41 protein-coding genes are annotated in these 40,442 nt (G+C 66.2%); 25 read left to right on the top strand and 16 right to left on the bottom strand.

Translation table 11 applies throughout. The features are described from left to right. Nucleotides 1-195: 195 nt before the first annotated feature. Complete coding sequence (locus CGK74_RS17595) at nucleotides 196-1,527, bottom strand: MFS transporter (protein ID WP_094269688.1); 1,332 nt, start codon at nucleotides 1,525-1,527, stop codon at nucleotides 196-198. Nucleotides 1,528-1,750: 223 nt separating this feature from the next. Between CGK74_RS17595 and CGK74_RS17590 the strand changes: the two genes are divergently transcribed. From CGK74_RS17590 to CGK74_RS17550, 9 genes are all read left to right on the top strand, one after another. Then, a complete protein-coding gene (locus tag CGK74_RS17590) occupies nucleotides 1,751-2,092 on the top strand; it encodes an ATP synthase subunit I (protein ID WP_094269687.1) in 342 nt (113 codons plus the stop codon). Between the two features lie 2 nt (nucleotides 2,093-2,094). Beyond that, nucleotides 2,095-2,940 (top strand): F0F1 ATP synthase subunit A, encoded by an 846-nt coding sequence (atpB, locus tag CGK74_RS17585; protein ID WP_094269686.1) that lies wholly within the window; start codon nucleotides 2,095-2,097, stop codon nucleotides 2,938-2,940. A 64-nt stretch (nucleotides 2,941-3,004) separates the two neighbouring features. Further along, nucleotides 3,005-3,250, top strand: coding sequence for a F0F1 ATP synthase subunit C (gene atpE, locus CGK74_RS17580; protein ID WP_002925444.1), 246 nt, complete (start codon nucleotides 3,005-3,007; stop codon nucleotides 3,248-3,250). Between the two features lie 47 nt (nucleotides 3,251-3,297). Further along, nucleotides 3,298-3,771, top strand: a complete 474-nt coding sequence (locus CGK74_RS17575; protein ID WP_094269685.1) for a F0F1 ATP synthase subunit B — start codon at nucleotides 3,298-3,300, stop codon at nucleotides 3,769-3,771. Between the two features lie 3 nt (nucleotides 3,772-3,774). After that, a complete protein-coding gene (locus tag CGK74_RS17570; RefSeq protein WP_094269684.1) occupies nucleotides 3,775-4,308 on the top strand; it encodes a F0F1 ATP synthase subunit delta in 534 nt (177 codons plus the stop codon). 13 nt (nucleotides 4,309-4,321) lie between these two features. After that, complete coding sequence (gene atpA, locus CGK74_RS17565; RefSeq protein ID WP_094269683.1) at nucleotides 4,322-5,860, top strand: F0F1 ATP synthase subunit alpha; 1,539 nt, start codon at nucleotides 4,322-4,324, stop codon at nucleotides 5,858-5,860. Nucleotides 5,861-5,881: 21 nt separating this feature from the next. Then, on the top strand, nucleotides 5,882-6,751 hold the full coding sequence (atpG, locus tag CGK74_RS17560) for a F0F1 ATP synthase subunit gamma (RefSeq protein ID WP_094269682.1): 870 nt from the start codon (nucleotides 5,882-5,884) through the stop codon (nucleotides 6,749-6,751). Nucleotides 6,752-6,777: 26 nt separating this feature from the next. Beyond that, nucleotides 6,778-8,178, top strand: a complete 1,401-nt coding sequence (gene atpD, locus CGK74_RS17555) for a F0F1 ATP synthase subunit beta (protein ID WP_094269691.1) — start codon at nucleotides 6,778-6,780, stop codon at nucleotides 8,176-8,178. Between the two features lie 53 nt (nucleotides 8,179-8,231). After that, nucleotides 8,232-8,657, top strand: a complete 426-nt coding sequence (locus CGK74_RS17550; RefSeq protein ID WP_004261883.1) for a F0F1 ATP synthase subunit epsilon — start codon at nucleotides 8,232-8,234, stop codon at nucleotides 8,655-8,657. Between the two features lie 108 nt (nucleotides 8,658-8,765). Here CGK74_RS17550 and CGK74_RS17545 read toward each other — a convergent pair whose 3' ends face one another. From CGK74_RS17545 to CGK74_RS17530, 4 genes are all read right to left on the bottom strand, one after another. Further along, complete coding sequence (locus CGK74_RS17545) at nucleotides 8,766-9,347, bottom strand: ubiquinone biosynthesis accessory factor UbiJ (protein WP_094269681.1); 582 nt, start codon at nucleotides 9,345-9,347, stop codon at nucleotides 8,766-8,768. An 87-nt stretch (nucleotides 9,348-9,434) separates the two neighbouring features. Beyond that, the gene (locus tag CGK74_RS17540) at nucleotides 9,435-10,301 is read right to left on the bottom strand and encodes a Tim44 domain-containing protein (protein ID WP_094269680.1); all 867 of its coding nucleotides are present in this window, start codon (nucleotides 10,299-10,301) and stop codon (nucleotides 9,435-9,437) included. 19 nt (nucleotides 10,302-10,320) lie between these two features. Then, nucleotides 10,321-11,058, bottom strand: a complete 738-nt coding sequence (gene ubiE, locus CGK74_RS17535) for a bifunctional demethylmenaquinone methyltransferase/2-methoxy-6-polyprenyl-1,4-benzoquinol methylase UbiE (protein ID WP_094269679.1) — start codon at nucleotides 11,056-11,058, stop codon at nucleotides 10,321-10,323. A gap of 7 nt (nucleotides 11,059-11,065) precedes the next feature. Then, a complete protein-coding gene (locus CGK74_RS17530) occupies nucleotides 11,066-11,488 on the bottom strand; it encodes a gamma-butyrobetaine hydroxylase family protein (protein WP_094269690.1) in 423 nt (140 codons plus the stop codon). A 155-nt stretch (nucleotides 11,489-11,643) separates the two neighbouring features. Here CGK74_RS17530 and phoB point away from each other — a divergent pair, with 155 nt between their 5' ends. Both phoB and phoR read left to right on the top strand, forming a co-directional pair. Then, a complete protein-coding gene (gene phoB / locus CGK74_RS17525) occupies nucleotides 11,644-12,354 on the top strand; it encodes a phosphate regulon transcriptional regulator PhoB (RefSeq protein ID WP_094269678.1) in 711 nt (236 codons plus the stop codon). 28 nt (nucleotides 12,355-12,382) lie between these two features. Continuing rightward, entirely contained in the window at nucleotides 12,383-13,759 is a 1,377-nt protein-coding gene (gene phoR / locus CGK74_RS17520) for a phosphate regulon sensor histidine kinase PhoR (protein ID WP_094269677.1), read from the top strand. Here the strand turns inward: phoR and CGK74_RS17515 are convergent. The 8 genes from CGK74_RS17515 to gatC form a co-directional block, all read right to left on the bottom strand. Further along, nucleotides 13,686-15,293 (bottom strand): hypothetical protein, encoded by a 1,608-nt coding sequence (locus tag CGK74_RS17515; RefSeq protein ID WP_094269676.1) that lies wholly within the window; start codon nucleotides 15,291-15,293, stop codon nucleotides 13,686-13,688. The genes phoR and CGK74_RS17515 overlap by 74 nt on opposite strands. Nucleotides 15,294-15,324: 31 nt before the next feature. Next, on the bottom strand, nucleotides 15,325-15,738 hold the full coding sequence (locus tag CGK74_RS17510; protein ID WP_094269675.1) for an HIT family protein: 414 nt from the start codon (nucleotides 15,736-15,738) through the stop codon (nucleotides 15,325-15,327). A gap of 75 nt (nucleotides 15,739-15,813) precedes the next feature. Beyond that, a complete protein-coding gene (locus CGK74_RS17505) occupies nucleotides 15,814-16,650 on the bottom strand; it encodes a class II glutamine amidotransferase (RefSeq protein ID WP_094269674.1) in 837 nt (278 codons plus the stop codon). Nucleotides 16,651-16,721: 71 nt separating this feature from the next. Then, nucleotides 16,722-17,825: a YeeE/YedE family protein gene (locus tag CGK74_RS17500; protein ID WP_094269673.1), complete on the bottom strand. Its 1,104-nt coding sequence runs from the start codon at nucleotides 17,823-17,825 to the stop codon at nucleotides 16,722-16,724. 207 nt (nucleotides 17,826-18,032) lie between these two features. Then, entirely contained in the window at nucleotides 18,033-19,493 is a 1,461-nt protein-coding gene (gene gatB / locus CGK74_RS17495; protein WP_094269672.1) for an Asp-tRNA(Asn)/Glu-tRNA(Gln) amidotransferase subunit GatB, read from the bottom strand. A gap of 34 nt (nucleotides 19,494-19,527) precedes the next feature. After that, entirely contained in the window at nucleotides 19,528-20,022 is a 495-nt protein-coding gene (locus CGK74_RS17490; RefSeq protein ID WP_094269671.1) for a hypothetical protein, read from the bottom strand. 11 nt (nucleotides 20,023-20,033) lie between these two features. Beyond that, the gene (gene gatA / locus CGK74_RS17485) at nucleotides 20,034-21,503 is read right to left on the bottom strand and encodes an Asp-tRNA(Asn)/Glu-tRNA(Gln) amidotransferase subunit GatA (RefSeq protein ID WP_094269670.1); all 1,470 of its coding nucleotides are present in this window, start codon (nucleotides 21,501-21,503) and stop codon (nucleotides 20,034-20,036) included. A 49-nt stretch (nucleotides 21,504-21,552) separates the two neighbouring features. Next, a complete protein-coding gene (gene gatC, locus CGK74_RS17480; protein ID WP_094269669.1) occupies nucleotides 21,553-21,840 on the bottom strand; it encodes an Asp-tRNA(Asn)/Glu-tRNA(Gln) amidotransferase subunit GatC in 288 nt (95 codons plus the stop codon). A gap of 170 nt (nucleotides 21,841-22,010) precedes the next feature. Between gatC and CGK74_RS17475 the strand changes: the two genes are divergently transcribed. From CGK74_RS17475 to CGK74_RS17410, 14 genes are all read left to right on the top strand, one after another. Further along, the gene (locus CGK74_RS17475; protein WP_094269668.1) at nucleotides 22,011-23,054 is read left to right on the top strand and encodes a rod shape-determining protein; all 1,044 of its coding nucleotides are present in this window, start codon (nucleotides 22,011-22,013) and stop codon (nucleotides 23,052-23,054) included. A 68-nt stretch (nucleotides 23,055-23,122) separates the two neighbouring features. After that, nucleotides 23,123-23,998 (top strand): rod shape-determining protein MreC, encoded by an 876-nt coding sequence (gene mreC, locus CGK74_RS17470; protein WP_094269667.1) that lies wholly within the window; start codon nucleotides 23,123-23,125, stop codon nucleotides 23,996-23,998. Nucleotides 23,999-24,001: 3 nt separating this feature from the next. Further along, entirely contained in the window at nucleotides 24,002-24,523 is a 522-nt protein-coding gene (mreD, locus tag CGK74_RS17465) for a rod shape-determining protein MreD (protein WP_094269666.1), read from the top strand. 12 nt (nucleotides 24,524-24,535) lie between these two features. Next, the gene (mrdA, locus tag CGK74_RS17460; RefSeq protein ID WP_240498774.1) at nucleotides 24,536-26,512 is read left to right on the top strand and encodes a penicillin-binding protein 2; all 1,977 of its coding nucleotides are present in this window, start codon (nucleotides 24,536-24,538) and stop codon (nucleotides 26,510-26,512) included. After that, nucleotides 26,509-27,654, top strand: coding sequence for a rod shape-determining protein RodA (gene rodA, locus CGK74_RS17455; RefSeq protein WP_094269665.1), 1,146 nt, complete (start codon nucleotides 26,509-26,511; stop codon nucleotides 27,652-27,654). The genes mrdA and rodA overlap by 4 nt, the downstream gene beginning before the upstream one ends. 15 nt (nucleotides 27,655-27,669) lie before the next feature. After that, nucleotides 27,670-28,788, top strand: coding sequence for a septal ring lytic transglycosylase RlpA family protein (locus CGK74_RS17450; RefSeq protein ID WP_094269664.1), 1,119 nt, complete (start codon nucleotides 27,670-27,672; stop codon nucleotides 28,786-28,788). Nucleotides 28,789-28,913: 125 nt separating this feature from the next. Next, the gene (locus CGK74_RS17445) at nucleotides 28,914-30,041 is read left to right on the top strand and encodes a D-alanyl-D-alanine carboxypeptidase family protein (protein ID WP_094269663.1); all 1,128 of its coding nucleotides are present in this window, start codon (nucleotides 28,914-28,916) and stop codon (nucleotides 30,039-30,041) included. Between the two features lie 17 nt (nucleotides 30,042-30,058). Then, nucleotides 30,059-30,922, top strand: a complete 864-nt coding sequence (locus CGK74_RS17440; protein ID WP_094269662.1) for a D-amino acid aminotransferase — start codon at nucleotides 30,059-30,061, stop codon at nucleotides 30,920-30,922. Further along, nucleotides 30,912-31,196, top strand: coding sequence for a YbeD family protein (locus tag CGK74_RS17435; RefSeq protein ID WP_094269661.1), 285 nt, complete (start codon nucleotides 30,912-30,914; stop codon nucleotides 31,194-31,196). The genes CGK74_RS17440 and CGK74_RS17435 overlap by 11 nt, the downstream gene beginning before the upstream one ends. Beyond that, on the top strand, nucleotides 31,193-31,864 hold the full coding sequence (gene lipB, locus CGK74_RS17430) for a lipoyl(octanoyl) transferase LipB (protein ID WP_094269660.1): 672 nt from the start codon (nucleotides 31,193-31,195) through the stop codon (nucleotides 31,862-31,864). The genes CGK74_RS17435 and lipB overlap by 4 nt, the downstream gene beginning before the upstream one ends. Nucleotides 31,865-31,926: 62 nt before the next feature. Next, nucleotides 31,927-32,874, top strand: coding sequence for a lipoyl synthase (gene lipA / locus CGK74_RS17425; protein WP_094269689.1), 948 nt, complete (start codon nucleotides 31,927-31,929; stop codon nucleotides 32,872-32,874). 243 nt (nucleotides 32,875-33,117) lie between these two features. Continuing rightward, a complete protein-coding gene (locus CGK74_RS17420) occupies nucleotides 33,118-34,167 on the top strand; it encodes an efflux RND transporter periplasmic adaptor subunit (protein WP_094269659.1) in 1,050 nt (349 codons plus the stop codon). Continuing rightward, on the top strand, nucleotides 34,164-37,220 hold the full coding sequence (locus CGK74_RS17415) for an efflux RND transporter permease subunit (protein ID WP_094269658.1): 3,057 nt from the start codon (nucleotides 34,164-34,166) through the stop codon (nucleotides 37,218-37,220). Before CGK74_RS17420 ends, CGK74_RS17415 begins: the two co-directional genes overlap by 4 nt. A gap of 87 nt (nucleotides 37,221-37,307) precedes the next feature. Further along, nucleotides 37,308-37,952: a DUF1826 domain-containing protein gene (locus CGK74_RS17410; RefSeq protein ID WP_094269657.1), complete on the top strand. Its 645-nt coding sequence runs from the start codon at nucleotides 37,308-37,310 to the stop codon at nucleotides 37,950-37,952. A 99-nt stretch (nucleotides 37,953-38,051) separates the two neighbouring features. On the opposite strand, the gene CGK74_RS17405 is transcribed toward CGK74_RS17410, so the two are convergent. The 3 genes from CGK74_RS17405 to CGK74_RS17395 all read right to left on the bottom strand — a co-directional run bounded on the left by CGK74_RS17405 (nucleotide 38,052) and on the right by CGK74_RS17395 (nucleotide 40,112). Next, entirely contained in the window at nucleotides 38,052-38,660 is a 609-nt protein-coding gene (locus CGK74_RS17405) for a DUF1294 domain-containing protein (RefSeq protein WP_094269656.1), read from the bottom strand. Nucleotides 38,661-38,865: 205 nt separating this feature from the next. Further along, nucleotides 38,866-39,504, bottom strand: coding sequence for an HNH endonuclease (locus CGK74_RS17400; protein ID WP_165770107.1), 639 nt, complete (start codon nucleotides 39,502-39,504; stop codon nucleotides 38,866-38,868). Between the two features lie 140 nt (nucleotides 39,505-39,644). Then, nucleotides 39,645-40,112: a DUF1643 domain-containing protein gene (locus CGK74_RS17395; protein WP_094269654.1), complete on the bottom strand. Its 468-nt coding sequence runs from the start codon at nucleotides 40,110-40,112 to the stop codon at nucleotides 39,645-39,647. Nucleotides 40,113-40,442 lie beyond the last annotated feature (330 nt).

Below are 40,442 nucleotides of genomic sequence, written 5' to 3'. Positions count from 1 at the left end.
CAGCCGCTGAAAGCGGGAAATTGAATATTTCAGGGCCGACTATTTACAACAAGCTTGCAAGCAAGAGTGATGCCACTTAACGGAAGTCTTTTCGAAACAAGACTTTTCCGGATCAGCCGAGTTTATGGAGTTGTCGGACTGTCAGATTTTCCGACACGGCCTTGGGTGCCGAAAATCCGTCGGCCGTTGGTGGCGTCAGCTTGGATCTGATGCGCGCCGCGCCGCATCGACGCCGCGGGCCTCGTCGATGCCTGCGAGCGGCACGAGTGCGGCGGCGAACAGGACGATGCAGAACAGCACTGCGCCCTGCAGCCCGAGTGCCCACTGCAGCAGGCCGACGCCGAGGATGCCGAAGATGGCGGCCAGCTTGCTCATCAGGCCCCAGTAGCCAAACAGTTCGGCTGCGCGGGCCTCGGGCGAGAACATGCCTACCAGCGCCCGCCCCACGGACTGGCTTGACCCCAGGCTGAGGCCGGACAGCAGCCCAGCGAAGAGGAACACCTGCTCCTCGCGCAGCGAGAGGGCCAGTGCATGGTTGAGCAGTGTCGTCAGTTCGCCCACGAAGTAGATTGCCAGGATGGCTGCGATCCACAGTCCCAGCGTCAGCGCGTAGGTGAGCCGCCCGCCGAGGCGGGACTGCAGCGCACCGAACGCCAGGGCGCCGATCAGGGCGGTGATCTGCACCACGACGAACATCAGCGCCCGCGTATCCTCGCTCCAGCCGATGACCTGCGCGCCGTAAATGAACGAGAAGGCGACGATGACGTAGACCCCCGCCATCGCAAACAGAATCGAGATGAACAGGCGGCGCAGGTCCGGGAATTCCGGAAGGCTGCGAAGCGTGGTCGCAACGCGCTTGTAGGCGATGCGAACCAGTTCGGCGTTGAAGCGACGGCGGTCCCCGATGGCGGGCTCGCGCACCCAGATGAAGGTCGGGATCGCTGCGAGCAGGAAGAAGGCCGCGGCGAAGGGGCCGACCCAGCGGATGCGTTCGAAGTTGTCCGCGGCGACCTCGCCGAGGACTAGCAGCACGAAGCCGGCGGAGACCAGTCCGCCGGCATAGCCCAGGGCCCAGCCCAGTCCCGAGATCCGTCCCAGCTCGTCGGTGTCGCCGAGAAATGGCAGGAAGCTGGCAATGAAGGACTCGCCCGCGGAGTAGGCCGCATTCGAAATCACGATCAGGATGAAGCCGAGCCAGACGTGGCCCGGGTCGACAAAGTAGAGCAGCGCGGTACTTGCCACGGTGAGGGCGTAGCTGGCGAAGAGCATGCGCTTCTTCGCCCGCCCGCCATCCATTGCTGCGCCCAGCAGCGGCGCGGTAAGCACCACCAGTGCGTAGCTGAGGCACAGCGCCGTGCTCCAGAGGAGATTGCCCACGCGGTAATCCGGCGCATCGCCGACGATGAGCCGCGTGTAGACGTCGCCGAACACGACGGTCACGATCAGCAGGGTGTAGGCCTGGTTCGCGAAGTCGAACATGCTCCAGCCGAGGATCTCCCGGCGCGTGGCCTTGCGTGTCTTGATCATGCCTTGTCAATAAGCGTCGTGGGCGCCCCCCAAGCCTCCCGCGGAACAGTCCGAGGGGCCTCGTCCGGCGCTCTTCCGGTTGGCGACTTGTATAAGATACACGACGGCTATGGGGGTCATTGTTGCAATGCAACTGAAGTTTGACTTTGTTGTGGATAACCCCTAGTATTCGCGGGATTTTTGGGCGGTCGCCGGCTGCAGCAACAGGCTGGCGCGACAACCGATGCTAAAAGCCGTTCTACTGCAGTTGGGCGCAACGATCCTGGCGGTGGTGATTTCCGCCGCGCTGTTCGGGATGCGGGGTGCAATCTCTGCTGCAGGGGGCGGCTTGGCATGCGTGTTGCCAAGCTGGATGTTCGCTGTTCGTCTTGCTGCGATCACGCGCAAGGCCGGGACGGCGAGCGTGGCCGCTTTCGTCGCAGGCGAGCTCTTCAAGGTCGCCTCGATCGTGGGATTGTTGGTGCTGGTTTGGGCCCTCTATCCGCAGCTCCACTGGGGCGCGATGCTGATTGGCCTGATCCTGGCGCTTAAGGCGAATTTGTTTGCATTTTTGGTGAAGACCTGATCATGGCTGGAAACGCTCCCACCGCATCCGAGTACGTAATTCACCACCTCGGACACTTCAACAACTCCGGGCACCCCCAGGAGAACATCGTCGATTGGAGCATCATCAATATCGACTCGATGTTCTTTTCGATTGCCTTGGGTCTTTTTACCGTCTTCATTCTGTGGCTGGCCGCCCGCAAGGCGACCTCCGGCGTGCCGGGGCGCTTCCAGGGTTTCGTCGAACTGCTGGTCGAGATGGTGGCCGATCAGGCCAAGGGCATCGTCCACAGCGCCGAATCGCGTCGCTTCGTCGCGCCGCTCGCACTCACGGTCTTCGTCTGGATTTTCCTGATGAACGCGATGGACCTGGTGCCGGTCGATCTGATTCCGATGATCTGGACCGGTGTCTATTCCGCCGCCGGTGGCGATCCCGCCCACGCCTACATGCGCGTCGTGGCCACCGCCGACCTCTCTGCCGCGCTCGGTCTGTCGATCGGCGTGCTGCTGCTGTGCCTGTACTACAACGTCAAGATCAAGGGCGTTTCGGGCTGGGTGCATGAACTCTTCACCGCCCCGTTTGGCAGCCATCCGCTGCTGTACCCGGTGAACTTCGCGATGCAGATCATCGAGTTCCTCGCCAAGACCGTGTCCCACGGCATGCGACTGTTCGGCAACATGTATGCTGGCGAGCTCGTGTTCATCCTGATCGCGCTGCTGGGCGGTACCGCCACCGTGTTCGGCTTCGTCGGTCATGTGGTCGCCGGTACCATCTGGGCGATCTTCCACATCCTGATCATTACGCTGCAGGCCTTCATCTTCATGATGCTGACTCTGGTGTACGTCGGTCAGGCGCACGAAAGCCACTAAGTTTCAGTTTCACTTTAAAGCAGTACTGGTTTTTTAAACTCACCTTCCCCACTAAGGAGTTGTCATGGAAAACGTTCTGGGTTTTGTTGCTCTGGCTGCTGGTCTGATCATCGGTCTGGGTGCTATCGGCGCTTGTATCGGTATCGGCATCATGGGTTCCAAGTACCTCGAAGCTTCCGCTCGTCAGCCTGAACTGATGAACGCCCTGCAGACCAAGATGTTCCTGCTGGCCGGTCTGATCGACGCCGCGTTCCTGATCGGTGTCGGTATCGCCATGATGTTCGCCTTCGCCAACCCGTTCCAGCTCTGATCGGTTCGAGTTCATCCTTTTTTGAACCAACCTGAGGGCCAAGAACCGTGAATTTGAACGCAACCCTGATAGCCCAGCTCGTTGTGTTCTTCATTCTGGCGTGGTTCACGATGAAATTCGTGTGGCCGCCCATCGTGAAGGCACTGGACGAGCGTGCGAACAAAATCGCCGACGGGCTGGCAGCTGCGGACAAGGCCAAGGCCGATCTGGCACTCGCCGAGAAGAAGGTCGTCGAGGAACTGCGCAAGGCCCGCGAATCTGCGGGTGATGTGCGTGCCTCCGCTGAAAAGCAGGCGAGCCAACTTGTCGACGAGGCCCGTGCCGAAGCCGCCCGCATCATTGCGGCCGCCCGTGAAGCCGCCGAGGCGGAAGCCGGTGTGGCTGCCCAGCGCGCCAAGGAAGCCCTGCGCGACCAGGTCGCGAATCTGGCCGTTGCCGGCGCCGAGAAGATCCTGCGCCGCGAAATCAACGCCCAGGTGCACGGCGAACTGCTTGCCAACCTGAAACAGGAACTGCAATAAGTCATGGCCGAGAACGTCACCATCGCGCGCCCCTATGCGGATGCCGCCTTCGAGCTGGCTCGCGGGGCAGGTGCGCTGGGGCCTTGGTCGGAAGCACTGGATCGGCTCGCCGTCGTGGCGGCCGATTCCACCATGCGGGCCTGCATTTCCGATCCCAAGCTCACCGCCGGCCAGCTCATGCAGCTGGTGCTGGATGTGGCCGGGACCCTGTCCGCAGAACAGCAGAATTTCGTCCGTGTCCTCGTGGATAACGAACGCCTGCAGGTGCTTCCCGAGATCCGTGACCTGTTCGTTGCACTGAAGAACGAACACGAAGGTGTCCTCGAGGCGGATATCGCCTCTGCCTTCCCCCTCGACGATGCAACGCTGACCTCACTGAAGGCTGACCTCGAAGCGCGCTTCAAGGCCAAACTGAATGTCCAGGTCCACATCGACCCTGCCCTCATCGGCGGGGTTCGCATCGCCGTCGGCGACGAAGTCATCGACGCCTCGGTCCGCGGCAAGCTCGCGAACATGGCCGCTGCGCTAAAGAACTAGGAGCATAAAAGCTATGCAACTCAACCCCTCTGAAATCAGTGATCTGATTAAGAGCCGGATCCAGAACCTGCAGCTCGCCGCCACGTCGCGTAACGAGGGCACGGTGGTTTCCGTCACCGACGGCATCACCCGCATCCACGGCCTCACCGACGTGATGCAGGGCGAAATGCTGGAATTCCCCGGCAACACCTTCGGTATGGCGCTCAACCTCGAGCGTGATTCCGTCGGCGCCGTGGTGCTCGGCGAGTACGAGCACATCACCGAAGGCGACACCGTCAAGGCCACCGGCCGCATTCTCGAAGTGCCCGTCGGCCCCGAGCTGATCGGTCGCGTCGTGAACGCGCTGGGTCAGCCGATCGACGGCAAGGGCCCGATCAACGCCAAGCTCACTGACAAGATCGAGAAGGTCGCGCCGGGTGTCATCGCCCGTCAGTCCGTTTCGCAGCCGGTGCAGACCGGCCTGAAATCGGTCGACTCGATGGTGCCGATTGGCCGTGGCCAGCGCGAGCTGATCATTGGCGACCGCCAGACCGGCAAGACTGCCGTCGCGGTCGACGCGATCATCAACCAGAAGGGCCAGGACATGTACTGCGTGTACGTGGCCATCGGCCAGAAGGCCTCGACCGTTGCCAACGTCGTGCGCAAGCTGGAAGAGAACGGCGCGATGGAATACACCATCGTCGTCGCCGCCACCGCGTCGGAATCTGCCGCCATGCAGTACCTGGCTGCCTACGCCGGCTGCACGATGGGCGAGTACTTCCGCGACCGCGGCATGGACGCCCTGATCGTTTATGACGATCTGACCAAGCAGGCCTGGGCCTATCGCCAGGTTTCGCTGCTGCTGCGCCGTCCGCCGGGCCGTGAAGCCTACCCGGGCGACGTGTTCTACCTGCACTCCCGTCTGCTCGAGCGCGCCGCGCGCGTGAACGCCGATTACGTCGAGAAGTTCACCAACGGCGAAGTCAAGGGCAAGACCGGTTCGCTGACCGCACTGCCGGTCATCGAGACCCAGGCCGGCGACGTGTCCGCGTTCGTTCCGACCAACGTGATCTCGATTACCGACGGCCAGATCTTCCTGGAAACCGACCTCTTCAACGCCGGTATCCGTCCCGCGATCAACGCCGGTATCTCGGTGTCCCGCGTCGGTGGTGCTGCGCAGACCAAGGTCGTCAAGAAGCTGTCCGGCGGTATCCGTACCGACCTCGCGCAGTACCGCGAACTCGCTGCGTTCGCCCAGTTCGCTTCTGACCTGGACGATGCGACCCGCAAGCAGCTCGAGCGTGGCCGCCGCGTTACCGAACTGATGAAGCAGGCTCAGTACTCGCCGATGTCGATCGCCGACATGGCCATCGTGCTGTACGCGGTGAACAACGGCTACTTCGACGACGTCGACGTGGGTCGCGTGCTGGCCTTCGAAGCCGCGCTGCTGCAATTCGTCAAGACCAAGCAGGCCGATCTGGTCTCCTCGATCCTGAGCAAGAAGGAACTGGACGCCGACGGCGAAAAGACCCTGGCTGCCGCGATCGCCGAGTTCAAGAAGAGCTGGGCTTAAGGCCGGCGAGGGAGACGGAATATGGCTAGCGGTAAGGAAATCCGTACCAAGATCAAGAGCGTGCAAAACACGCGCAAGATCACGAAGGCCATGGAGATGGTGGCTGCATCCAAGATGCGCAAGGCGCAGGACCGGATGCGTGCCGCCCGCCCCTTTGCCGAGAAGATCCGCCGACTCGCCGCGAACCTGTCCCAGGCCAATGTGACCGACTACAAGCACCCGTTCCTGGTCCGCAAGGACCAGGTCAAGCGGGTGGGGCTGATCCTGGTGACCACCGACAAGGGTTTGTGCGGTGGCCTCAACACCAACGTCCAGCGTATCGCGCTCAACGCGATGAAGGACTGGGAGTCCTCGGGCGTGACCGAGATCCGTGCCTGCGCCATCGGCAACAAGGGTCTGGGCTTCATGCAGCGCATGGGCGCCAAGGTGGTGTCGAACGTTACCCAGCTGGGTGACACGCCGCACCTGGAAAAGCTGATCGGTCCGGTCAAGGTCATGCTCGACGCGTTCCAGAACGACGAGCTCGACGCGGTTTACCTGGCCTATACCCGCTTCGTGAACACCATGAAGCAGGAACCGGTGCTCGAGCAGCTGCTGCCGCTCACCGGCGAGAAGCTGGGCACGCCGGACAGCTCGTGGGATTACCTCTACGAGCCGGATCCGCAGGTCGTCATCGACGAACTGCTGGTCCGCTACGTCGAGGCGCTGGTCTACCAGGCCGTGGCCGAGAACATGGCATCCGAACAGAGCGCGCGCATGGTGGCAATGAAGGCCGCTTCCGACAATGCCAAGAACGTGATTGGCGAACTGCAGCTGGTCTACAACAAGACCCGCCAGGCCGCGATCACGAAGGAGCTGTCGGAAATCGTCGGCGGCGCCGCCGCGGTGTAACGGATTATTGATTTAAGGATATGACGATGAGTCAAGGTACGATCGTTCAGTGCATCGGCGCGGTGGTGGACATCCAGTTCCCGCGTGAAGCGATGCCCAAGGTGTATGACGCCCTGAAGCTCGAGGACGCTGCCGACTCCTTCGCCGAAGCTGGCCTGACCTTCGAGGTTCAGCAGCAGCTCGGCGACGGCGTGGTGCGTACCATTGCGCTGGGTTCTTCCGACGGCCTGCGCCGTGGCATGAAGGTTTCGAGCACCGGCAAGCCGATCTCGGTCCCGGTCGGCCACGGCACGCTGGGTCGCATCATGGACGTGCTGGGTCGCCCGATCGACGAAGCCGGCCCGATCGAAACCGACGAGCTGCGCGCCATTCACCAGAAGGCGCCGAAGTTCGACGAGCTGTCCCCGTCCGTGGAACTGCTCGAAACCGGCATCAAGGTTATCGACTTGATCTGCCCGTTCGCCAAGGGCGGCAAGGTGGGTCTGTTCGGTGGCGCCGGCGTCGGCAAGACCGTGAACATGATGGAGCTGATCAACAACATCGCGAAGCAGCACTCGGGTCTCTCGGTGTTCGCTGGCGTGGGTGAGCGTACTCGTGAGGGTAACGACTTCTACCACGAGATGAAGGACTCCAACGTTCTGGACAAGGTTGCGATGGTGTTCGGTCAGATGAACGAACCCCCGGGCAACCGTCTGCGCGTGGCGCTGACCGGCCTGACCATGGCCGAGCGTTTCCGTGACGAAGGCCGTGACATCCTGTTCTTCGTGGATAACATCTACCGCTACACCCTGGCCGGTACCGAAGTGTCCGCGCTGCTGGGCCGTATGCCTTCCGCGGTGGGTTACCAGCCGACGCTGGCCGAAGAAATGGGCCGTCTGCAGGAGCGCATCACCTCCACCAAGGTTGGCTCGATCACCTCGATCCAGGCTGTGTATGTGCCGGCGGATGACTTGACCGACCCGTCGCCTGCCACGACCTTCCTGCACCTCGACTCCACCGTCGTGCTGTCGCGTGACATCGCCGCGCTGGGTATCTACCCGGCCGTCGATCCGCTCGACTCCACCTCGCGCCAGCTCGACCCGCTGGTCGTGGGCGAAGAGCACTACGGCGTGGCCCGTCAGGTTCAGCAGACCCTGCAGAAGTACAAGGAACTGCGCGACATCATCGCGATTCTGGGTATGGACGAGCTGTCGCCGGAAGACAAGCTCTCCGTGGCTCGTGCGCGTAAGATCCAGCGTTTCCTGTCGCAGCCCTTCCACGTTGCGGAAGTGTTCACCGGCTCGCCGGGCAAGTACGTCTCGCTGAAGGACACGATCAAGGGCTTCAAGATGATCGTCAGCGGCGAACTGGACAGCCTGCCGGAACAGGCCTTCTACATGGTCGGCAACATCGACGAGGCCATCGAGAAGGCGAAGAAGCTGCAGTAATTCGTCCGCCCGCGCGGTACCTCGGTGCCGCGCGGATTTGAAAAGGAAACAACATGGCTATGACGGTTCATGTCGACATCGTCAGCGCGGAAGAGCAGATCTTCTCCGGGCTGGCAGAGTTTGTCGCGCTGCCTGGCGAGGCGGGTGAACTCGGCATTCTGCCCGGCCACATGCCGCTGATGACCCGGATCAAACCGGGTGCGGTGCGGGTCAAGGTTCCGAATCAGGCGGAAGAAGAGCTTGTTTTCGTTGCCGGTGGTTTGCTCGAGGTTCAGCCGGGTCTGGTGACGGTGCTTGCCGACACCGCGATCCGCGGCAAGGATCTGGACGAAGCGAAGGCGCTGGAAGCCAAGAAGAAGGCCGAAGAGGCAATGGCCAATCAGACCGCGCGTCTGGATTACGCCAAGGCCCAGGCCGAGCTCATGGAAGCAGTGGCACAACTCGCCGCGATCGAGCGCCTGCGCAAGCGCGGCCACTGATCGCTTCTCCGCTCCGTCGATGGATGGGGCGGGAAGAAAAAAGCAGCTCTCCGGAGCTGCTTTTTTTTGGTTCCGCGCTCGGGCTGTCCGTTCGGGATGGCGTGTTGTTCAGCGCCGCCCTTCGAGGCGGGAAACCCGCTTGTCTAGCCGGCCGAGCGCGTCGCGCAGTGCGATGACGTCGTGCGATAGCTCGGCGAGCGCGCTGCGCGGGACGAGCAGCGGAGACTCTTCGGTGAGGTACTCGGCCAGGTTGCCGCCCACGCGCACGAGCGACCGCCGTCCCTCACCGACCAATTGCTTGCCGCCTTCGACCATGCGATGGGCGGCAATGTCGCCGAATACGCGCGACAGATCCTCTTCCGCGTCCCAGCGCAGGTGGCGGAACACGAAGCCCAGGGCGTCGGCGAATTCGGCATTGCCTTCGATGCGCACGTGGCGCATCGCGGTCTCCAGGCCATCGACCAGGAGCTTCGGCAGATCGACCGCCGCGAGCCGCAACAGCACTTCGGGCGCGTCCTCGCCCGACCAGGCGGCGAAGTAACCCTCCACGGAAACCGAGAAGTCGAGATCCGCGAGCGGCGCAATCGCCAGCCGCGCGGTGCGTCCGGCATGTGGCTGGAGGCGGGTGCGCGCCCAGCCCGATTGCGATAGCAGGTGATTGGTGGCGGAGAGAAAAACGCTGGACAGCATGGTGTCTGAGCCGGAGCAGGGTACGAAAGGGCGGACCTGAAAGCAAAACGGGGAGGCCCTTGGGCCTCCCCGTCGATGATACGACGATCAGCTGATCTGCTGGATGCCGGCGATCAGCCAGCCACCGCTGCCGCTGACGGGTTTGGTCAGGTGCCAGATCTCGTCGAAGCTTGCCGGCGCAGCCCCTTCTTCCTCGCGCAGCAGTCCGTTGAAGCGGACGCTGACGACGTAGCGGCCGTTCTCTTCCTCGACATCGACCACGTCAGCGTTCAACTCAACCACATCGGTACGCTGTTCGGCGGTGCCGCGCTCGGTGAGCTGCATGCGGATTTCGGCGAAGACTTCGGGCGTGGTGAATTCACGCAGGTCGTCGAGGTTGCCGGTATCGTTGGCGGCCTGGAGGCGGATGAAGTTCAGCTTGGCCTGGCGGGCGAAACCCTGCACGTCGAAACCTTCGGCAATCGCCTTGTCGAGGCCCGAGGCAGAGGTACCAGCACCCGACATCGGGGCAGCAGCCGGGGCAGGACGCAGCGGCGTGGCGGCGCCCGACGCGGCGCTGGCACCGGCGTATTGCAGGTTCTGGCCTTGCTGGGTGTTGCCGCCGCGGCGGAACAGCAGGCGGAAGATGAAGAAGGCTGCAACGGCCAGCAGCAGGATCATCATGAACGACGCCATTTCCTCACCGAGGCCAAGGTGCGAGAACAGGGCGGCGAGACCCAGGCCAGCGGCAAGGCCGGCGACCGGACCCATCCACGAACGCTTGGGTGCGGCGGCGGGCGTTGCGGCGGAGGCCGGTGTCTGCGTGGCGGCAGGCTGGCGCGGGGCCTGCTGGGGCGTGGCCTGGCGCTGCATGCCGAAGCTGCTGCCGCCGCCAAGGCGCTTGGCTTCGGCTTCGGGCGCGCCGAAGCCGAACGACAGCACGGCCACGATCAGGGTGAGGAAGAGGTTTTTCATCTTTGGTCAGTCTCCAGGTTCAGATCTTGTAGCCACGGTGCAGGGCGACGACGCCCGCGCTGAGGTTGAAGTAATCGACACGCGCGAGGCCGACTTGTTCCATCATCGACTTCAGTTCTTCCTGCCCAGGGTGCATGCGGATCGATTCGGCGAGGTAGCGGTAGCTTTCCGCGTCGTTCGCCACCTTCTCGCCCATCCAGGGCAGCAGCTTGAACGAGTAGAGGTCGTACAGCGGCGACAGCGGCTTCCACACGCGCGAGAACTCGAGCACCAGCAGGCGGCCGCCGGGGCGCAGCACGCGGCGCATCTCGGCCAGCGCGACATCCTTGTGCGTCATGTTGCGCAGGCCGAAGGCGACCGTGACGCAATCGAACCAGTCGTCCGGGAAGGGCAGCTTCTCGGCGTTGCACTGCGCGGTCGGCATGGTGAAGCCATGGTCGACCATGCGGTCGCGGCCCCGGGACAACATCGCGTGGTTGATGTCGGTCAGCCACACCTGGCCCTTGGTGCCGACCTTGCGGGCGAAGGCGAGCGACAGGTCGGCCGTGCCACCGGCGACGTCCAGCACACGGTCGCCTTCACGCACGCCCGAGATCTGGATCGTGAAGTGCTTCCAGATCCGGTGCAGGCCGAACGACATCAGGTCGTTCATCACGTCGTACTTTTGTGCGACCGAGGAAAACACCTCGGCCACCTTCTTTTCCTTGGCCTCTTCGGCAACCGTCTGGAAACCGAAGTGCGTGGTCTTGTCGCTCATGATCGTCTCAGTGATGGTGTCCGCAGCCGCCCTTGGGCGCCGGCGGGGGCGCCTTGGCGGGATCGCGCGTGCCGCCCGCCTGCTCGAGGCGGTCGAGATAGTTCTGCCACAGCGCGTCCTGCTGCTGGCCGAGCATGTAGAGGTAGTCCCAGGAATACAGCCCGCTGTCGTGGCCGTCGGAGAACACCGGGCGGATCGCGTAGTTGCCCACCGGCTGAAGGTCGACCACGTCGACGTCGCGCTTGCCCTGCTGCAGGGTTTCCTGGCCGGGGCCGTGGCCGCGCACTTCGGCCGAAGGCGAATGCACGCGCAGGAACTCGAAGGGCAGGGTGAAGCGGCTGCCGTCGTCGAAGGCGATCTCGAGCCGCTTCGACTGGCTGTGCAGTGTGATCTCAGTGGGTAGCGGCGTGTTCTGATCCAGTCCGGCCATGGCGAAAGCCTCGCGTTCGGGGGCCACAATAATACCCGAATCACCCTTGCCCGACCCCGGCGCGGCAGAGCCGCAACCGTGTTTCAGGTGCATGACGCGTCATCAAAATGTCAAACACCTGAAATACACTGCGCAGGCCAACCGGAGTCAACAGCATGCCAGCGAACATTCTGCTCGTGGAAGACGAACCGGCGATCCAGGAACTGATCGCCGCCAACCTCAATCGCGCCGGCCACCACGTGGTGCGCGCATCGGATGCCGAGTCCGCCCAGCGCATCGTGCGCGAGGCCTTGCCCGACCTGATCCTGCTCGACTGGATGCTGCCGGGCGCATCGGGCATCGAGTTCGCCCGCCGCCTGCGCGCAGACGAGCGCACCCGCGCGATTCCGATCATCATGCTCACCGCCCGTGGCGAGGAGCAGGACAAGGTGATGGGGCTCGAGACCGGGGCCGATGACTACATCACCAAGCCCTTCAGCCCGCGCGAACTGGTGGCGCGCATCAAGGCGGTGCTGCGCCGCCGGGCGCCGCAGGCGACGGAAGACGCCGTGGAGCTCGGCGGCCTGCGTCTGGACCCGACCACCCACCGCGTCACCACGGGTGACGAGGCACTGGCGCTCGGACCGACCGAATTCCGTCTGCTGCATTTCCTGATGACCCACCCCGAGCGGGTGCATTCGCGCGCACAGCTCCTCGATCAGGTGTGGGGCGACCACGTCTTCGTCGAAGAGCGCACGGTCGATGTGCACATCCGCCGCCTGCGCTGCGCGCTCGAACCTTCCGGGCACGATGCCTTGATCCAGACGGTGCGCGGCAGTGGCTACCGATTCTCGACCCAGGCACCGCAGCTTTCCGCCGCGCGATAATCGGTACTTGCCGATTGACGGAGCGCGCGTGATCCATCGTCCCCTTCGCTACATCGCCACCGGTGTGGGATTGCCCGTGGCGGCCATACTGGGCCTTGCCCTGCTGGCCGGCCATTACCGCGGTGCAGATGCCGCGCTCGCGCTCGTGGTGCTGGGTTTCCTGGCCGCCGCCATCCTGCTTGCTCGCCACATGCGCCAGCTGGTCGAATGGACCCGCCAGCCCGCGGGCAACATGCCGCCGCAGGTCGACGGCCTGTGGGGCAGCGTGTTCGCCGAGCTCGGAGACCGCTTCCAGCGCGAGCTTGCGGTGCGTGACAAGCTGTCGGCCGAGCTGGGCCGGTTCCAGCAGGCGGCGCAGGCGATGCCCGACGGCCTCGTCTACCTGGCAGACGACGACAGCATCGAGTGGCTCAACGTCATGGCCGAGCAGCATTTCGAACTCGATCGCCGGCGCGACCTGCGTACCCCCATTACCAACCTGGTGCGCCAGCCCGAGTTCGTCGCCTACCTGCAGGCCGGGCAGTATGCCGAGCCGCTGGTCATGCATTCGCTGCGCCGTCGCGATCGCACCTTGCAGGTGCAGGTCATCCGCTTTGCCGGTAGCCGGCGCATGGTGGTCTCACGCGACATCTCGCAGCTCGAGCGCCTCGAGAACATGCGCCGGGACTTCGTCGCCAACGTGTCGCACGAGATGCGCACGCCGCTGACCGTGGTCGGCGGCTTCCTCGAGACCCTGACCGACGGCCTCGACGATTTCAGTCGCGAGGACGTGCTGCACTTCCTGAAGCTGGCCAGCGAACAATCCACCCGCATGCAGCGCCTGATCGAGGACCTGCTGGCCCTGTCCGCACTCGAGACCGGGGCGCCGGCCGCGCTGGAGGAAGAGGTGGATGTGCAGGAACTGATGCGCGCGGTCACGCGCGAAACCGAGATCCTGTCGGGAGGCCGCCACAGCGTGAATCTCGTGCTTGAAGGGGGCGGCGCCCTGCTGGGCAGTCGCAAGGAACTGCACAGCGCCTTCTCCAACCTCGCCAGCAACGCGGTGCGCTACACACCTGCCGGCGGCCACATCGAACTCGGCTGGCGGATTGACGGCGAAGGCGGCGAGTACTGGGTCAAGGACGACGGCATCGGCGTCGACCCCGAGCACATCCCGCGTCTGACCGAGCGCTTCTATCGCGTCGACCGCGGGCGCTCGCGCGAGACCGGTGGCACCGGCCTGGGGCTGGCCATCGTCAAGCACATCCTCACCCGCCACCAGGGCGAGCTCGCCGTCAGCAGCGAGCCGGGCAAGGGCAGCCGGTTCGCGATGCGCTTCCCGGCGGCCCGTCTCAGGCGGGACTCGGCTCGGCCGCCTCGTAGGAGCACAGGTCGAAGTTCGCCCCGCGCCTCAGCATCCGGCTGAGGCGGACCTGGCGGCGCTGGTCGCGATGGCGGACCTCGACGAGCTGTCCGGCCTGGAACCAGAGCACGGGCAGCACCAGCGCCGCAGGAGACTTCATCGAGGGTGATTCGGGCAGCAGGAAGCCCTGCTGGTAGGGCTTGCGGCCGTCCTTGGGGCCTGCCTGGCGGACGGCCACCATGTGCGGTACGCCGGGCAGGACTTCGACGCCTGCTTCCAGCACTCCGTCTTCCCGATACATCAGCCAGCTCAGGTCGCCCAGCACGAAGCGGTCGCCGTCGAGCGGCCGCACGCCGACCAACTGGTGGTGGGCAAGGCGTTCGCCGGCCTCGCCGCGCCGCAACCGGAAGCCCCCGACCGAGTGGTCGATGAGCTCCCATTGTTCGTAGTCCAGGCCGAGCCGTTCGGCATCGCGCAGATTGCGTTCCCGTGCCTGCTGGCTGTCCGTGACTGCCATCGCGCGCTCGCCGAAGGTGAACAGCGAGATGTCGTCGCGCAGCAGGTGCAGCGGGCTCTCAAGCTTGGGCTGGCGGAAGATCTCGCCGTCTACCGCGAAGCCGATCGTGAGCCAGTCGCCGGTCAGCTCCACGCTGCCCTGCTTGTGACGCCGCGGAAAGCGACGACCGGCCGTGCCTCGTCCCCACGGGCGGTAAAGCGACAGCAGGAGCCGCGCGCTGGCGTCGGTCGGGCAGTCCTCGCCCAGGCCGAGCGAGGCCGGCTTGACGCCGCGCTTGAACTGCTCGAGCACCGCCTGGATCTGGCTCGCAAGGCCGCTGCCGTCGAAGCGCTGCAAGGTGTCGGCGGCGGCCTGCACCCCGAGCGGACGCAGGCCGAGATCGCCCGCCAGGTCCACGCCGTACTCGGTGGGCTTGAACTGCTGCGTGTCCTGCGACAGGCTGCAATAGGGCGCGAAGCGCTGCGCCCAGCGCATGATCCAGTTCAGCTCGCGCTCGCTGCGGCCGTAGGGATTGGCCAGGTCCAGCAGCAGGATCGAGACGTAGGCTTCCAGTGGACTCTGGGCACGCCACACCTCGTTGAGCGGATCGGCCACGCGCGTGCGATGCACGCCGGTCTCGATGGCATCACGGTAGCTGGTGTGGATCTCGGTCCAGAATCCGGCAGGCACGGCGCGGTGGGCGCGGAAGTACTCGAACAGCGCGAGGCCGGCGTAGTGCGTGCGGCGCTGGGCCAGCAGCGCGCGCTGGTCGAACAGCGTGCCTCCGGCGGCGTCGACGCGGGCGATCTGGGCGTAGGAGTGCGACAGCTTGCGCCACAGCTTAACGACTTCGAGCAGGGTGCGGTTCTCCTCGCTGTCGGGCGGCAGTGGTTGGGCTGCATAGCGACGGGCCGTTTCGTGCTGGGCGTAGGCGATGACTTCGCGCGCGGCCTCCAGCACCTCGAGATGCTGGTTGGGCGCCGGCTTCGCGTCGAGCAGTCCCTCGACGATGCGCGTCAGCGTCGCGTGGGTCGCCGGGATGTCGATCGGGTGCAGGCGTTGCAGCTGGTCAAGGCAGGCTGCGGGGCTGGAGAAGTCCATCGTCGAAGGGCCTCGGTCGTAAGCGGCGGGGTCATTGACCCGCGGCAAGTGCGCTGTCGATCGCACGCGCCAGGGCGACAGGGTCGGCTGCAGCATGCGCCACGCCGGGACGCTGGGGCGTGCCCCACACCGACTCCGGGAAGTGGCTGTCATCGCGATAGCGCGGGATCACGTGCCAATGCATGTGCGGCACCATGTTGCCGAAGCTGGCGAGGTTGATCTTGTCCGGATGCAGCAGGTCGCGCAGCGCGCGTTCGGTCGCCATCACCACCGCGAACAGGTGGCGCCGGTCGGCGGTGAGCAGGTCCGTCATCTCCGCCACGTGCTCGCGCCAGATCACCCGGCAAAAACCCGGATGGGCGGGATCGTCGACGCGGATCACGCGGCAGCGATCATCCTCCCAGACGACCTGCTCGGCGGAAGGCGTGCACAACGGACAATCCATGATCAAACCTCGACGACTCGAAACCCCGGGCGGATACGAACTCTAACCCGTCTTGCTGCCGCCCGCGAGGAACTGCTACGCATTTGTCACTGTGCCACGAGGATAGTCCTGCGCAACGGTTGTCGTGTCGCGCAGCGCGACCGGTTCACCGTCGCGGAAGGCGAGCAGGTTGCCCGGCGCGATCTGCGTCCAGCATTCGTTGTCGGTCAGCGGCGTGGTGGCGATCACGGCGACGCGGTCGAGCGGGGTGGTGACTTCGTTGAAGTCGACGGTCAGGTCTTCATCGGCCAGATGGGCCACCGGGAAGGGCGCCTTGCGCACGATATAGCACAGGCGTGACGAACAGTGCGCGAACAGCTGGTTGCCGTCCGACAGCAGGAAGTTGAACTCGCCGTGGCTGCCGATCTCGATGGCGAGCGCGCGCAGTTCGGCATGCAGTTCGGCATGCAGTTCGGCGATGTCGCGGGTGCCTTGCGGAAAGCGCTGTGCGAGGCGATCGAGCAGGTAGCAGAAGGCGAGTTCGGAGTCGGTCGTGCCGACCGGCTGGAAGCGGCCCGTCAGCGTCGGCGCGAAGTTCTTCAGGTTGCCGTTGTGGGCGAAGATCCAGTAGCGCCCCCACAGTTCACGCTGGAAAGGGTGGGTGTTCTCCAGTCTCACCTCGCCCTGCGTGGCCTTGCGGATGTGGGCGATGACGTTGAGCGAGCGGATCGGGTAGTGCTTGACCAGCTCGGCGACCGGCGAATCGGCGCTGGGACTGGGGTCGAGGAAGACCCGCGCGCCAGCGCCCTCGAAGAAGGCGATGCCCCAGCCGTCGCGGTGATGGTCGGTCAGGCCGCCACGGGCACGAAAACCCGCGAAGGAGAAACAGATATCGGTCGGCACATTGCAGTTCATGCCGAGCAGCTGGCACATCGGAGACTCCGCGCGGTCGGTGGGGGAATCCGAAGTATAGCGAAGCGATGACGCCCGGCTGGCGCCGCGTGTCATGGCTGGCTGGGTGCGGATACCGTCCCGCTGGCGCCGACAGCCGCGGTGGCGCCCGGGCGGTCGACCAGCCAGTCGGTCAGGGTTGCGCCGGCCCACATCGCGGCCAGCGTCACCCATGCCGTTACCGCAAACACCGCGGCGCCCGACACGCCGGCGCCCACGGCGCAGCCGCCCGCCAGCATGCCGCCGAAACCCATCAGCACTGCGCCGGCGATGTAGCGCCGCATCGCGTGTCCGCCCTGGAAGCCCTCGAGCTTCAGTTCGCGGGCGAACAGGCCGGCAATGAACGAACCGAGGAACACGCCCGGCACCATGCCGAGGTCGAAGTTGAGCGGCTGGCCCGGTGGCGACAGCACCAGCATCAGCACGTCGGCCGACGGGCCGGTGAAGGACATGCTCTGTACCGGCGTCGGTTCGAACAGCAGACCGGCCATGCGGTAGGTGAACCACCAGGCGCAACCCACCATCAGGCCCGCCGCGATGCCGCCCACCCAGCCCCAGCCGTCGATGCGGTGCCGGCGCGCGAACCAGGCACCGGCCGCCAACCAGAGCAGCCCGAACAGCAGGCCGCCACTGTTGCCGATGCCGGCCCAGGCCAGCAGGTCGCGCGCGTTGCCGCCCTCGATGGTCCACAACTTGCCGAGGGCCTCGCGCCACGGCGACAGGATGCCGTTCATCGATGCCTGCGCGGTGACGGCGAAGATCAGGCCCGACAGCAGTGCGCGCAGGTTGCCGTTGGCCGCCAGCACCAGCAGGCGGCTGGAGCAGCCGCGCGCAAGCACCATGCCGATGCCGAACAGCAGGCCGCCGATCAGCGAACCCGACAGGCTGCCCTGGCTCGACAGCTGGCGCACGTTGGCGGTGTCGAACAGGCCGAGCAGGATCAGCGTCTGGGTCAGGATCAGCGCCGAGGAGAACGCGAGCAGCCAGATGGACAGCTTGGCACCCGCCTGGGCGCGCGCCACCTCGACGACGGCCGCACGCAGGCAGAAGCGGGAACGCTGCGCGAAGAAGCCGAACAGCGCGCCGATGACCAGGCCGCCGAGCGCGAGGCTCAGGTCTTCACCCAGCCAGTCGATCAGGTCGACCGATGCATCCATCTCTCCTCCTGCGCCGGCGACTTGTGTCCGCGATTCGAGGCCGGCTTCGTCAGTATCGAAGAATATAAGAATGTGACGAAGTGCTGGAGATGTTATTGATGCAGGGCAAGTGTGGTGCAGGCCGTAAACGGCACCGACCCCGCGGCCGGGCCGCCGAAGCGGTCGAACGCGGGGTCGGTCGCAGTGCCCGAATCGGGCGCTGCGCGATCAGGCGCCGAGCTTCTTCTTCAGCAGCTCGTTGACCTGCGCCGGGCTGGCCTTGCCCTTGCTCGCCTTCATGACCTGGCCGACCAGGGCATTGAAGGCCTTCTCCTTGCCGGCGCGGAACTCGTCGACCGACTTCTGGTTGGCGGCGAGCACCTCGTCGATCATGGCCTCGATGGCGCCCGTGTCGGTGACCTGCTTGAGCCCCTGCTTGTCGATGACCTCGTCCGCCGTGGTGCCTTCACCGTTCCACAGCGCCTCGAACACCTTCTTGGCGATGGCGTTGGAGATGGTGTTGTCGGCGATGCGCGCGACCAGTCCGGCGAGCTGCGCGGGCGACACCGGCGATGCGCCGATGTCGAGTTCGGCCTTGTTCAGGCGTGCGGCGAGATCACCCATCACCCAGTTGGCGCAAGGCTTGGCGAGCGCAGCGCCGGCGGCCGACACCGTGGCCTGGTAGAAGTCGGCGACTTCCTTGGACGCGGTGAGCGTGGTCGCGTCGTAGGCGGACAGGCCCCATGCGTCCATGAAGCGCGCCTTCATCGCCCCCGGCAGTTCGGGCATCGCCGCCTGCACGCGCGCCTTCCACTCGTCCGAGATCATCAGCGGCAGCAGGTCGGGGTCGGGGAAGTAGCGGTAGTCATGCGCGTCTTCCTTGCTGCGCATCATGCGCGTCTCGCCCGTGTCGGGGTCGAACAGCACCGTGGCCTGCTGGATGCGCCCGCCGTCCTCGATGGTGTCGATCTGCCACTGCACCTCGTAGTCGATCGCCTGCTGCAGGAAGCGGAAGGAGTTGAGGTTCTTGATCTCGCGCCGGGTGCCGAACTCGGTCGCGCCCTTCTTGCGCACCGACACGTTGGCATCGCAGCGGAACGAACCTTCCTGCATGTTGCCGTCGCAGATGTCGATCCAGCGCACCAGCGCGTGCAGCGCGCGGGCGTAGGCCACGGCTTCGGCCGACGAGCGCATGTCGGGCTCGGAGACGATTTCGAGCAGCGGCGTGCCGGCGCGGTTGAGGTCGATGCCGGTCATGCCGTGGAAGTCCTCGTGCAGGCTCTTGCCGGCGTCTTCCTCGAGGTGGGCGCGGGTCAGGCGCACGGTCTTTTCGTAGGCCTGCTCGCCCTCGCCGACGCGGATCGTGATCGCGCCGCCGACCACCACCGGCAGGTCCATCTGGCTGATCTGGTAGCCCTTGGGGAGGTCGGGGTAGAAGTAGTTCTTGCGCGCGAACACGCTCTTGTCGGCGACGTGGGCGCCGATCGCCAGACCGAAGCGGATCGCGCGCTCGACCGCGCCGCGGTTCAGCACCGGCAGCACGCCGGGCAGGGCGATGTCCACCGCGCTCGCCTGCACGTTGGGCTCGGCGCCAAAGGCAGTGCTGGCGCCGGAAAAGATCTTGCTGGCGGTGTTGAGCTGGGCATGCACTTCCAGCCCGATCACGACTTCCCAATCCGTTCTGCTCATGGTCGTTTCTCTTGTTGCGGTTCGCGGCAAATGCTCAGTGGCATTCGCCGCTGGTCCGATCGACGATGATCGGCCATACGTAGTCGAAAGTGCCGCGGCTGCAGCGCCGCGCGCAGTTGGAGAAGCCCACTGTCACCTGCTGGCCCTGTTCCCAGATGTTGACGGTGCAGCCGTCCTGCGCGCGCAACTCCACGCTTGGCAGGCGGCGGGTCTGGGTGAAGGGGCCGTCGAAGCGGCAGCTGCCGCGGCGCGGTATGTCCACCGTGGCGCTGAACGCCTTCACCTCGGCGTGGCTGATGTCGAGGACGGCCGTCGCTGCGTAGCCGGCTTCGTCGCGGAAGCGGCAGTTGGCCTTCACGTCCAGCGGGCGCACCGGCATCGGCTTCAGGCGGCCGGGCGCCTCGCTCGGGCGTGCGACGTCCGGCTGCGCCGAAGGCGGTGCCGGCGGCAGCACGCCGCAGGACGCCAGCAGCCCGCCGGCGAGCACGAACAGCCCGTGACGGAGCGTGTGGCGCAGCGCTGCCCGCATCGCGGTCTGTCTCAGGCGGCGGCCGGCCGGCAGGCGTGCCAGTCGGTGACCTGCTGGAAGCGGTGTGCGGCGTTCAGCAGCCGTGCCTCGGCGAAGTAGTCGCCAATCAGCTGCAGCCCCACAGGCAGGCCGTCGGTACCGAAGCCGACCGGGTGCGACAGGCCGGGCAGGCCGGCGAGGTTCACCGCGATGGTGTAGATGTCCGACAGGTACATCTGCACCGGGTCGTCCGCCATCTGGCCCAGCGCCCAGGCGGTGGTCGGCGTGGTCGGGCCGGCGATCACGTCGCACTGCTGCAGCGCGGCCTGGAAGTCCTGCGCGATCAGTCGGCGCAGGCGCTGCGCCTGCAGGTAATAGGCATCGTAGTAGCCGTGCGACAGCACATAGGTGCCGACGAGGATGCGGCGCTTGACCTCGGCGCCGAAGCCCTCGGCGCGGCTCTTGCTGTACATGTCGGCCAGGTCGCCGTAGTCCGCGGCGCGATGGCCGTAGCGCACGCCGTCGAAGCGGGACAGGTTGCTCGAACACTCGGCCGGCGCGATCACGTAGTAGGCCGGGATCGCCAGCTTCGCGTTGGGCAGCGATACCTCGACCGTGGTGGCGCCGAGCGCGCGGTAGTGGTCGAGTGCGGCCTCGACAGCGGCACGCACGTCGTCGGCCATGCCTTCGGCGAAGAACTCGCGCGGCAGGCCGATGCGCAGACCTTCGAGCGGCTTTGCCGAAGCCGGCGCAGCGAGTGCGGCGGTGTAGTCTTCGGTCGGACGCTCGAGGCTGGTGGAGTCGCGTTCGTCGAAACCGGTCATCGCCGACAGCAGCAGCGCGCAATCCTCGGCGCTGGCGCCGAAGGCGCCGCCCTGGTCCAGCGAGGACGCGTAGGCGATCATGCCGTAGCGGCTCACCAGGCCGTAGGTCGGCTTGATGCCGGTGATGCCGCAGAAGGCGGCCGGTTGGCGCACCGAACCGCCGGTGTCGGTGCCGGTGGCGATCGGCGCCAGGCGCGCCGCAACCGCGGCGGCCGAGCCGCCGGACGAGCCGCCGGGCACTCGGGCGGTGTTCCACGGGTTCTTCACCGCCCCGTAGTACGAGCTTTCGTTGGACGAGCCCATCGCGAACTCGTCCATGTTGGCCTTGCCCAGGCTCACCACGCCGGCGGCCTTGAGCAGGCTGACGACGTGGGCGTCGTAGGGACTGACGAAGTTCGACAGCATCTTCGAGCCACAGGTGGTCAGCACGCCTTCGGTGCAGAACACGTCCTTGTGCGCGAGCGGGATGCCGGTGAGCGCGCCGGCCGTACCGGCTGCGATGCGCTCGTCGGCGGCACGGGCCGCGGCGAGTGCACCGTCGCGATCAACGGTGATGAAGGCGTTGAGCTCGGGATTCAGCGCGTCGATGCGGTCGAGGAACAGGCTCGCGAGTTCGACGCTGGAGATCTGCCGCGCATCGAGCGCGCGGCGCAGTTCCGGGAGGGAAGCGTTGATCATGGGTTCGGCAAGAAAGTGGGCATCGCGGCGAGGCCGGCCGCGAGGCGGATCATTCAATGACCTTCGGCACCAGGTAGAGGCCGGCTTCGGTCTGCGGGGCGACCTTCTGGAAGGCTTCGCAGCGGTTGGTCTCGGTGACGACGTCCTCGCGCAGGCGCGTGGCGAGCTCCTGCGGGTGGCTCATCGGTTCGACGCCGGTGGTGTCCACCGCCTGCATCTGTTCGATGAGGTCGAAAATGCCATTGAGCTTTGCGCGCGTGGCATCCACTTCGGCGTCGGAAAGCGCGATCCGCGCGAGGCGGGCGATGTGCCCGACTTGTTCATTGGATAGCGACATGAGGTAACAAAACCTGCTGAATCCACAAAGGTTTGTAGGTTATCATAATCGTCTTTGCCCCGCCCGGGGCTGCACCGCTTGGCGGTAGCGGGCGAGGCGCTGGCGTTGCGGCTCGCGAGACATTGTCTGCGGCACACGGCACAACCACTCCACCGGTTTCGGAAGGCTTCATGTTCGGTTTCCTGCGCTCCTACTTTTCCAACGATCTCGCGATCGACCTCGGCACCGCCAACACGCTGATCTATGTGCGCGGCAAGGGCATCGTCCTCGACGAACCCTCGGTGGTGGCAATCCGCACCGAAGGCGGACCCAATGCCAAGCGCTCGATCCAGGCGGTCGGTCACCAGGCCAAGCAGATGCTCGGCAAGACGCCCGGCAACATCACCGCCATCCGCCCGATGAAGGACGGCGTCATCGCCGACTTCGTCGTCACCGAGCAGATGATCAAGCAGTTCATCAAGAAGGTGCATGACTCGCGCCTGCTGTCGCCCAGCCCGCGCATCATCATCTGCGTGCCCTGCGGCTCCACCCAGGTCGAGCGCCGCGCGATCCGCGACGCGGCTCTGGCGGCGGGCGCCTCGCAGGTGTTCCTGATCGAGGAGCCGATGGCGGCGGCGATCGGCGCCGGCCTGCCGGTGTCGGACGCGACCGGTTCGATGGTGGTCGACATCGGCGGCGGCACCACCGAGGTCGGCGTGATCTCGCTCGGCGGCATGGTCTATGCCGGCAGCGTGCGCGTCGGCGGCGACAAGTTCGACGAGGCCATCGTCAATTACATCCGCCGCAACTACGGCATGCTCATCGGCGAGACCACCGCCGAGAACATCAAGAAGGAAATTGGCTCGGCCTTCCCCGGTTCCGAAGTGCGCGAGATGGAAGTCAAGGGCCGCAACCTGGCCGAGGGCATCCCGCGCAGCTTCACGATCTCGTCCAACGAGATCCTCGAGGCGCTGACCGAGCCGCTCAACCAGATCGTGTCCGCGGTCAAGATCGGCCTCGAGCAGACCCCGCCCGAGCTGGGCGCCGACATCGCCGAGCGCGGCATGATGCTGACCGGCGGCGGCGCGCTGGTGCGCGACCTCGATCGCCTGCTGATGGAAGAGACCGGCCTGCCGGTGGTCGTGGCCGAAGAGCCGCTGACCTGCGTCGCGCGCGGTTGCGGCATGGCGCTCGACAAGATGGACAAGCTCGCTTCCATCTTCACCTCCGAGTGATGACCGGCCCCGGCGTGCAAGCCCGGGGCCGCTCACTTTCCTTCACCTGACGGCCCCGGGTCTTGCGGATGTCTTTCGTCGGCCATCAGCCTCCTCCGATTTTCAAGCGCGGACCGGCGCCGGTTGCGCGCCTGTTTGCCTTCGTCGCCATCTGCCTGGTGCTGCTGGTGGCCGACTTGCGCTTTCGCTACCTCGAAGTCATGCGCAACGCGCTGTCGGTGGTCACCTATCCGCTGCAGATGGCGGCCGCGACACCGGCCGACTTCGTGCGCAATGCCTCGCGCTACTTCGCCACGCTGATCGAGGTGCAGATCGAGAACGCCGACCTGCGGCGCCAGCAGCTCGCCTCGGGCGAGCGCCTGCTGCGCTTCGAGCTGCTCGAGCAAGAGAACGCCCAGTTGCGCGCGCTGCTCGACATGTCGCGCCGCGTCGAGGTCAAGAGCATCGCTGCCGACATCCTGTACAACGCCCCCGACCCCTTCGCGCGCAAGGTCATCCTCGACCGCGGCACCCAGCAGGGCGTCGAGCCGGGGCTGGCGGTTGTCGACGCAAAGGGCGTGGTGGGCCAGGTTACGCGCGTGCATCCGGTGCAGTCCGAGGTCACGCTGCTGACCGACCGCACGCAGTCGATTCCCGTCAGCGTGGTGCGCAACGGCGTGCGCGGCGTGCTGTTCGGCACCGGCCGCGGCCGGCTGGAGATGCGGTTCGTGCTGGCCGATGCGGACATCCGCGAAGGCGACCAGCTCGTCACCTCCGGCCTGGACGGCGTGTTCGTGCCCGGCCTGCCGGTCGCCGTCATCATGGCGGTCGACCGCGAGACGGACGCCTTCGCCCGCATCGAGGCCCAACCCCTGGCGGCCGTCGAGACCAGCGTCCAGGTGCTGGTGATCGGGCGCACCGCCTACCCGCCGCCGCCGCCGGAGCCGGCGGCCCGGGAGCGCTGAAGCATGCAGCCGACCAACCGTTCCAGCCGCATCCTGCTGCCGGTCAAGCTGTGGTTCGTTTACCTCAGCCTGATCGCCGCGCTCGGCCTCGAGTACATCCCCTCCGGCCGCGTGCCGGGCATTCCCGATTGGGTCGCCTTGGTGCTGGCGATCTGGTGCGTGCGCGAGCCGCTGCGCATCGGCATGGGCGTGGGCTTCGTCTTCGGCCTGCTGGTCGACGTCGGCCAGGGCGCGGCGATGGGGCAGCATGCGCTGGCCTACGTGGTGCTGGCCTACGTCGCCAACGGTGCCGCCCGTCGTGTGCTGTGGTTCCCGCTGCTGCAGCAGGCGATCCACATGCTGCCGCTGTTTCTGCTCACCCAGGTGCTGATGCTGGTCGTGCGCGTACTGGCAGGCGCGGAGTTCCCGGGGTGGTCCTATTTCCTGTCCAGTCTGAGCAGTGCCCTGCTGTGGGCGCCGCTGTCCATCCTGCTGATGCTGCCGCAGTACCGGCCGGTGGATCGCGATGACAACCGGCCGATCTGAGGGCCGCGGGCGATGACCGAGTTACGCGCGCCCGCCCAGGAGCTCGCACGCTTCCGCCTGCGCGTGGTCGTTGCCGCGCTGTTCGTGTGCGTCTGCCTCGGGCTGCTGGCCGCACGCTTCTACTACCTGCAGGTCGTGCGCCACGACTACTACCTGACGCGCGCCGAGGACAACCGCATCGCCCTGCTGCCCACGGTGCCCAACCGCGGCACCATCGTCGACCGCAACGGCGTGGTGCTCGCGCGCAACTACGCCACCTACACGCTGGAGATCACCCCCTCGCAGGTCGGCGATGTCGAGGCCACGCTGGACGAACTGGCGATGCTGGTGGCGATCGAGCCGCGCGACCGGCGCCGCTTCGCCAAGCTGCTCGAGGAGAGCCGCAACTTCGAAAGCGTGCCGGTGCGCAGCCGCCTGAGCGACGAGGAAGTCGCCCGCATCACCGCGCATCGTTACCGCTTCCCCGGCGTCGAGGTGAAGGCGCGACTGCTGCGTGACTATCCGCAGGGCGCCGTGGGTTCTCACGTCGTCGGCTACATCGGTCGCATCAACCAGCGCGACGTCGAGCGCATCGAGGAGGCGGGCAATGCCGCCAACTACCGCGGCACGCAGCATATCGGCAAGGCCGGGCTGGAGCAGTTCTACGAGCATGAACTGCACGGCACCACGGGCGTCGAGCAGGTCGAGGTCAATGCCGGCGGCCGCGCGGTGCGCGCCCTGTCGCGCACGCCGCCCGCGCCGGGCAACGATCTGGAACTGACGCTCGACATCGAGCTGCAGCGCATCGCCGAGAACGCCTTCGGCGACCGCCGTGGCGCCCTGGTCGCGATCGAGCCGGCCACGGGCGGCGTGCTGGCGCTGGTGTCGACGCCCACCTTCGACCCCAACCTGTTCGTCGATGGCATTTCCACCCAGGACTGGAAGGCGCTCAACGAATCGCCCGACCATCCGCTGCTGAACCGCGCGATCTATTCGGCCTATCCGCCCGGCTCGACCTTCAAGCCCTTCATGGCGCTCGCCGGGCTGGAAACGGGCAAGCGCACGGCCAAGCAGGCGATCTCCGACCTCGGCTACTTCAACCTCGGCAACCACCGCTTCATGGACGACAAGATCGGCGGCCACGGCATGGTCGACCTGCACAAGTCCATCGTGGTGTCGTGCAACACCTACTACTACCAGCTCGCGCACGAGCTGGGCATCGACAACATTGCCAACTTCATGGCGCCGTTCGGTTTCGGTTCGCGCACCGGTATCGACCTGCCCGGCGAGGCCACTGGCGTGCTGCCCTCACCCGAGTGGAAGCGCCAGCGTTTCCGCCGGCCCGAGCAGCAGCAGTGGTTTCCCGGCGAGACGATCTCGGTCGGTATCGGCCAGGGCTACAACGCCTACACACCGCTGCAGCTCGCCAATGCGCTGGCGGCGTTGGTCAATGACGGAAAGCTGTACCGGCCGCACATCGTGCGCCACGTGATCGATTCGCGCAGCGGAGAGCGGCGCGTGGTGGAGCCCGAGCCGCTGCGCGAGATCCCGCTCAGGCCGGCCAACGTCAAGGCGGTGCTCGACGGCATGGTGGATGTGAACATCAGCGGCACCGGCCGGCGCGCCTTCCAGGGCGCGGAGTACACCTCGGGCGGCAAGACCGGCACCGCGCAGGTGTTCTCGCTGCGCGGCCAGCGCTACGTCGAGGGCAAGGTCCGCGAGCGCCTGCGCGACCACTCCTGGTTCGTCGCCTATGCGCCGGCTGAAGCGCCGAAGATTGCGCTGGCGGTGCTGGTCGAGAACGGCGGCTTCGGGGCGCAGTCGGCCGCGCCCATCGCACGCCAGGTGATGGACTACTACCTGCTGCACCAACGCGCGGGCCAGCCAGCGGCAGAGGATGTCGAAGCGGATGAGAGTCTCGGCGAGGAAGGCGTGAATGGCGCAGGCGGCGGGCCGCTCGTGCCGGCCTTGCCGCCGGTCCCGGCGGGAGCTCCGGAGACGGCGCGATGAGTGGCTGGCGTTTCAATCCGATCGCGCTGGTGCGCGCCTTCCTGCGGCCGATCGACCCGATGCTGACGCTGCTGCTCGGCGTGCTGCTCGGCTACGCCTGGGTGCTGATGCAGAGCGCATCGCCCGAGCGGCTGGACAACCAGCTCGCCCACTTTGGTGTCGCGCTCGGCGCCATGTGGGTCGTCGCCTGGCTGACGCCCACCCGCCTGCTGAGCCTGGCATTGCCGCTGTATGCGGCGGGTGTCGTCTTGCTGATCGGCGTGGAGCTCTTCGGCGAGGTGTCGAAGGGCGCACAACGCTGGCTCGACATCGGTGTTACCCGCATCCAGCCGTCCGAGATCATGAAGATTGCGATGCCGCTGATGCTGGCCTGGTACTTCCAGCAACGCGAAGGGCAGACGCGCTTTGTCGACTTCATCGTCGCCGGTCTGCTGCTCGTGGTGCCGGTCGGCCTCATCGTCATCCAGCCCGACCTCGGCACCAGCCTGCTGGTCGCGGCGTCCGGCCTGTACGTGATCTACTTCGCCGGCCTGTCGTGGAAGCTGATCGTGCCGCTGGTGCTGGCGGCGGTGATCGGCATCGGCTCCATCGTCGCCTTCGGTGACACCCTGTGCCAGCCGGACGTCGACTGGCAGGTGCTGCGCGAATACCAGAAGCAGCGTGTGTGCACCCTGCTCGACCCCACGCGCGACCCGCTCGGCAAGGGCTTCCACATCATCCAGTCCACCATCGCCATCGGTTCGGGCGGCCTGTCGGGCAAGGGCTGGATGGAGGGCACGCAGACCCACCTCGCTTTCCTGCCGGAGCGCCATACCGACTTTATCTTCGCCGTGCTGGCCGAAGAGTTCGGCCTGGTCGGCGCCGTCGTGCTGCTGGCGGTCTACCTGTTGCTGCTCATCCGCGGCTTCACCATCGCCGCGTTCGCGCCAACCCACGCTTCGCGCCTGCTCGCCGGTGCGGTGACGATGATCTTCTTCACCTACGCCTTCGTGAACATGGGCATGGTCAGCGGCATCCTGCCCGTCGTGGGCGTGCCGCTGCCCTTTGTCAGCTACGGGGGAACTGCGCTCGTCACGCTATGTCTGGGCATCGGTATCCTGATGAGCATCCAGCGCAGCCGCCTCGTGGCGCGCAGCAGCTGAAGTCCCGGAGTGCCGATGAAGTCTGATCCTGCCCTCGTCGTACCGATTCGTGCCGAGCGTGCCCCACGCGGGCGCTCGCTGGCCGCCTTCGCGATCGTGGCCGCCGCCGCGATGCTGCTGTCGGCCTGCGGCTCGGCGCCCAAGCGCAGCGACGACACCGCGGCGTCCAAGCCCTCCGCGCCTGCCGCCCAGTCTGCCCGCGGTGGCGGCTACTACAAGGATGACGGCCCCGACGACGTGCCGCCGGAGAACCTCGACGCCATTCCCGACGCCGAACCGCGGCTCGAGCCGCTGCACCGCTTCGCCAACCGGCCCTACAACGTTTTCGGCCAGGGCTATGTGCCGGCCACCGAGCTGCGCCCCTTCCGCGAGCGCGGCCGCGCGAGCTGGTACGGCCGCCGCTTCCATGGCAAGCCGACTTCCAGCGGCGAGCCCTACGACATGTACGCGATGACCGCGGCCCACCCCACGCTGCCCATCCCGAGCTACGTCCGCGTGACGCACGCCGGCAACGGCCGCTCGGTGGTGGTGCGGGTGAATGACCGCGGCCCCTTCCACAAGGGCCGCATCATCGACCTGTCCTACACCGCCGCGCACAAGCTCGGCTACATCAACGCCGGCAGCGCCGAGGTCGAGATTGAGCAGATCCTGCCCGACGAGGTGCCGATGATGGCGGCCGCCAAGCCCGTGCCGCCCTTGCCCGGGCGCACGCCGGTGGCCGTCGCCGAGTCGCCCGCGCCGGCCAGCCCGCCGCCCGCGGCGGTCGAATCCCGCGCCCTGCCGCCGCTCGCGCCGCCGCAGGCCGCCTCGTCCATGCCCGCTGCCGCCGCGGTCGTTGCTGCGGTCGCAGCCACCTCCGGTGCCGACGGCGACGGTCTGGTGCCGCACATCGCCTCGGCCAGTGCGGGCATCTTCCTGCAGCTCGGCGCCTTCGCCTCGCGCGCCAATGCCGAGGGCTTCCGCGCCACCGTCGAGCGCGAGGTGGCCGAGCATGCCGAGCGCCTCGAGCTGTTCGCCGACGGTGAACGCTTCCGCCTGCATGCCGGCCCCTACGACACGGTGGACGAGGCCCGCGCCGCGGCCGAGCGCATGGGCTCGACGCTGCGGCTCAAGCCCTTCGTCGTCGTGCGCTGACGCGCCGGCTTGCGCAACGCAACATTGGGTTGAAACAAAGGCTTTCGCTTTTGGTCTGCCCTCGGACGGGCGCCTATAATTCGGCGTTCCCGCCTGTCTCCCTCCTCATTTCCCGGGTTCTCCTCATGCGTTTCTTCCTTGCTGTCCTGATTTCGTTGTTTTCCGTCGCTGCGCTCGCGCAGTCCGTGCCGCCGCCGGCGCTCGCCGCCAAGGCCTGGGTGCTGGTCGACCACGCGACCGGCCAGACGCTGGCCGACAAGGATGCCGACGCCCGTATCGAGCCGGCCTCGCTGACCAAGCTGATGACCGCCTACCTGACCTTCGCCGCGCTCAAGGCCGGCACGCTCACGCCGGACCAAGTGGTGCCGGTGTCGGAAAAGGCGTGGCGCATGGAAGGCTCGCGCATGTTCATCGAGCCGAACAAGCCGGTCACGGTCGACGAGCTGATCCGTGGCGTGATCGTGCAGTCGGGTAACGACGCCTGCGTCGCGCTGGCCGAGACCATCGCCGGCAGCGAGGAAGCCTTCACCGCGCTGATGAACCGCGAAGCCCAGCGCCTGGGCATGACCAACACCCACTTCACCAACTCCACTGGCCTGCCCGACCCGCAGCTCTACACCACGGCGCGCGATCTGTCGCTGCTGGCCAGCGCCATCGTGCGCGACTTCCCCGAGTACTACAGCCTGTACTCGATGAAGGAGTACACCTACAACAACATCAAGCAGCCCAACCGCAACCGCCTGCTGTACATGGATGCCACCGTCGACGGCATGAAGACCGGCCACACCAGCACGGCCGGCTATTGCCTGGTGTCGACCGCCCAGCGCGGCTCGCGCCGGCTGATCTCGGTCGTGCTCGGCGCGTCGTCGGACACGGTGCGCGCGCAGGAATCGCTCAAGCTGCTCAACTTCGGCTTCCAGTTCTACGACACGGTCAAGCTCTATTCCGCCGACGAGGTGCTGTCGCAGTTCCGCGTGTGGAAGGGCAAGGAAAACGAGGTGGCCGTGGGCTTCACGCGTGACTTCGTGATGTCGCTGCCCAAGGAAGCCGCGCAGAAGGTGCAGGTCACCCTCGAGAGCCGCCAGCCGCTGGTGGCGCCGCTGGAGAAGGGCCAGGAAGTCGGCACGCTCAAGCTCAGCGTCGACGGCAAGGCGATCGGCGACTACCCGGTCGTGGCCCTCAAGGACGTGCCGGTGGCGGGCTTCTTCGGCCGCCTGTGGGACGCCATCGTGATGTTCTTCAAGAACCTCTGAGCCATCGGGAGTCCAGCGTGATCACCGCCTATGTCAACGGACAGTACGTCCCGCTCGCCGAAGCCCGGGTGTCGCCGATGGACCGCGGCTTCCTGTTCGGCGACGGCGCCTACGAAGTCATCCCGGTCTATTCGCGCCGCGCCTTCCGCATCGACGAGCACGTCGCGCGGCTGGCCAACACGCTGGCGGCGATGCGGCTTGCCAATCCGCACGGCGCCGAGGAATGGAAGGCCATCATCGGCGAGATCGTCGCCCGCAACCCGTGGGACGACCAGTCGGTGTACCTGCAGGTCACGCGCGGCGCCGACACCAGGCGCAACCACGCCTTCCCCGGCCCCGAGGTCGCGCCCACGGTGTTCCTGATGAGCGAGCCGCTGGTCACGCCGACGGCCGAGCAGCTGGCGACCGGCGTGTCCGCCGCCAGCGCTGCCGACATCCGCTGGCTGCGTTGCGACCTCAAGACGGTGTCGATGCTGGCCAACTGCCTGCTGCGCCAGCACGCCATCGACAAGGGCTGCGCCGAGACCGTGCTGTTCCGCGACAGCTTCCTCACCGAAGGCGCGGCCTCCAGCATCTTCGTGTGCAAGGACGGCGTGCTGCTGGTGCCGCCCAAGAGCCATCTGATGCTGCCCGGCATCACCTACGACGTGGTGCTGGAACTGGCCCGCACGCACGGCATGGCGCACGAGGTACGCGAGGTGCTCGAAGCCGAGGTGCGCAGCGCCGACGAGCTGTGGATGACCTCGTCCACCAAGGAAGTGCTGCCCATCACCTCGCTCGACGGCCAGCCGGTGGGCACCGGCCAGCCCGGTCCGATGGGGCGGCAGATGTATGCCTGGTATCAGGAATTCAAACAGACGGTGATGCGTAATGGTGGATAACGAGGGCGCCCAGTCGCGCCAGAGCCTGCTGGAGTTTCCCTGCGATTTCCCGATCAAGATCATGGGCGCGCGGGTGGATGGTTTCGCCCAGGCGGTGATCGAGGTCGTGCTGCGCCACGCGCCGGACTTCGACCCGGCGGGGGCCGAGATGCGGCCGTCGAGCAAGGGCAACTACCTGGCCGTCACCTGTACCTTCCGCGCGGTGTCGCAGTTGCAGGTCGACACGATGTACCGCGAGCTGACCTCGCACCCGATGGTCAAGGTGGTGCTTTGATCGTCAAGCGCCTCGGCCTGGTGGAGTACGCGCCGGCGCTCGAGGCGATGCGCGCGTTCACTGCCGGACGCACGGACGACACGCCCGACGAGATCTGGCTGCTGCAGCACCCGCCGGTCTACACCCTGGGCCAGGCCGGCAAGCCCGAACACCTGCTGCAGAACCCGGCCGGCATCCCGCTGGTGCACATCGACCGCGGCGGCCAGATCACCTACCACGGCCCCGGCCAGCTGGTGGCTTACCTGCTGCTGGACCTGCCACGGCGCCGCCTCAAGGTGCGCGAACTGGTGAACCTTATGGAGCAGGCGATCATCGACACGCTGGCCGACTACGGCCTCGCGGCCGAACGCAAGAACGGCGCACCCGGTGTCTACATCGCCGGTGACAAGATCGCCGCGCTCGGCCTGCGCGTGAAGAACGGCTGCAGCTACCACGGGCTGGCGATCAACGTCGACGCCGACCTCGCGCCCTTCGGCTGGATCAATCCCTGCGGCTACGAAGGCCTGAAGACGATCCGCATGAAGGACTTCGGCGTCAGCGACGGCGTCGAGCAGGTCGGCGAGCGCCTGCTGGCCCACCTGCAGCGCCTGTTGCCACCCGTGGGTGGCGACGCCGGTCACGACAATCCGTCGCGCGGGACTGCCCAAGCCCTGCCGGCAGGCTCATAATCCCGGTCTGCGCCACGAGCGCGATTCCTGAACCCCAGAGAACAGCCACTATGGAAAAGCCGGTGGAAACCCCAGCCCGCAAACAGCGCGGCGCAGAAAAGACCGCGCGCATCCCCATCAAGATCGTCCCCGCCGAACGCCTCAAGAAGCCCGACTGGATCCGCATCAAGCTCGGCGCCGGCCAGGAAGCCGAACGCTTCAACGAGATCAAGGAAACGCTGCGCGAGCACAAGCTGCACACCGTGTGCGAGGAAGCCTCCTGCCCGAACATCCACGAATGCTTCGGCAAGGGCACGGCCACCTTCATGATCATGGGCGACATCTGTACCCGTCGCTGCCCGTTCTGCGACGTCGGCCACGGCCGCCCCGAGCCGCTGAACCCCAACGAGCCGCGCGACCTGGCCAAGACCATCGCCGCGATGCGCCTCAACTACGTGGTGATCACGTCGGTCGACCGTGACGACCTGCGCGACGGCGGTGCCCAGCACTTCGTCGACTGCATCCGCGAGACGCGCGCGGCGTCGCCGAAGACCACCATTGAGGTGCTGGTGCCGGACTTCCGCGGTCGCATGGAGATTGCGCTCGACATCTTCGACGCCGCCCCGCCCGACGTCATGAACCACAACCTCGAGACCGTGCCGCGCCTCTACAAGCAGGCCCGTCCGGGTTCGGACTATGCCTACTCGCTCGAACTGCTCAGGCAGTTCAAGGCCCGCCACCCCGAAGTTTCCACCAAGTCCGGCCTGATGGTCGGCCTGGGCGAGACAGACGAGGAAATCCTCGAGGTCATGCGCGACATGCGCGCGCACGACGTCGACATGCTCACCATCGGACAGTACCTGCAGCCCTCCGGCGGCCATCTGCCGGTGCTGCGCTACGTGCATCCGGACACCTTCAAGATGTTCGAGACCGAAGCGCTGAAGATGGGCTTCAAGAACGCGGCCTGCGGGCCGATGGTGCGGTCGAGCTACTGGGCCGACCAGCAGGCGCACGGCGCCGGCGTGGTCTGAGGCCTGCGCGCCCGTGCGGGTGCGAATGCGGTACGGTGCAAGAGGCGGGGTGCGAGAGCATGCCGCCTCTTGCCGTTTACAGCCCCGCGCCCGGCGGCGTGGCACCTTGCCGCAGACGTCCGACACCATTCGTTTGAGTATGGAAATGAACGCCGGACAGGCGTAATGTCGGCGCCTTGCGTGACATGCCGGCGGTCTGGCTGGCGTGTCAGTGTCCACGCGCGTTCCCCTGACGAGAATCCCATGCGCCTCGCGATGTTCCCGCTCTTCCTCGGTGTGCTCCTCCTGGCCGGCTGTGGCGATGCCACGCAGCCCCCGCCGGCCAAGGCGCCGCCCTTCGTGCGTACGGTGGCGGTGGCCGCCGCGGGCGACACCGCCTTCGGCCTGTCGGGCACGGTGCGGGCGCGGGTGGAATCGCCGCTGGCCTTCCAGGTGGGCGGGCGCATCGCGCGCCGCGCGGTGGATGCCGGTCAGCATGTCGCCGCCGGGCAGGTGCTGTTCGAACTGGATACCCGCGATCTGGAGCAGGCGGTGCGCGCGGCCGAGGCCGACCTCGCCGCTGCCGAGGCCGCACTGGCCACCGCCAGCGCCGATCTGGTGCGCAACCGCCAGCTGCAGCAGCGCAACTACACCAGCGAACAGGCGCTGCAGCGCTTCGAGTTGTCGGCGCGCGAAGCCCGCACCCGGCGCGATGCCGCCGCCGCGCGCCTCACCCAGGCACGCAACGCCCTTGGCTACGGCCGCCTGCAGGCCCCGGCGGCCGGCGTGCTGATCGACGTCGTCGGCGAAGCCGGCCAGGTCGTCGGCGCCGGGCAGCAGGTCGCGCTGCTGGCGCAGGCCGGCGAGCGCGAGATCGAGGTGCATTTCCCCGCCGGCGCGACGCCGCCCGCCGAAGGCGAGGCCACGCTGGCCGACGGCGCCAGCCTGCCGCTGGCACTGCGCGAGACCGCCGGCGCCGTCGAGCGCCAGGGCCGCACGCTGCGTGCGCGCTACACGGTGCGCGGCGCGCAGGACGCGCTGGTGCTGGGCGCCGTGGTGCGCGCCCGCTTCCACGGCGCGGCCGCGGCCGACGGCGAGTTCGTGCTGCCGCTGGGCGCTCTCAACGAGCGCGGCGAGGGGCCGCGCGTTTGGCGCGTGAAGGACGGCGCCGTCAGCCAGGTTCCGGTCACGCTGCTGGCGACCGACGGCGACACCGTGCGCGTACGCGGCGCGCTGGCCGCGGATGACCGCGTGGTCGCCCTCGGCACCCACCTGCTGGTCGACAACATGGCGGTGCGGGAGCTGCCGCGATGAGCTTCCCCAACCTGTCGGCGCTCGCGGTGCGCGAGCGCTCGGTCACGTTCTTCTTCCTCATCCTGTCGATACTGGCCGGCGTCTACGCCTTCCTGTCGCTCGGCCGCGCGGAAGACCCGTCGTTCACGATGCGCGTCATGGTCGTCAATGCGGTGTGGCCCGGCGCCACGCCGCAGGAGATGCAGGAGCAGGTCGTCGACCGGCTGGAAAAGCGCATCCAGGACGTCGAGAACATCTACCGCATCATCACCACGGTGCGCCCCGGCTCGGCCAACCTGCAGGTGGAGTTCCACGACCATACGCCGCCGGCGCAGGTGCCGGCGCTGAAGTACGACGTGCGCAAGCGCATGCAGGACGAGGCCGCCAGCCTGCCGGCGGGTGTCATCGGCCCGATCGTCAACGAAGACTTCGCCGATACCTACTTCAGCCTCATCGCGCTCACCGCGCACGGCATGCCGATGCGCGAGCTGGTGCGCGAGGCCGAGGCGATCCGCGACCGTCTGCAGCACGTGCCCGGCGTGCACAAGGCGCAGGTGCTGGGCGAGCGCCCGGAGCGGGTGTATGTGTCCTTCGACAACGCCACGCTGGTCAACCTGGGCCTGTCGCCGCAGGCGGTGTTCGACGCCATCGCCGCGCACAACCGCCTGCTGCCGGCCGGCAGCATCGAGACCGACGGCCCGCGCCTGTACCTGCGGCTCGACGCCGACCTGTCCGACCCGGCGCAGCTCGCCGCCGTACCCATCCGCGTGGCTGACCGCGTGCTGCGCCTCGGCGACATCGCCACCATCCAGCGCGGCTACGAAGACCCGCCGGGCTATCTGGTGCGCTCGCGCGGCGAGGATGCGGTGCTGCTCGGCATGGTCATGGCCAAGGGCGAGAACGGCCTGGAGCTGGGTAAACGGCTGGCGGCCTTCATCGAGTCCGAACGCGAACGCCTGCCGCTGGGCATCTCGCTCGAGGTGCTGACCAACCAGGCCGAGGCCATCGCCGGCGCGGTCAATCTCTTCCAGATCAAGTTCCTCGTCGCCGTGGCGGTGGTGGTCGCTGTCAGCATGCTGGCCATCGGCTGGCGCGCGGGGCTGGTGGTGGGCATCGCGGTACCGCTGACGCTGGGTATCACCTTCCTGGTGATGAAGCTGATGGGGATCAACCTCGACCGCATCTCGCTCGGCGCGCTCATCATCGGCCTGGGCCTGCTGGTGGACGACGCTATCATCGCCGTCGAGATGATGCTGGTGAAGATGGAGGAAGGATGGGACCGCGTGCGCGCGGCCGCCCATGCGTGGAACGTCACCGCCGCGCCCATGCTGTGCGGCACGCTGGTCACGGTGGCGGGCTTCCTGCCGATCGGCTTCGCGCGCTCGTCGGTGGGCGAGTACGCCGGCAACATCTTCTGGGTTCTGGCGCTGTCGCTGCTGGTGTCGTGGCTGGTGGCGGTGGTGTTCGCCCCCTACCTGGGGGTGAAGATGCTGCCCGAAGTGGCGCGCGAGAACGTGCATGACCACGCCAGCGTGTACCAGACGCCCATGTTCCGCCGCCTGCGTCGGCTCATCACCTGGTGCGTCACCTGGCGCAAGTCGGTGGTGTTCGGCACGCTGGGCCTGCTCGTGGTGGCGGTGGTCGGCATGGTCACGCTGGTGCAGAAGCAGTTCTTCCCCAGCTCCGACCGCCCCGAGGTGCTCATCAGCGTCTATCTGCCGCAAGGCAGCAGCATCGGCGCCACCGACGCCACCGTGCGCAAGATCGAAGCCATCCTCGCGCCCATGTCGGACGTGCGCACGCTGTCGAGCTACGTCGGCGGCGGCGCGCCCCGCTTCTTCCTCGCCGCCAACCCCGAACCGCCCGATCCGGCCTTCGCCAAGATCATCGCCGTCAGCCAGGACGTGCCCGCCCGCACCCGCATCATGGCCGAGCTGCAGCGCCACATCGACGAAGGCGAGTTCCCCGAGGCGCGGGTGCGCGTGTCGCGCCTGCTGTACGGCCCGCCGGTGATCTGGCCGGTGGCCTTCCGCGTGGTCGGCGCCGACGCGCTGGAAGTGCGCCGCATCGCGCATCGGGTGCGCGAGATCATGGCCGCCAACCCGCACGTGGTCGATCCGCACCTGGAATGGGACGAGCGCGCCCCCGTGCTGCACCTGGAGATGGACACCGAACGCCTGCGCCTGCTCGGCCTCACCCCGCAGGACGTGGCGCAGCAACTGCAGTTCCAGTTCAGCGGCGTGCGCGTCACCCAGGTGCGGCAGGACGTGCGCACCGTGGACGTCATCGCCCGCGGCGCCAACGGCGGCCAGCGGCTCGACGCCGAAAGCCTGTCGACGCTCGAGATCCTGACCCCCGACGGCCGCAAGCTGCCCGCCAGCCAGCTCGGCCGCCTCGCGCTGCGCTTCGAGGAGCCGGTCATCAAGCGCTACAACCGCGAGCTGTCGCTATCGGTGCAGGGCGACGTCGAAGGCGCCCAGCCCAACGACGTCACCGCGGATGTCTGGAACGCGCTGGCCGAACTGCGCAGCCAGTTGCCGCCCGGTTATCACCTGGAGATCTCCGGCGCGGTCGAGCAGTCGGGCAAGGCCAACGCCTCCATCCAGAAGCTGCAGCCGGTCATGGTCGCGTTCATGCTCATCTTCATCATGCTGCAGATGCGCACCTTCTCCGGCACCTTCATCGTCGTCGCCACCGCCCCGCTGGGGCTCATCGGCGCAGTGCTGGCGCTGCTGCTGTTCAACCAGCCCTTCGGCTTCGTCGCGCTGCTGGGCCTCACCGGCCTCGCCGGCATCCTCATGCGCAACACGCTCATCCTCACCCAGCAGGTCGCCGACAACTTCGAGGAAGGCATGAACGCCTTCGAAGGCGTCGTCGAGGCCGCCGTGCAGCGCGCGCGCCCGGTCATCCTCACCGCGCTCGCCGCCGCCTTCGCCTTCATCCCGCTCACGCTCGACACCTTCTGGGGGCCGCTGGCCTACGTGCTGATCGGCGGCGTCGCGGTGGGCACGGCGATCACGCTGCTGTTCGTGCCGGCGCTGTACGCGCTGTGGTTCAGGTTGGGGCGGGCGTAGCGACCCGCGTACCGGCGGCATCGCATCCGGTTGGCTGTACTAGTGCAACAATGTAGCATTAGTGCCAGCCAACCGGATGAGATGCCCATGAACGCCCCACTGCCGCTACACGCCACCTCCTGTCACGCCTTGGCTGATGCGCCGTTCGGCCTCACCCGCATCTTCGAGCCCGACATCCAGCTTGCCCAGTGGGCGCGCCCGCGTAATCCCCTGATCGCCGACTGGCTGGATGAGAACCGCCATGCCCTCGGTACCGGCTTTCGCCAGACCCTGGCCCGGGGCGAGGCGCCCGACCTGCGGGCCTTGCCACCCGGGCCCGGCCGCGATGCGCTGGCCGATGACCTGGTGCTGCTCGCCGACATGCTGGGCGACCTGCTCGACGCCCAAACCATCGGCGTGCGCCTCGAGGTCGTCCAGCGCGCCATGTGCCCGCGATTCCACGTCGACCGTGTCGGCATCCGCATGCTGTGCACCTATCGCGGCCCGGGCACCGAATGGATCGAAGAGCACGCGGTGGACCGCCGCTTCCTCGGCGCAGGCGCCAACGGGCTGCCGGACGAATCGTCGGGACTGCTTCGCCCCGGCCACCGCATTCACGCAATCGACCCCTTCGACGTCGCCCTGCTCAAGGGCAGCCTCTGGCAGGGCAATCAATACCGGGGCATCGTCCATCGTTCACCCGCCGTCGCGGACGCGCCGCGCGTGCTGGTGGCGCTGGATGCGGGGTGGTGAGAAGGGCCGGCCCGGGCCCGAAGCATCAGCGCGCCTTCGTGCGTGACGCTACCGAAAGCCCGCCCGCCGGGCCGCCGCGCTATGTTCTCTCTCAGGCTTTCAGATGAGCCCGATCACCGCCTCGAGCGTCTGCGCGCCATAAGGCGATAGCAGCCAGCCGAGCGCCGCGCAGTTCAGCACCACGGTGATCCAGTACACCGCCTGGAACGACGACTTGGAGGTCTTGTGCCGGAACACCCGTTGCGCCGCCAGCGCGCCCGGCCAGCCGCCGAGCAGCGCGAACAGGTGCAAGGTGCTTTCCTGCGTCCGCCACTGGTTGCGTTTCGCCGCCGACTTATCGGACCAATAGGCGATGAAGGCGACGACACTCGCCGCCCCGTATAGCCCGAGGATCGCCACCGGAAGCCGACCGTAGAAGACGGCCGCGCCGATGAAGAGCAGGAATGCCGCGGCAAAGAGCAATGGCAGCACGCTGCGTCCGGGAGCTACCTCGACCCGCTCGCCCACATAGGCCACCCTCTTTGCCTGCGTGCGTCCCTTGTCGTCGGTGACGCGCTCGTAGGTCACCAGTTCGTCGCCTTCCGGCCGACGAGACTGGCCCGAGAAGCTGCTGATGTGGAGAAAGACCGGCTCACCCCCGCCATTGGGCGTGATGAAGCCAAAGCCTTTGTCGTCTTTCCAGGTGGTGATACGGCCTTGGTAGCGCATGGTTTTTGGGCTGGGGGCAGAACTGGGCATAGGTCGGTCAGTTTGTCCGCTGTCGACCCGCTCCTGACGTTGAGCTTTGAGGAAAGCTGTCGCTCGACGTCAGAGTTCAGCGGCCGCCGAAGGCGGTCCGCTGGAACGTTCACCATAACCGGCGTGTAAAAGCAGAGCGAAGCGGCGCTTTTGCACGTCCGAGTTGATAGTGTTGTTAGGTTGCATTTCGGCGGATTTCCCGTACTGACCTATGGCCGTGCTTGTATAAGCCATTCGTGTTTCCATCCAAAGATCTGCAGCGAACAGCGTAGCCCTCTTCGAGCACTTTCCGCACCATCGTTTCTTCATCCACTTCTTCACTGGCTTCAAGGGTGTTACCACCCGTACCGCCAGGAGAAACTCTGAATGCAATCGTCCCCGTATCACGCCTCTTCATCTGTACCGGAAAAACTTCTGTTCCATTGTTGAGAATGAAGCTAAATCTTCTCGATATTCGTTCTTGCGCAGTGGGCATGTTATTTCCGCTGTTGGGTTTCTTAACTGGATTCGTATTGCCTGTTCGTGCGCGACCAAGCGCACCGGCATTCTTGCGAAAATTGCATTCGTAGCACTCAACCTGGATATTTGAAATGTCGTCTGATCCACCGTGATAAATCGGTATTTTGTGGCCCTTCGTCCAAGGGTGTTTGTAACGTGGGTCAGGTCGAGGAGGTATCTCCGCCCAAGGCCGAACGCATTCGGCACAGTTTGGGCTGTTTGCCAAGAGCGACTTCCATTCTGTGCTGGTATGAGAGCCGCCATTCTTCTTTACTCTTTCTGCCCGCACTTTTGCTCGCTGATTGCGGCAGTCCATGCAACGATTCCAACTGTTGAATCTGGTTCCCCCGCACTTTGTGCAAATCATGGTCTGCAACCTAACGTAGAGCTAACCGGCGCTGCGCGGCTTTATCGCGCAGCGTCCAGCGACCGAAGGGAGCGAGGTTGAGCGCCATGTTATGCGTGAAACGCTATTGGCTTTGCTGTGCTTGGCTGATACAGCGGGTGTGCCGGCTCACCTGACTTGTTAACTTTCAAACATTGAAGATTTGGTATGAGTGCTGAAACTATTTTTGAGCGACCAAGGTGCCCGCCGTGATTTCCCCAAGCTGCCACGACGATACCAGCATCTTTTGCGAGCCTCTCAAGCCAAACATCGTTTTGTGGCCCGATAGGATCTTGGGCTGAAAACATATTGCTTGGGTCGGTAGCGCGATAAGCGAATAAATTGGCCATGCACAGACCGCCGTACCCCCAATCTTTGGCGAAACCAATGCAACGTCTTATGGTTGGGTCATCGTCTGTTTCGTCAGCAGTAGACGGATTCAGGCCAACAAACATTGCATAAGGTTTCGAGTCGTCCCACGTGCGCCAGAGTGCGTAACGGTATTGCCTGCACTCCGAAAGTTTTGCATCAGTCTTCATAGGTATCTCGTGCGGTGCTCTTGCGGATATAACTTTGTTTTAGGGCGACAGTTATGCCGCATAACATCGGAATGCCGGATAACGTGTTCGACAAGTTACTGTTTAGAAGCAGAAACTACGCGAAGCACTGAATAAAAAGGCAGAGAAAGCAGCAGCCGACGACCTTGCGGGTCGATGCGTCCGATCTGGCACACACGCCGGTAGCATACTGCCATCGCTCGGATGGCTGCTATCGGGATTGGGTGACCAGTGGCGGTTTCTGGCCGTTATGGATAGCTGATCATAACGGCCATTATGCCCAGCGCCCAGTTATGAACAGTCGGCTCACGG

The sequence above is a fragment of the Thauera propionica genome (genome assembly GCF_002245655.1).
Taxonomy (GTDB): domain Bacteria; phylum Pseudomonadota; class Gammaproteobacteria; order Burkholderiales; family Rhodocyclaceae; genus Thauera; species Thauera propionica.
This window is presented reverse-complemented; position numbering and strand designations above follow the sequence as displayed.

Excerpts from the sequence above, each read along its gene's own strand:
- CGK74_RS17450 (WP_094269664.1), top strand. The coding sequence starts at position 27,670 with ATGAAGTCTGATCCTGCCCTCGTCGTACCGATTCGTGCCGAGCGTGCC.
- atpB (WP_094269686.1), top strand. The coding sequence starts at position 2,095 with ATGGCTGGAAACGCTCCCACCGCATCCGAGTACGTAATTCACCACCTC.
- CGK74_RS17595 (WP_094269688.1), bottom strand. The coding sequence starts at position 1,527 with ATGATCAAGACACGCAAGGCCACGCGCCGGGAGATCCTCGGCTGGAGC.
- CGK74_RS17445 (WP_094269663.1), top strand. The coding sequence starts at position 28,914 with ATGCGTTTCTTCCTTGCTGTCCTGATTTCGTTGTTTTCCGTCGCTGCG.
- CGK74_RS17435 (WP_094269661.1), top strand. The coding sequence starts at position 30,912 with ATGGTGGATAACGAGGGCGCCCAGTCGCGCCAGAGCCTGCTGGAGTTT.
- CGK74_RS17420 (WP_094269659.1), top strand. The coding sequence starts at position 33,118 with ATGCGCCTCGCGATGTTCCCGCTCTTCCTCGGTGTGCTCCTCCTGGCC.
- CGK74_RS17490 (WP_094269671.1), bottom strand. The coding sequence starts at position 20,022 with ATGCGGGCAGCGCTGCGCCACACGCTCCGTCACGGGCTGTTCGTGCTC.
- phoB (WP_094269678.1), top strand. The coding sequence starts at position 11,644 with ATGCCAGCGAACATTCTGCTCGTGGAAGACGAACCGGCGATCCAGGAA.
- gatC (WP_094269669.1), bottom strand. The coding sequence starts at position 21,840 with ATGTCGCTATCCAATGAACAAGTCGGGCACATCGCCCGCCTCGCGCGG.
- atpD (WP_094269691.1), top strand. The coding sequence starts at position 6,778 with ATGAGTCAAGGTACGATCGTTCAGTGCATCGGCGCGGTGGTGGACATC.
- gatA (WP_094269670.1), bottom strand. The coding sequence starts at position 21,503 with ATGATCAACGCTTCCCTCCCGGAACTGCGCCGCGCGCTCGATGCGCGG.
- mrdA (WP_240498774.1), top strand. The coding sequence starts at position 24,536 with ATGACCGAGTTACGCGCGCCCGCCCAGGAGCTCGCACGCTTCCGCCTG.
- CGK74_RS17545 (WP_094269681.1), bottom strand. The coding sequence starts at position 9,347 with ATGCTGTCCAGCGTTTTTCTCTCCGCCACCAATCACCTGCTATCGCAA.
- CGK74_RS17505 (WP_094269674.1), bottom strand. The coding sequence starts at position 16,650 with ATGTGCCAGCTGCTCGGCATGAACTGCAATGTGCCGACCGATATCTGT.
- mreD (WP_094269666.1), top strand. The coding sequence starts at position 24,002 with ATGCAGCCGACCAACCGTTCCAGCCGCATCCTGCTGCCGGTCAAGCTG.
- gatB (WP_094269672.1), bottom strand. The coding sequence starts at position 19,493 with ATGAGCAGAACGGATTGGGAAGTCGTGATCGGGCTGGAAGTGCATGCC.
- CGK74_RS17410 (WP_094269657.1), top strand. The coding sequence starts at position 37,308 with ATGAACGCCCCACTGCCGCTACACGCCACCTCCTGTCACGCCTTGGCT.
- CGK74_RS17550 (WP_004261883.1), top strand. The coding sequence starts at position 8,232 with ATGGCTATGACGGTTCATGTCGACATCGTCAGCGCGGAAGAGCAGATC.
- CGK74_RS17500 (WP_094269673.1), bottom strand. The coding sequence starts at position 17,825 with ATGGATGCATCGGTCGACCTGATCGACTGGCTGGGTGAAGACCTGAGC.
- CGK74_RS17400 (WP_165770107.1), bottom strand. The coding sequence starts at position 39,504 with ATGGACTGCCGCAATCAGCGAGCAAAAGTGCGGGCAGAAAGAGTAAAG.
- CGK74_RS17405 (WP_094269656.1), bottom strand. The coding sequence starts at position 38,660 with ATGCGCTACCAAGGCCGTATCACCACCTGGAAAGACGACAAAGGCTTT.
- CGK74_RS17510 (WP_094269675.1), bottom strand. The coding sequence starts at position 15,738 with ATGGATTGTCCGTTGTGCACGCCTTCCGCCGAGCAGGTCGTCTGGGAG.
- CGK74_RS17570 (WP_094269684.1), top strand. The coding sequence starts at position 3,775 with ATGGCCGAGAACGTCACCATCGCGCGCCCCTATGCGGATGCCGCCTTC.
- CGK74_RS17515 (WP_094269676.1), bottom strand. The coding sequence starts at position 15,293 with ATGGACTTCTCCAGCCCCGCAGCCTGCCTTGACCAGCTGCAACGCCTG.
- mreC (WP_094269667.1), top strand. The coding sequence starts at position 23,123 with ATGTCTTTCGTCGGCCATCAGCCTCCTCCGATTTTCAAGCGCGGACCG.
- CGK74_RS17540 (WP_094269680.1), bottom strand. The coding sequence starts at position 10,301 with ATGAAAAACCTCTTCCTCACCCTGATCGTGGCCGTGCTGTCGTTCGGC.
- atpG (WP_094269682.1), top strand. The coding sequence starts at position 5,882 with ATGGCTAGCGGTAAGGAAATCCGTACCAAGATCAAGAGCGTGCAAAAC.
- atpE (WP_002925444.1), top strand. The coding sequence starts at position 3,005 with ATGGAAAACGTTCTGGGTTTTGTTGCTCTGGCTGCTGGTCTGATCATC.
- CGK74_RS17590 (WP_094269687.1), top strand. The coding sequence starts at position 1,751 with ATGCTAAAAGCCGTTCTACTGCAGTTGGGCGCAACGATCCTGGCGGTG.
- rodA (WP_094269665.1), top strand. The coding sequence starts at position 26,509 with ATGAGTGGCTGGCGTTTCAATCCGATCGCGCTGGTGCGCGCCTTCCTG.
- atpA (WP_094269683.1), top strand. The coding sequence starts at position 4,322 with ATGCAACTCAACCCCTCTGAAATCAGTGATCTGATTAAGAGCCGGATC.
- CGK74_RS17530 (WP_094269690.1), bottom strand. The coding sequence starts at position 11,488 with ATGGCCGGACTGGATCAGAACACGCCGCTACCCACTGAGATCACACTG.
- CGK74_RS17395 (WP_094269654.1), bottom strand. The coding sequence starts at position 40,112 with ATGAAGACTGATGCAAAACTTTCGGAGTGCAGGCAATACCGTTACGCA.
- CGK74_RS17475 (WP_094269668.1), top strand. The coding sequence starts at position 22,011 with ATGTTCGGTTTCCTGCGCTCCTACTTTTCCAACGATCTCGCGATCGAC.
- ubiE (WP_094269679.1), bottom strand. The coding sequence starts at position 11,058 with ATGAGCGACAAGACCACGCACTTCGGTTTCCAGACGGTTGCCGAAGAG.
- CGK74_RS17415 (WP_094269658.1), top strand. The coding sequence starts at position 34,164 with ATGAGCTTCCCCAACCTGTCGGCGCTCGCGGTGCGCGAGCGCTCGGTC.